A 57,671-nucleotide genomic window follows, 5' to 3' on the forward strand; every position below is an offset into this window, starting at 1 on the left:
AGAAATGTTTTTAATTACCTTCTGTCCGTTTACTAAAAAATCAATAGCTGGTGTATGAGGAGAAGCGTGAAATATTCTCATATAGGATGGCAATGTTGCCTCTTGAGAATCACGTTTTTCATACGCATATACGAGTTTGGTAATCGCACTATGATATTTCATATATAATTCCATGTATTTTTTGGGATTGGTATATTGATAGTAACGAGCAAGTTGTTCATACAGGACTGCTTCTTGTCCATATTTTTCAATTTCAGGTTGAGCCATGTAAATTCCTCCTTTTTTATCACTATCACTATATGCATTTCGGAAACGAGCTTATGCAACAAAAATGATTCGGAAAATGAAAACGGGACCGGATGTTGTATGTGATGTCATACATTTTACGCATATAAAAATCTCTAGCTGAGCTAGGGATTTTTTGATTTATAGGCAAACGCACATACAAAGTGATAGTTGGCCTACATAATTTATTAAGGAAAATTAATTTTTAAGTGGCGGAGGGAGTGAAACAAATTATGTGGGGATATGGATATCCTGGTAGTTACTGTGGATACGGTTATGGCGGCGGAGGTTGCGGTACAGGTTCTGGATTTGCGTTGGTTGTTGTATTATTTATTTTACTAATCATTATTGGGGCATGTTGGGTTCGATAATCACCGATAAAGGGCGTCATGCTGAACTGGTTAATGATCGTTAATCGGTTCCTTCTTTTTTATTTTCATATAAACTCGTAGTTCAAATATCAGTTGGAACACGAGGTCTTGCGACATTTTAACACAAAAGAATAAATGTAGAAGTTGCAGTGGGATAAACTAACGATGGTAAAGGTTATCCAAAAGCTGTGAAATTAATTGTTAAATATGTACTTAAAAATTTGAAATTACATTGAATGGAAGTATGTGTAAGATTACATAAGGTTGTATCTATGTTGCACATTAGGGTAGAGCCTTACTGCTCGCGAATAACGAGATAAAGAAGGGATAGCTAAAAAAGTTAATGGAAATGAAACATAAGAGGAGCGTTAGGTGTTTGCAATAAAAAATGAAAAGGATTAAATATAATACTTGTAAAAAAATAAAATATCAAAAAGAATCTTCCTGCCCTTTCTTAGGTAAATCGTACAGAAAGGACAGGAAGAAAAATGGTTTATACTATAATCAAATATATCTATTGATTTTGTATACGTTGTTCTGTATCAACATCGAAAAAGTGTGCTTTCGTTAAACTAAAAGCTAACGGAAGCTTATCGGTAGCTTTAATTTCTGAACGAGCGTTGATTCGTGCAACAAAGTTTTGACTTGCAAGTTTTCCATGAATCATCGTCTCAGCACCTAATAATTCAGCGACTTCAACTGTAATTTCGACAGTTGATTCAGGAGAAGATTGAAGAACAATTGGTTCATCATGAATGTCTTCGGGACGAATACCGAGTATGATTTCTTTTCCATTATATCCTTTTTTCTTTAATGATTTTAGTTGGCCATCTGGTATTCTAAAACGAATGTTTTCGATATGAAAATAGTTATCTTTTAATGTTCCAGTAAAGAAATTCATAGCTGGAGAACCAATGAATCCACCAACAAAAATGTTTTCAGGAGCATCATATACTTCTTTTGGCGTACCAACTTGCTGGATGACACCATCTTTCATAACAACAAGGCGTGATGCCATTGTCATTGCTTCTGTTTGATCATGTGTTACATAGATAGTAGTCGTGTTTAACCGGCGATGAAGTTTAGAGATTTCAGAACGCATACTTACGCGCAATTTTGCGTCTAAATTGGATAGAGGTTCATCCATTAAAAACACTTTTGCGTCACGAACGATAGCTCTTCCCAATGCAACACGTTGGCGTTGTCCACCTGATAATGCCTTTGGTTTTCGTTTTAAGTAATCTTCAAGTCCTAAGACTTTCGCAGCCTCTGTTACGCGGCGATTAATTTCATCTTTTGGAAGTTTGCGTAGTTTCAAGCCAAACGCCATATTATCATAAACAGACATATGTGGGTATAGTGCGTAATTTTGAAATACCATCGCAATGTCGCGATCTTTTGGCGCAACATCATTCATACGTTCTCCATCAATATAAAATGAACCATCAGAAATGTCTTCTAGACCCGCAATCATACGTAGAGTTGTTGATTTTCCGCATCCAGAAGGACCGACAAATACGATAAACTCTTTATCTTCAATATGTAAATTAAAGTCAGAAACAGCAGTTGTTTTATTATCATAAACTTTAAAAATATGATCCAATACAAGTTCTGCCAAGATTACTCACTCCTTTTTTTGAATTAATTGAATTATAAGTTTTTTAAGAGTGTAGGTAAATTGGCAGGTTGCACAAAAAAATGATAGGTTTTTATGCAAGTTTATGAGATGCCTAAAGAAAGAAATGCCATATAAACTGCTACAGCGCCTTCAAATGTTTTGATATTAATTCCCGTTTTCTCAATGAATTTATCAATTCGATACTGCAAGGTATTGCGATGCAAATATAATTGTTTCGCTGCAAGTGATACATTTAAATTACATTGGAAGAATACTTTAACACTATCGATTAGCTCTTTGTCATTTAAAATGTGTGCTAATAATTGATACGTGTACTTTTCTCTTTCTTCTTTTGGTAATGAGATTAGTAATTGATAGGGGAGTAGTTGTTCAATGTGTGTAATTTTATTGGATAAATAGGGAGAAAGAAAAGAAAATAAATTTCGCTCCCATTGATACAGACGAGCAATTTCATTTGTTTGCGTATAGTGTCTTCCAATAAAGAAGGATAGAGATATAAAAAAATCTGCTTCTAATGTATCAAGGGCTATTTGTAATATAGATTCCGATATATCTTCTTCTAAGACGAGAACGCCTGCTTGAGAAGTTTCCCATATCGTTGTAGTGGAGAAAGAAAACATGGATTCTAAAGCATCTTGAAACTCTTCTCTTTCTACTATAGATTGATTTGTGAAAAAATGTAAGAAACGAACAGACACGATAGGAATATCCTTATTTTGATATAACGCTTCATACCAAGACTTTTCTTTTTCTGTTTTATACATTGTATCAGTATGAATGGGTGTTAAGATTGATGAAAGTAATTGACATTCCTTTTGGTGTAAGCGGGATTTACGAATCCCTACTTTGTTTCCTTCAAATAAAAACCACCTATACTCTTCAGACAATACGGCTTCATTAATCTTTATATCTTTACCGTAATATGTTTTTAATTGTTGAATCATAGGAACACTCCTTTTCTTTTTATGAGATAAATAGAATTATATTATTCAGCTATGAATAAAAACGCCTGTAAATTTTGAGAATAATCAGAAAATTGATCGCGGAAGAAAAAACTGTAATGGAATACTCCATAACAAATGGTAATGACAACATGATATCATGATTTAATGTGTTATTTATATAACAATATATCATGGAGAAGAATGTAGTTGCGGTGAGAAAGGGTGTTAAGTGGTGTGTAGTTCACTCCCAAATTCATTATTATTGAGGTCGTGATCACTGAACAAGGTGAATTATTTTTGAAACAACTTGAAGAAAGGTTGTAACACGCGGTGATGAACATCTATCAAAAAAGATAAATATTGTTCTAGCAGCGTTACACAATCATGTTGGGAGAGTGCTATAGATGGAGGTGCTCTGTAAGAGGAGAAACCTCATACAGAGGATTAGCAAATTTGTTTTTTCTCAGTAAAAAATATTTTGTAAAATGCAATAAAAGCATGTTTTTTAATAGAAATAAATAGATGACGAAAATTTTAAAAATAAATATATGAAAGGAACCTCCTATGATTGAGTAATCATAGGAGGTTTCTTTTTGAAAAATTTGTCTAATTTTGTTGAAAAATATGACGGCTAAACTAAATAAATAGGAAGGAAATTGACGGGAGTTTCGTCGAAGTTTACACAATGTCAGCAATTGAGCGAAGCTGATGGTATGGTGAAAAAATAATTAGGTAGTATATTTTTTAGGCATGTTTTTTATAGGGGGGGAGGATTTTTTAAGAAGGATAAAAGGTTAGTCTTTTGTTGTGTTTCTGAATTTTCATTTTTTTATTTTAATTTTTAGCAATCATTTGTATATTTTATAATAGTTTTTTGATAAATTCACTGCGCTTGCAGAGGATTCTTTTTTATGAAAGAAACGTCAATTTTCTTCATATATATATACAAATTGGAGAAATGGGGGAGCGCTATGCGCGATTACTTAATTAAGCCACTTGTTGGTCAGCCGTATCCAATGATTTCACATGGAAAAGGTGTGTACTTGTATGATCAAAATGGTAACAAATATTTTGATGGTTCGTCAGGAGCGATTACGGCAGGTATCGGACATGGCGTAACAGAGATTGCGGAAGTGATTAGAAAGCAGGCAGAGGAGATTGCTTTTGTGTATCGCTCACAGTTTACGAGCGAACCAGCTGAGAAGTTAGCAAAGAAGTTAAGCGATTTAAGTGTAGGAGATTTAAACTGGAGTTTCTTTGTGAATAGTGGTACGGAAGCAAATGAAACGGCTATGAAAATTGCGATTCAACATTTTCAAGAGCGCGGTATTCAAGGAAAACATAAAATTTTGTCACGCTGGATGAGTTATCATGGTATTACAATGGGAGCTTTATCAATGTCGGGGCATCCACTTCGTCGTCAGCGATTTGTATCTATTTTAGAAGATTACCCAACTGTACCAGCACCATATTGTTTCCGTTGTCCGGTGCAGAAAGTATATCCGACGTGTCAGCTTTCTTGCGCGACTGAGCTAGAACGAGCAATTGAGCGAATTGGTGCAGAACATATTGCGGCTTTTATAGCGGAACCGATTATTGGCGCGGCAGGCGGTGCAATTGTACCACCGAAAGAATATTATAAGGTCATTAAAGATATTTGCAGTCATTATGATATTTTATTGATTGCTGATGAAGTTATGACAGGTCTTGGACGTACTGGATCTTGGTTTGCGATGGAGCACTGGGGTGTGGAGCCGGACATCATGACGCTAGGAAAGGGACTAGGTGCTGGTTATACACCGATGGCCGCGACGGTTGTGAGTGACCGTGTGATGGAACCGATTTTAAGAGGGTCACGCTCTGTGATGAGCGGGCATACGCTTAGTGCCAATCCATTGTCAGCCGCGACAGCTTTAGCGGTTATTGAATACATGGAGAAACATAACCTGCCTGAGAAAACAGCAGAAAAAGGAGAATATTTAATAAAAGGTTTGCAAAAAGTTCAGCAGCAATCGACAATTATTGCAGATGTGCGCGGAAAAGGATTCTTGATTGGAGTAGAATTGCAACCGTTTACAAAAGCGTCTGAACTCATTTCAGTCGCGGCGAAAAATGGACTTCTTTTATATCAAGCTGTATCAGGGCAAGCAGGAAAAGAGGATAGTGCGTTGCTTATTGCACCGCCGATGACAACTACATATTCCGAGTTAGATGAATTACTTGAGATTTTTGCGAAAAGTGTGGAAGAGATGATGCAAAAAGGAGGTCACAGTGTCGTATGACAACCATTACAAATACATTTGGAAAATTAAAAGAAATTGAAGACGTTATCTCGCTATTTCATGATGATATGACGTTAATGTTTGGGGGATTTGGCGGAATTGGCTCTCCTCCATCATTAATACAGGCTATTGTAGATAAAGAAATTTCAAATTTACATTTAATTGGAAATGATACAGGGTTTCCAGATGTAGGGATTGGCCGCCTTGTAACAAAAGAGCGAGTAAAATCATTAATTACTTCACATATTGGTTCAAATCCAAATGCAGGAAGACAGTTAAATGAGGGGCGATTACATATTGAGTTTTCACCTCAGGGAACGCTAGCAGAAAGGATTCGCGCTGGTGGTGTTGGACTTGGCGGGATTCTTGTCGATGTCGGCGTAGATACGATTGTGGAGGAAGGAAAGCGAACAATTGAGATGAACGGAAAAACATATTTAGCGGAAACAGCTTTAACTGCAGAGGTATCGATTGTATATGCGAAGAAGGCGGATCCGTTTGGGAATCTTGTGTTTGATAAAAGTGCTCGTAACATGAATCCGCATGTTGCGATGGCTGGAGATATTACAATTGTTGAGGCAGAAGAAATCGTACCACTTGGGAGTTTAGATCCTGAGGAAATTGTTGTTCCAGGTGTTTTTGTAGATTATATTGTACCGTCGGAAGGAGTGAATTGGAAATGGGTATGGGAGTAGAAGTAAGAGATAAGATTGCAAGGCGTGCTGCGAAAGAGATTCAAAATGGAATGATTGTTAATTTAGGGATTGGTATTCCTTCTCTTGTACCTAACCATTTACCAGAAGATATACATGTTATGTTCCATGCGGAAAACGGCATCGTTGGAATGGGGCCAACGCCAAGTAAAGGAAATGAAGATGAAAATTTGTGTAATGCGGCTGGATTGCCGACGTCACTCATTACAGGAGCAAGTTATTTTGATAGCTGCACAGCATTTGGAATGATTAGAAAAGGCTTGCTTGATGTGACAATACTTGGTTCACTGCAAGTAAGTGAAAAAGGAGATTTAGCAAATTGGATTGTTCCGGGGAAACGGGTTCCTGGTATTGGCGGAGCGATGGATTTAGCGCAAAAAGCAAAACGGGTTGTTGTTGTGATGAATCACGTTGATAAGTATGGAAATGCAAAAGTTGTTTCAGAATGTACGCTTCCATTAACGTCGAAAAAGTGCGTGGATTTAATTATTACAGATATGGCTGTAATAGAAGTTACATCTGAAGGATTAATACTACAAGAGCTAATGAGTCCTTATACAGTTGAGGATGTAAAACAAAATACGGAGGCATCTTTTCATGTGAGTTCTAATTTACTTGTGATTGAATGAGGGGGAGCTAACAAATATGGAGCAATTAAAAAAACAAGTGTGTGATTATATTGAAAGTCATGAAGGAGAAAGTGTAAAGTTCTTAAAACGATTAATTCAAGAAAAAAGTGTATCTGGAGATGAGAGCGGCGCGCAAGCAATTGTCATTGAAAAGCTACGTGAATTAGGTTTAGATCTTGATATTTGGGAGCCTTCTTTTACAAAAATGAAAGATCATCCGTATTTTGTATCTCCAAGAACGAATTTTTCAGATAGCCCAAATATCGTTGCGACACTAAAAGGAAGCGGCGATGGAAAATCAATGATTTTAAATGGACACATTGATGTTGTACCAGAAGGTGATGTGAATCAGTGGGAACACCATCCATATAGTGGTGAGAAAGTAGGGAATCGCATATACGGTCGTGGAACAACGGATATGAAGGGCGGAAATGTGGCTCTTATGTTGGCAATGGAGGCAATTATAGAACTGGGTATTGAATTAAAAGGAGATATTTATTTTCAAAGTGTAATAGAAGAAGAGAGCGGTGGAGCAGGTACTTTAGCAACAATTTTGCGAGGGTATAAGGCGGATGGGGTTATCATTCCAGAACCAACAAATATGAAGTTTTTCCCGAAGCAACAAGGGTCAATGTGGTTTCGCCTGCATGTGAAAGGGAAAGCAGCGCATGGTGGGACTCGTTATGAAGGAGTTAGTGCGATTGAAAAAAGCATGTTTGTTGTTGAGCATTTGAGACAATTAGAACAGAAAAGAAATGAACGAATTACAGACCCGTTATATAAAGAAATTCCAATCCCTGTTCCAATCAATGTTGGGAAAATTGAAGGTGGTAGCTGGCCAAGCTCCGTACCAGATTCGTTGATTTTAGAAGGAAGATGTGGAGTTGCACCGAATGAGACGATAGAGGCTGTAAAAGAAGAATTTGAAAATTGGATAGGGCAATTAAAGAATGTAGATCCATGGTTCGAAGAATATCCAGTAGAGGTAGAATGGTTTGGGGCAAGATGGGTTCCAGGTGAATTAGATGAGGAGCATGTACTCATTACAACACTTCAAGATAATTTTGCTCAAATTGAAGGAAGAAATCCAATTGTAGAAGCTGCACCATGGGGGACAGATGGTGGTTTGTTTACACAAATCGCAGAAATCCCAACTATTATATTTGGACCAGGAGAGACAAAGGTAGCCCACTATCCAAATGAGTACATTGAAGTGGATAAAATGATTGCCGCAGCAAAAATTATTGCATGCACATTACTAGACTGGTGCGAGGTGAAAAAATGAAATATTATGAATCATTTAGAGAACAGACAAACTACTATACTGTAGAAGGAGCGCTAGATTATTTTAATAAACGTATTCGGGTAGAGCATTATACAGGAAATGTAGAAAGTCTTATGCAAAAAATAGAAGAATTAGCAGAGAAGCATTCTTTCACTAAATGCATTATAAAAGGAAAGGGAGAGCATGTTTCGACTTGGCTCTCTTTTGGCTTTTTATTAGAAGCGACAATTCCACATTATTTTCAAGGACATGATGCATACTTTTTCGTGAAATATCGTGATGATGAAAGACGAAATAGTATTCAGTGGGCTGAAGAGGATCATATTATAAATGGTGTGAGAGAAAAGGAAGTAAAGGAGAAGCAAGTTCCAGAGAAATTTATCCTAAGAAAAGCGACAGAGGCAGACGCAGAAGAATTGGCAAGTGTGTTTGGAAAAGTATTTGAAATTTATCCGACACCGTTAAATGAAGCAGACTATATTGTTCAGACGATGAAAGAAGATACAATTTATTATGTGTATGAATCAGAAGGGCGTATTATTAGCACTGCTTCAGCAGAAATGAATGTGAAAGAAGGTAATGCAGAATTAACGAATTGTGCAACTTTACCGGAATATCGAAAACATGGACTTATGAAAAGTTTACTCATTAAGTTAGAAGAAGAATTACAAGAGAGAGCAATCTTTTGTTCTTACACAATTGCACGTTCACTTTCATTTGGCATGAATGCAGCTTTTCATCAGCTAGGATATACATACACAGGAAGGCTAGCAAATAATTGTTATATTTTTGATAAATTAGAAGATATGAATGTATGGGTAAAAGATTTATCTCGCATGAATGGGTAGTAAGTTCTTTACTTGAAAGTTCAGAGTGTCTAATTGGAGCGGGTTAATCATTAGTGGGGGATGATTAACCCACTGATTCAAGTTGTACTTTATCCCTTGTTGGCGGGAAAGTAGTAATATGAAATAAATAGAAAAATAGAACGGAATCGTCATGCTTATAATCGCGCACAGGGGTGCCAGAAATTCGGCATATAATTTGCTGAATTTTTAGCAGGAGGAGGGATGACATTGCTGGCAGTTTCGACACAAGAAGTCATTGAAGCGATTTTGGGCAGTATTGATGAAGCGATTCATGCGGTGGATGAAAATGGTATTACAATTTTTTATAATACTGTTGCTGCAAAACACGATGGGTCCAAGATTGAGAATGTATTAGGGAAGCATTTATTAGAAGCATTCCCGTCTTTATCAAGGGAAACGAGTACACTTATGAAAGTTCTAGATACACAAAAGCCGATTTTACATCAAGTACAGCGTTATCAAAATTTAAATGGTGAAGATGTCTGTACTGTAAATACCACATTACCTATTTTTATAGAAGATAAAATTGCGGGTGCTGTTGAAATTGCAAAAGATTACTCAACGATTCAAAAATTAACGGATACAATTGTTGATTTGCAATCGAAAATGAAACGATCTTCTAGGAAGAAGGTAACAAAAAAACATGTTGCTTTTAATACAATTGTGACGAATGATTTTCGCTTTAAACAAACAAAAGATTTAGCGCAAAAGGTAGCTCCAACAAATGCAAATGTTTTAATATACGGAGAAACAGGAACAGGAAAAGAACTATTTGTACAAGCGATTCATGAGGCTTCAAACCGTAAAAACAAACCGTTTATTGCCCAAAACTGTGCAGCTCTTCCAGAGTCATTACTAGAAAGTCTATTATTTGGGACAACTAAAGGGAGTTATACTGGAGCTATTGAACGTGCGGGGTTATTTGAACTTGCAGATGGAGGGACATTATTTTTAGATGAATTAAATTCAATGCCTCTTGATCTGCAGGCGAAAATGCTACGCGCATTAGAGGATGGAGTAATTCGTCGCATCGGTGATAGTAAAACGAGAAAAGTGGATGTACGTGTCATTACTGCGATGAATCAGCCGCCAGAGATATGTTTGCGTGAAAATAAAATTCGTACCGATTTATATTATCGTTTAAATGTATTTTCGTTATATATTCCACCGCTTCGTGAGCGAAAAGAAGATGTATTATTGTTAGCGTCTTACTTTTTAAGAGACTATAACAAAGAATATAAAAAAGAGGTACTGCATATTGACAATGAGACGAAGGAAAGATTATTAGCCTATCATTGGCCTGGAAATGTAAGGGAGTTAAAGCACACGATTGAACATGCTGTAATTATTGCAGAAGGAGGTTCATTAACAGTTAGTTGTTTACCCCGAACATTTCGAAAAGAAGTAGAGTTAAGGAAAAAGAAGAAGTCTATTCTGCCATTACGTGAGGCACTGCATCAAACAGAAAAAGAATTAATCGATCGAGCGTTAGTGGAAACGGATGGGAATATTTTGCAAGCTGCTAAGCTATTAGGTATTCCAAGGCAAACATTGCAGTATAAATTAAACAAGTATGACAAAACCGCCGAATAATCGGCGGTTTTTGAGTGTTTGCACCAAAAAAAGAGCGCTTACATATACAGAAAGTAACGAATATTGTATTGAATCGAGCGCCATTTAAAATAAAAAAATATTTTTTTCTTATATAATAGGGTATCTTTCGTCACCACTTCTTGAAAATGTATAGTTGGCATAATTATTGCTTATATAAATGGCGAGCGTAAAAAAAGGGGGAATAGCAATGTTACATGATGTATACAAACCAAATCGTCACTGGAAAGAGATCGAATTATGGAAAGATGTTACAGAAGAGCAATGGAATGATTGGGTTTGGCAATTAACGAATACGATCAAAACGTTAGATGATTTAAAGAAAGTGATTAATTTGACACCAGAAGAAGAAGAAGGTGTTAAAATTTCAACGAAAACAATTCCGTTAAATATTACACCGTACTATGCTTCTCTTATGAATCCTGATGATCCACGCTGTCCGATTCGGATGCAATCTGTACCGATTTCGGAAGAATTATATAAAACAAAGTATGATTTAGAAGATCCGCTTCATGAAGATGAAGATTCACCAGTTCCAGGCTTAACACATCGTTATCCAGACCGCGTGTTATTTCTAGTTACAAATCAATGTTCTATGTATTGTCGTTATTGTACACGTCGTCGTTTTAGTGGACAAATTGGAATGGGTGTTCCGAAAAAACAATTAGATGATGCTATTGCTTATATTCGTGAAACACCACAAGTGCGTGATGTTTTAATCTCTGGTGGTGACGGTCTTCTTATTAATGATAAAATTTTAGAATACGTATTAAAGAACTTACGAGCAATTCCGCATGTGGAAATTATCCGTATTGGAACGAGAGCACCAGTTGTATTCCCACAACGTATTACAGAAAATCTATGTAACATTATTAAAAAATATCACCCAGTATGGTTAAATACACATTTTAATACTTCTATTGAAATTACGGAAGAATCAAAACTAGCATGTGAAATGCTTGCAAATGCTGGTGTGCCAATTGGAAACCAAGCGGTAATTTTAGCAGGAATTAACGACAGTGTACCAATTATGAAAAAGCTGATGCATGATTTAGTTAAAATTCGTGTTCGTCCGTATTATATTTATCAATGTGATTTATCAGAAGGTATTGGTCACTTCCGTGCACCGGTTTCCAAAGGATTAGAAATTATTGAGGGACTACGTGGACATACATCTGGTTATGCAGTGCCAACATTCGTTGTCGATGCCCCAGGTGGAGGCGGAAAAATTGCGCTTCAGCCAAATTATTTAATTTCACAAAGTGCGGATAAGGTTGTTCTTCGTAACTTTGAAGGTGTTATTACAACGTATCCAGAACCAGAAAATTATGTGCCAGGAAGAGCTGAAGGTTATTTTAAAGAGATTTATCCAACTTATGAAGAAAAACGCTCTGATATCGGTGTAGCAGGGTTGATGAGTGATAAGAAATTCAATCTTGTTCCGGATGATTTGCAACGTATGAATCGCCGCAAAGACTATGAAACAAATGAAACACATTCTTCCTTAAAGGATAAACGTGATAAGCGTGATCAGTTAAAAGATAAAAAATACCAAGCTCAAATGGCGAAATTAGAAGAAAATACAGAAGCTGAGGGTGACGCAGTATGAATTGTATGTGGTGTGACAGTACAGAGGCGAAAGAAAGTCTGAATACTGTATATTGGGAATTGCCAGATGGTACAAAAGCCATTGAAATTCAAAAGACACCATGTATTTCTTGCTCATCATGTGGAATGGACTATCAGCCTGATCATGTTGTAAAAGAAATAGAAGATCAGTTGTTTTTAATTTATACAAAAGATTTACCAAAACAATTAACATATGAAGAGTTAATGGAGCGCCCACGTCTACTAAAAAGAAATTATTTTGACTTTTAACCAGCGATTATGCTGGTTTTTTTCTTTTTCCCCTTGTATAATGTATCCAAGTTAGAAAGGTAGGGAATATTTTTGAAAAAGTCATTTTATCACTATATGATGAAGCATCGTGCGTCTTTAATCAAAAATGAAATATCGGATTTTGCTGAAGCTATGTATGACGATATAAGTTTTCCGAAGCAATCAGAAGATTACGATGAAATTAGTTCGTATTTAGAATTAAGTGGATTACTGGATAGTATGTCTATTTTTGATGAAGCATGGGAGCTATACATACAAGAAAGATAACGAGCAAACATATACTACAAATATATCTGCACTAGTACATCACTCTATAAAAAGTGATGTATTTTTTATTGGAAAAATTTTTGAATATAAGCTCATGTGATAAGCGTTTTTTAATCCTTTGCATATACTGTTATCAAAAATCACGACTTTAAAAAGGAGAGATATAAATGGCAAGAAAAAAACAACCTAAATATAATGTAGGAGATATAGTCGTGATTACACTATATGGAACTGTTGGTAAAATCACAAATATGAAAATGTTAGATGGAGTTTATGTATATGAAGTTAATAATCATGATGGATATTATGTGGAACAAACACTTCAACATGTCACGGAACAAGAAATGAAAAAAGGTGAAACAGAATGGATTGAATTACGATATCATTTTACGTTCGGTGATCTTGTTCAAGTTACGGGTTATGATAAAGATGTCTTTCGTATCGTTGGATTTCGTACAGAAGTGTGGCGATATAAAAATGATGCATGGGAAGATACAATATATGAATTGTCGAGAATCACAGATGGTGAGTGGTTAGAGGCTGATGAATCAGATTTAACATTGCTTGCGAATGCACAAACGGCTAATGCCATCTTGAAAAAAATGAAACAAGATAAAGCAGGGATGAATAAATTAGATCTTGGAAAATTGAAGTCAATCAATAATTCCAAAAAGGTAAGTATTAAAACGAGCAGACAAGAAATTATTGATGGATTATTAGATATTTATAATGACTATCAATTATTATATGAAACATTTCAAGATGAAGAATATAAAATTGTAATGGATGTCGTTCATAATTATTTAGTTAAACTAACAGAGAAAAAATAACTAGAAAGCAAGAAGGAACTGAACAAAAATATAAGTTGTGTAAGGTATACCTACAATTGTTAAAAAAATAATAAGCCCTTTGATGACAGAGTCTGCCCATTTATCTTCATGCATGAACTCTTCTTTTCTTTGTTCCATTTTATTTCCCCCTTCAAATAGCTTGTACTACATCGTATGCTGTAAGACGAGTCAATATGACTGACAAATATGATATGGAAAAGAAAATCTATTTTTCTAATCTCGTATACATAATTTTGAAATTCCTTCATAAAACAGAAATAAAGGAGTGATGCTCATGAAGGAAATTGAGGTCGTAATTGATACGGAAGAAATTGCGGAGTTTTTTTATGAGCAACTAATAGAGAGAGGGTATGTACCAAAGCGAGAAGAGATTGAAGATCTCGCTGATATTACATTTGAGTATTTACTAGAAAAATGTATGATTGATGAAGTGTTTGATGAGGATGAAGGGTGAAAGTAACGACGGGAAAAACCCGTCGTTTTTTACACTTCAAAATCATTTCTTTACAAACTTGTCACAAACATAAAAGATTATTATTGGTATAATAAAAAGAAAATTTTAAACAAGAGGTGAAGGGATGTTCAAAAAAATTATTGATTCTTTACTAGGAAAGAAGAATAGACATCGTTCCTACTCAAGTAGTGATTATCGTCATAGAGGTCGCTCGTATTCAAGTAGCGATTATAATAAGAGGAGAAATCCCCATGGCTATGGACATCAGCATTATAAAAGAAAACACAAAAGTCGTAGCTTTTTTTCAAGTAGTTGATGAAGTGGCGTGATATACTTGCTTGGTTTGATAGGCCGCTGCACAATGATACAATTGTCTCACAACGCTATAAAATTGAATCAGTAATTGGAATGGGTAGCTATGGTTTTACATATATCGTTTATGATTTAGAAACGAAAGAGAAAAAAGTTTTAAAACAATTAAGACAAAGTAAGCAAAGGTATAAGTCAGGTAGAAGGTCGTTTGCGCAAGAGCAAACAATTTTAGAGCAGTTAAATCATCCAGCAATACCGAGCTTATATGATAGTTTTATATGGAAAAAACAGCCGTTTTTTGTAATGGAGTACATGTCGGGTAAGAATTTCGAAGACTTCATTTTTAGAGATGGACATGTATATGAAGAGCAAGAAGCTTTTCATATTTTATATAAGGTACTTGAGATTGTTTCTTATTTTCATAGTAAAGGTATTATTCATCGAGACTTACGAATTCCAAACATTTTAATGAAAGAGGGACAAATCAGCATTATCGATTTTGGATTAGCTAAATTTATAGAAGAAATCGATGAACGGGCATCTACCTATGAAGGGGAACAAGCCTATATGCGAGAGGTTCATTATCGTAGTGATTTTTATGCACTAGGTCACTTTACATTATTTTTATTATACTCTGGCTATGAATCTACTGTAGAAGAAGAAAGGCCATGGTATGAAGAGTTGCAGATAATGAAAGAAAACTGTGAAATTATTATGCGAATGTTGCGGATGAAGTCTCCTTATTATGAAAATATACAAGAAGTTAGAGAAGATGTACGCCATGTATTAGAAAGGATGGGAGATACATGTTTCAAAAGTTTTTAGCGAGCATTGGAGTAGGAAGCGCGAAAGTAGATACAGTTCTTGAAAAAGAAGAATATTTAGTAGGAGAAGAAATTGTAGGTGTAGTTCACATTACAGGTGGAGCAGTTAGTCAACAAATTGAAAGCATTTACTTAACATTAACGACGTCGTATATACGAGAAGTAGATGATAAAAAAGTAAGCGCTACATTCGATTTAGAACGAGTACGTTTAACCGATCCGATTACGATATCTCCAAATGAAAAAGTGGAAATTCCATTTTCATTCCCAATGCCAATTGAAGCGCCGCTTACATTTGGAATGAAAAATGTTTGGGTTCATACAGGTCTTGATATTAAGCGGAGTATTGATCCGAGTGATCGCGATTACATTCAGGTGTTACCGAATGCATTATTTAACAGTGTGTTAGATAGCGCAAAACAATTAGGATTCAGGCTTCGTCAAGCAGAATGTGAAGAATTACCACACCGATTACGTACCAATATTCCATTTGCACAAGAATTTGAGTTCATTCCAGTTTCAGGACAGTATTATGGAAAGTTGGATGAATTGGAATTATTAATTCTACCACGTGCCTATGATCGATTAGATATTGTTATGGAAGTAGACAGAAAAGCCCGTGGGCTAGCAGGACTATTTTCAGAAGCATTAGACTTAGATGAAAGAGTCGTTCGTTTTACTGTAACGCGTGAAGATATCCCAGCTATGCAGCAAAAAATTAACAGTTATATTTCTTAATAAAAGATGCATAAAAAAGAAATGGAGAGGAAAACTAAAACAACCGCTCCATTTCTTATTTTTATATAGTGAGGTTATGTATGTGAAACGATATCGACATGTATACTTGTTAATTGTGTTTCTCATTTGTTTTGTCGGATTATCACTTTCGTATCATACCGCTTGCATTGAAAAATTTGATGATGTTATTTCCAAATTTATTCAAAGTTTTCGGAACGAGTATTTGACAGCTTATTTCACCTGGATGTCTTATATTGGTTCAAAGAAAATATATTTCCCATTATTAATCATAGTTGTAATGTACTTTCTTATTCGAAAAAAGTTGTTAGGTGCGTTATTTTTAATCGTTAATTATTACGGATCTCGTTACCTTAACAACCTTTTAAAATTATGGTACGAACGACCAAGACCAGATGTATCGCAGCTTGTTACAGCTACAGGATATAGCTTTCCAAGCGGCCACTCGATGAATGCTACAGCATTTCTAGGATTTATCGCTTATGTAACAATTACGGAACATCGTATTACATTGCATAGAAAGTTGTTGATTATTTTAATTACATGTTTCGTTATATTTTCTATTTCTGTTAGCCGCGTATATCTTGGTGTTCATTATCCATCCGATATATTAGCGGGTTGGGCAGCGGGGGGAAGTTGGCTCATTTTATGTATTATGTTTCATCAAACATTCATCAAAAAAGAACCTATGTCATCATAGGTTCTTTTTGCGTAGGTTCTACATGAATATGAGTGTATAAAATTCCAAATCTTTCTTCTAACATTTCTTCAATTTCATCGGTAATATGATGGCTTTTACTCACGTCCATATGAGCATCTACTTCAATCGTAATATCCACATACGTTTGGTTCCCATACATACGTGCACGAATATCAACAATATTTTCAACACCAGAAACGAGCTTGACAGCATGTGAATATTCTTCCATTTTATCCGGATCGATGCCATCGGTTAACATATGAGAGGCTTCTGTAAAAATCTCCCACGCGGTTTTACAAATAATAAAGCCGACAATTAAGGCTGCAATTGGATCGAGGATAGGCATGTCGAACTGTGATGCTACAATACCGACAACTGTACCTATACTAACGAGAGCATCGGATAAATTATCTTTTGCTGCGGCTTCTAGTGCTTTACTTTTTGTGCGCTGCGCAATTTTATTATTATATTTATACACACTGTACATGACGACAGCACAAAATAAGGCAACCCAAGCTGCAAGTACATTAGGCGCCGTTTTCTGTGGAGTGAAAAACGATTGAATTGCACTTACGATAACTTCAAGTCCGACCGTTGCCATAATAAAGGAGGCGACAAGTGAAGCAATTTGTTCTGCACGAGAATGACCATATGGATGATCCGGATCACGAGGTTTTCGAGAAATTTTTAAACCGATTAATACAGCTATAGAAGCACCGATATCTGTTAAATTATTTAAACCGTCTGCACGTAATGCACTGGAAAGAGCAATATAGCTAATTGCGATTTTTAGTGACGCTAAAAATATGTAGGCAATAATGCTGACAATGGCTCCTTTATCAGCTTCTTTATTAGAAAGTGAATTCATAACGATCACTCACCTTTCTGTTAGGAATTTCTTTCTAGTAATAGAGTATCAAACGGAACTCGTGTGGGTCTATACAAACATTGTTGACGCTTTATAGCTTTTTAAGTAGGGGATAACAAAGTTAGCTTAGGGCAAAAAGATTAATATATATACATCAAAAATATTTCTGATTATAATTAAGATGAGAATATTAGTAATATATGGGGGAATAGCAATTAGTGAATAAAAAGGCAACAGTTAAAATAGGGGTATTGTTTACAATTTTATTAATTGTATGTGTTTTTTATGGGTATAAGAGTTTAAATAGTTTTTTACTCTGGGACGAACTCGGTGATTTCAAGATGATTTCAAGTGATAAAGAAGTTGCAGATGGTATTTACTTTGTAAGAGGGAAGATATATTCTGAACCTGTAACAGGAGATGAAACATTACTTGCTGATGGGTATGCGGTAGTGAATCGTATTCAAAAGAAAAAAACGACATACTATACACAGACTTCTGCACCAAATCGTTCTTTATGGAGTAACGGTCAAGTGACAGCTTTTTATAATGAACCAATACATATTGGAAATAAAGAATTAAAATTAATAAATAAAGAAAATGTGTCTCTTGAAACACCCTTTATAGAATTAAATAGTCAGAATGTAATTTCAACAAGAATAAATGATATTCAGGCGAATGCTACAAAGTTAGCAGATGGAAAAAAACGTTTTTATTCATTTAGAGCAGTAGAAAATAAAGAAAATGTAGTTGTGCTTGGGTCAGTAGATGGAAAAATAATAAAAGAATTACCTAATAGATATGGGAAATCTGTTTATATTGGAAATACTAAGGAACAAATCATAGATAGATTAAAGAGTGAAAACAACAAAAATTGGATATATTTTTCTGTCCTTGTTGTATTAACCAGTATTAGTGGGTTTGTATTATATATGTATGGGAAGGGAAAATGGACAAAAGATGTTTTTGTTTTTACATTTTTCGGTAGAAAGATAAATTAAAGAGGACGCACCTTTGCGTCCTCTTTAAAAATTTATATGAGTTCTTCTTTATTTTCATATCCAGTAAATAAAACTTCTTCAATTTGTATATGATCGAAAAAAACATTATAATCTTTTGAAAGGTTACCATAAGGATAAAGACAACCGACATAATCCCGATTTTTCCGATTAGATTGTTTTTGTTTTCTGCCTATCTAAGGAAATGTTGTTTATCCCGCATTATAAGACCCTGCCTTAAAATGCAACGAAAGCAAAGTAGTAAGGTAGGGAATAAAACGGCCAGTAAAAGCATGATTCGTTCAATTAATAATCAATGGGAGGTGATGCCCCACTGATTAAAGTTTCATTTTATTACCTAAATAGTTTGTTTGAATTAGTATGCTTCTAAAAACTCAGTAACTTGCTCTTCTGTTTTTGCATTTGCACTATGTAAATGACCAAGTTTTTCACCATTTTGATACACTAATAAGCTAGGAATTCCCATTACTTGATACTCTTCTGCAATACTTGGGAATTCATCTTTATTTATAGAATACCATTCAAATTTATTGAACTCTTCCATTACATCCCCGATAAAGTTGTCCATACGTACACAATCTGGGCACCATGTAGTAAAGAACTTAACAACTACTGGCTCCTCGCTTGCGATAATGTCTTTGAATTCCTTTTCACTCTTGATTTCTTTCATGTTTTGTTGCTCCTTTTTCATTTTTTGTATTTGGAATAATTCAGGTGGTGTTTTTGCTAAAAAACGAAAACTTTTAACAAACGTTTTTCTTTCCGAATAATTCGTTTGCAAATTGATCCACCGCAGTTTCTTGAAGTCCCGGTACAACATGCGAGTAGGTGTCCAATGTGATGCCTACTATTTTGTGTCCTAATCGTTCACTTACAAATTTCGGATGAATCCCTTGTTTTAACATGATAGTTGAATGATTATGTCTCAGATCATGGAACCGAATATAAGGAACCTCACTTTTCTTTATAATCTTTTTCCAGAGCTGTGTCAAACTTCTGAAATTGCAGGGGTTACCATTTTTATGTTTTTCCGAATTATTGAACAGCAACCAAAGATGATTCAATTATGTATCGATTAGGAGCATCCCCAATATAGTTGAATGGGTAACATGTGGTTAATGTAAGTGTTGGTTTATCTTTTGCAACGATTACACTCATATCATTGGCGTCGGTAATCCAGTGTTTCCGAATTTGATAAGCGTATATCTTGTTATCGTATTCAAGTAAAATATAATCATTTTCTTGTAAATCTCCTAAATCGGTAAATACTGTATCCCGATGACCACTTAGTACAGTATGTCCATTTCCAGAAGGGGGTGATGTAATGTCACTAACGAACATTCCAACGCCTTTTTTCAATGTTTTGTCATCAGCACCCCAGTAAACTTGATATTTTCGTTTGATTTTCGGGATTACCATATATGCGATTTGTTCTCCTTGTTGGTGTTGCACTTGAGAAGAGGGAAAGTGTTTCTCGGGTTCTAGTAATGTTTGCTTATGATCAGTTAGGTTATTTATACTTTGATACTTCTTAATCTCAGTACCTGTTAAAGTTTCAACAGTTTTTGTTGAATCATACCAAGTAATAAAGTAATAAACGAAAGAAAAAGAGCCAATAGTAATCAATAATATACCGAACCATTCAAGCTTTTTCAAATGTATCACTCCATATTAAAAAAGACAGGAATATCCCTGTCTTTTTTAGGTATTATTCTATGCATCCGTCTTTTTACGACGGAATACAAAAATTGAACCTAATAATATTAGACCAGCACTTACAAGCATCATTGTCATATTATTAGAAGCTGTATTTGGTAATTTCTCAGCTTGTTTTTTTGTAACTTCGTTATTGTTTGTTTCTTTTTTTATTGGAGTTTGTTTGCTAGCCACAAATCGATCATATTCCCCGTTGTTTACTTCACAAGGTAATCCATCATTATCACGATCTAAATCATGGGGATCGTTATTCGCGTTATACCCATTACTGTGCCAAAACTCCATTACTTCTTGATTATTTTTGAATTGACCGCAATCTTTGTCATTTGGGTTCTGAGCTGCAAATACAGATGAGTTATACCCTACAGTTAAAAGTGTGAATGCTGTTGCTGAAACTAATAGCTTTTTCATGTATATCTCCCTTTACCTAAATTATGTATTTATATTAAATATTTTACATTTTAAAAATCGGAAAGACAATATAAATTAATTTAAAATGTAATATTTTCCTATTTTAACATGGAGAGAATTTCTTTTATTATGAAAGCAAATCAAAGTATTCTATGTTTTTTATTATCTTTAGAACGAATATTCCTCTATGCTGAAATAAAGAAAAAAGCAAACTTCACGTAAACCGAATTACCCTTGTAATATTTGAAAGTACACTGAGAGAGGACATGTACCTGTGATTGGGAAAATAACAATTTAGGTAGTATAACAATAGAAGTTGTTGATGTTCGCGAAAATTCATCGTTAGCTGCAGCTATTATGAGACAAGTCTTAAAGGGAAGTAACCATGTTTACCTAATTTGGCATCATGATGGCTCTTACTTTTTGGTATAAGATTGCTGAGAACAATTGGCTACGAGATGATGTATGTAAAATCGATAAAGTTTACAAAGCATCAGGTGTTGTTTGGATTTCAGGAACGAACATCAATCTTCACAAAGGTTTATGTGATTCAAAGTATATAAGAGTGTAGCAAAAAAATAACCGCCCCTTTACTTATAGGTAAAGGGGCGGGGGTTATGAGGGATAAACATCTTCAAATTTTATCCCAACAAGCATATGTTTCATCATTATAAGGCATTGTGCACTATCATTAACTGTGAAAGAACAAACTTCCTGTTTCGTTTTTTTTACAACCAAAACATCAAAACTACAGGCTAAAACGTCTGTAAGATAGTCTTTTTCCTGAGTATCTATAGCGATTAAAATATTATAAGTATATCTTGGAAAAACACTCCCATTGTTATACCAGAAGATCCATGGTTCAGCATCTTGTTTATTTAAATTAATAAACATGTTAGTAATAGCATCGTTCACCTGACTCACAATATCTTGGTTTATATTTTCTCCCCAACGATAAGTAGGAAATGCTAATATATCTTTAATAATCAGATTGCTAATTTTCTCAATCAATTCTGAAATTTGAAGTGCTTCTCCGCCGATGATTGCTTCCTGTGACGAATCCAAAAAGTTTATATTACGATTTGATTCTAGCACGTTGACTAGAGTGCGAGGATCAGCGAAATCATTAAAATCCATATCTAATTCTTCAAAGAATTTCTTTAATTTAAGAACTTGTCCCAAATGTTCTTGTTTCACAGCAAACACATTATGAAAGTGATTATTCCCCATTTTTAACAGTCCCTTCTATATAGAACATAAGACAGATATATGATGGGAATTCCAATATATAACTATTTTTTGTTTTAAAAGGATATTAAATTTTAAAAATCCCATAATTTAATTGATGATTTGCGTCATAATGGCAGTGGGAGTGATGAGTAATAGAAGAAATACAATGGAGGTTTTTAGCAGAAGAAATATAAAAAAGTGCTAACAAGTTTGCAAACAAAACTGCAAACTAAACAAATGCTTCTAAGTAAAGGTAAGAGGTAAAAAACGAATTTATAAAAATAGTAAAGACTTAACAAAATGTAACCTGAGAAGAAACCGTAAATTATAAGAATCCCTGCGGAACAGGGGGCAGGGATTCAGAGGTAAGGGAGGTTATTTTGTATTTGTCGAAACGTGTCGTTTTCAACAAATTAATCATACCATTAATTTTCAAAAGCTTATCATGTTAAATGTGTCTGAATTATATATAAACTATGTATAAATTGAAACAAAATAGTTATTTGAATGGAAGGAGCAAATGAGAGGTGAATTTACGTGAGAATCGCGAATGACTAGATGGTAATGGAGAAAAAGAATCCTAAACATCAATTTCATTTTGTAGAAAAAAACAAGGCCCTAGCTTCCTAGGGCGATGGGTATAACTACTCGTTTTTATCGAGCTATTACATGATAAACTGTAACCTGATTAGATACAACGGTAATTGTTACCAATAAAAGAGCAGCTAGCAAACGCTAACGGCTTGGTTCAGGGGGATGGAGAAAGTAACTTAATGGGTTACTGTATTAATGCAATATCTATTTTAAGGAAACAAGTATATGTTATGGGTAAATAAAATGTAAGGATTCTCTCAGTCATGGAAGATTGGTGGTAGGATTAACGAAAGTTGAGATACACTTGACGGATCTGTTGCTACTATACTTTTTTGAAAAGATAGAGGATTTGAAAAGTCTGTTAATATTAGGTGGTTCAAAATCTAGTTCCTACGTAGAGTATATTATTAATTCTATAAATCGTACACCTTTTGAGTAGGATAAGCATATATAGAAGTATGGGACAAGCGTAAATCGCTTTTTTCATACTCATTGAAAACTCCTTATCACGAAAAGAGCACTTTTGAGTGCTCTTTTTAATTTGAAATACATAAGAGAGAAGTTTAGGTAAGTCATTTCATGCACAAAATGAAATGTATTAAAATATAATGGGGAAATGTAGGGAAGACATTTTTCTTGTGAGAAAATATAGATTTGGGAGCTTCAAACGATTGAGGGAAATATTTTCGATTTACTGAAAGATATTATGATTTGTGAATCCGTGATAAATAAAATGAGTCTAATATAGGTGGATGAACAATATGAGTTCAAGAAATTTAACGGTTACAGGAGCATGGTTTCAAGTAGGAGGAAATACGATAGCTGCTATTGGAACTACGAGGGGGTTTATAGGAGAGAAAAATGTTGAGGAACCACTTGTAATTGTAGGTGGATCATTACAAGCTCTTGGATATATACTACAATTGGTAGCGTTAAAAGATGCCTCTGAACAACAAGGATTACACATAGAAGAGGATAAACTCAGTAAAGAGGACCAATTGCACGAAAAAAATAAAACTTTGGAGAAAACAGGGATTGAATTACTGATTTTAGGGAATATTTCAAATGTAATAGGAACCTTTTTTAATATACACAAGAAAACAAAAGAGAATGATTATCTCATTATTACAGGAAATAGTCTGCAGTCTATTGGTGCATTTGTAGGGGTGGAAGTGGCACTAAATGAAGAACCCAAAATTCCATGGTTGATTGTAGTGGGGAATTCATTACAGACGCTAGGGGCTGGATTACAAGCATATCAAGGTATACACAATCTATCGAAAGAAAAACAAATGGTTGAGAAAAATGATCGGGAAAAAGAAGATGAGAGATTAGTTGGACTAATTGGTATTTGGATACAAGCAATTGGTACAGCAATTTCAGCAATTGGAATCACACAAATGATAGAGGAATAATTTATAAATTTTGATTATTGAGAAAACTCATATGAGTGAAAGGGAATATTTCTTTCTCTTTTAAGATAGGACAAGGACTTTAATGGGGAATCTTCGTCAGTTTTTATCATTTGCCGACAGAAAACTCCCACCTCAAAGAATGGGTAGGACATGGTTCAATGAGTAGGTGGGAGATGAATGGCGGTTAGGTAAAATCCTAATATTTCTCCTTGTGGAAGAGTTAGGATGGGGTATCGGGATTCGTTCATTCCTATAGAAGAGAACTGATGCAGGAAGAAGTATTCTTACATAGAAGGAATTGTTCCATTATAAAAGTCTTTCCATAATATGTATACATTTTTTAAGGGTGGCAGAGGATTTTCGACAAAAAAGAAGAAATGATACGAGAGAAGTATTTTTGAATATATTCCGATATCGTTCGCATGCATATCATGAAAAAAGCATGTAGAAAAACTAAAATAGAAAGTGAGGTGGAAAGTGGTGCTCGTCCATAAAGCGTATAAGTTCCGGATCTATCCTAATGCAGAACAAAAAATACGTATCGCGAAAACAATGGGTTGTTCTCGTTTTGTATTCAATTATTTTTTAGCAAAATGGAATGATAGATATAAAGAAACAGGGAAAGGATTCACCTATGGCACTTGTTCTTCGCAACTACCTGCCCTCAAAAAAGAATTTGTATGGCTCAAAGAAGTGGACAGCACGGCTCTTCAATCTTCTCTTTACAACCTCGCTGACTCGTATTCACGATTCTTCAACAAACAAAACAAAGCACCTCGGTTTAAGTCAAAAAACAATAAGGTTCAATCATATACAACGAAGCACACAAATGGGAACATCGCGATTGTAGGGAATAAAATAAAGTTACCGAAACTTGGCCTTGTCACGTTTGCCAAAAGTCGTGAGGTAGAAGGACGTATTTTGTGCGCTACTGTCAGAAGGAATCCAAGTGGAACATATTTTATCTCGTCGTACAAAAGGTGGAGCGAACTGGCATAAACAGCGAATCAAAGTGGCTTGTATACATGAACGAATCACAAATGCAAGAACTGATTACTTACAAAAACTATCTACGATGATCATCAAAAATCACGATGTGATTGGGATAGAAGATTTGCAAGTATCCAATATGTTACAGAATCATAAGCTCGCGAAAGCAATTCAAGAAGTATCTTGGTCACAATTCAGAGTGATGCTTGTGTATAAAGCAGAGTGGTATGGAAAACAAGTTATCGTGGTATCCAAAACATTCGCCAGCTCTCAACTTTGTTCGCATTGTGGCAACAAAAACAAAGACGTGAAAGATCTAGAGTTGCGTGAATGGAAGTGTCTTTCTTGTGGTATGCATCACGATAGAGATGTCAACGCAGGACAAAATTTGAGAAAAGAGGCCTTAAGGCTTCTAACCGTAGGGACTATGGGGATTGCCTACTAATAAAGCTGAGGGATACTTTGGTGTTCGTAGGAATCCCCCACTTCAAACAGTTTGTTAGACTGTTAAGTGGGGGTAGTTCAAGAACTGTACTGTTGTAGAAATTGAAAAGAATCATGGAGGTATTATAGTGTGTTTTTCTGCTTTCCTGTTATGGTCGTTTAAGTGGTCGTGTACTTAACGGTGTATCATAGAAAAAAGAATCTGTAACAGATTCTTTTTTCTATGATACATATTAGATTAGGAGAGTATGTTAAATCCTTGAAGGGAGCAAGGATTTAACGATAATAGTAACCGTGGTATTAATGTAACATAGTTGTGTTATATAGTTAATTGATAATATTTGTATTGAATATTACCAATATTTAGTATAGATACTTACTACTATAAGTATAGTAGTAAGTTGTTTTGATTTACTAATTGATAAATTGTTAGATAGAACCAGTAAAATAAACACTTATGTTGATTGATTTCTCTTATATACAATTCATTCTAGAAGTATCGGTCTATATATTTATATATGATATGACAAAAGGAGGAGAGAAATAATGGACAAACATATTGTGGGTATTTCTATGAAGGATGGTAATATCGACTGAATACCATTTTTTGTAATATCTTAGTTTGTTGTGAGTTCACATGAAATTCATATTGTTGTGATATTTTTATTTCACTATTAATCTGCTAGTAATAGTTATTTCAATAGAGAGGTTTGACCAAATGAAAAAAAAGTATATTATTTATACAAGGTCATATATTTTGTTGTTTAGGATTTTCTAATTAACTTATGCAAATAAGTAATTTGAAAGTTAATCTCTTCTATTCTATGTGTTATATGCAAGTATTATTAGAGAGACAGAGAGAAAGTGGTTATTTCAACTCGGCTAATTAGTTGAGAGGGCGAAAATTAAGGGAATAATGAATATTGTTTTTGGAGCCTGTTTTGGAGTGACAACTTTTTAAAAATTAAGCTTATTTGTTGAGGTGAAATCAATATGTTGGTTTTATTTTCGCGTAAATCAACGGAAGAATTGAAAGGCAGGAGAAAGTAACATGTCAGAAAATTATCGTTCTCGAGAGGAGCGAAGACAAGTACAAAAGAAGCAACCAAGTGCTCATAAAGAAAAAACGAAAGGTAAAACATCGTTTTTTCGTAAATTTTTAATCGGATGCTTAATACTTGGAATCGTAGCGCTCATTGGGGGAGTAACAACTTTTTTCGTTATGATTAAAGATGCCCCTAAACTTGAAAAATCAAAGCTTGTTAATGCGCAATCAGCAAAAATCTATGATAAAGATAAAAACCTGATATATGAATATGGAAAAGAAAAACGAACAAATATTACGTATGAGCAAGTACCTAAATTAGTAGAAGATGCATTTTTAGCTACAGAAGATGCACGTTTTTATGATCATAATGGAGTTGATTTCAAGGGTACTTCGCGTGCGATTTTAGTCAGCCTAACTGGGAACTATGGCTCGCAAGGTGGTAGTACAATTACACAACAGGTTATTAAAAACTATTTCTTATCTATGGATAAAACGCCTAAGCGAAAGGTGCAAGAGATATATTTAGCTCATAAGTTAGAGCAACAATATTCGAAACATGAAATATTAGAAATGTATTTAAATAAGATTAACTTAGGAAATCGTTCTTATGGTATTGCAACAGCAGCTGAAAACTATTATGGAAAAGAGTTAAAAGACTTAACTTTACCAGAGGTTGCGATGCTTGCAGGATTGCCAAAAGGTCCAAGTATATATGACCCAACAAAACCGCAAAATGTAGCGAGAGCAACAGAGCGTCGAAATGTTGTATTACATTTAATGAATCGTCATGGCTACATTTCAAAGAAAGAAATGGAAGAAGCATCAAAGGTTCCTGTAACTGAAGGACTCCTTCCACCTAAAGAAATTACAGAAATGCCGTATCCAGCATTTATAGACGCTGTTGTGAAAGAAGTAGAGAATGAATTACCAGATGCAAATATTGGATCTGATGGATTATCTATTTACACAACATTAGATCAAGAAGCTCAGAAATATGCAGAGAAGCTTTTAAATGAAAAGGTTATTAGCTATCCGAATGATCAATTCCAAGGTGCGTTTACGTTTATGGACACGAAGACAGGTGAAGTTCGTGCTATAGGTAGTGGACGTGGTGAAAATAAAGCGACATTTAAAGGGCGTAATATGGCAATTGAACTAGATCGTTCAGTGGGTTCAACAATGAAGCCAATCTTTGACTATGGTCCAGCAATTGAATATTTAAAATGGCCAACTTACCACCAGCTTGATGATTCACCATATAAATATTCAACAGGACAAGAGGTTCGAAATGCTGATAGAACATATAAGGGTATGATGACAATGCGTGAGGCGCTTAAACAATCACGTAATATACCTGCAATTAAAACAGCAAAAGAAGTTGGTTTAAGTAAATCGCAAAGTTTTGCAGAAAATTTGGGTATTCCATTTGAAAAATCGGCAGTTGAGGCAGATGCAATTGGAACCAACGAGGCGTCACCAACTGAAATCGCAGGAGCATATGCGGCATTTGGTAATGATGGTAAATATACGAAACCGCATTTTGTTAAAAAAGTAGTTTATCCTGATGGGAAATCAAAAAGTTTTGAATCAAAATCAAAACGTGTCATGGAAGATTATACAGCGTATATGGTAACGGATATGCTACGTTCTGTTGTTCGTTCTGGCACAGGTACAGCAGCAAATGTAAGTTCTTTAGATGTTGCAGGTAAAACAGGAACAACTAACTTTTCATCCGGTGATATAGCAAAATATGGTCTACCAGATAGTGCGACACGCGATAGTTGGTTTGCTGGTTATACGCCGCAATATACAATGGCAGTGTGGACTGGATATATGAAAAATGGTCCTGAAGATTATATAAGTAGTAAAAATACGAAAATTGCACAGCAGATTTTTAAAGAGATGATGAGCAAGTTCGGAACAAACACGTCACATTTTAAGATGCCAAGTAGTGTTGTTCAAGAAGGTGATGAATTACGTGTGAAAGGTGCAAAACGAGATTCTTCTCCAAATTCGAGCACGTCAAACTCAAATTCAAATTCAGGCGGACAGAAGAAAAATGATGAGCAGCAGAAACAACAAATAGAGGAAGAGAAAAAGAAACAAGAGCAAAAACAAAATGAAGAAAATGAGAACAATGATCAGAATGGCCAAGGTAACACCATTCCGCCAAGTAGTGGGGATGGAAATAACCAAGGTGGAACGACACCACCAAGTAATGGAAGCGGAAATAACCAAGGTGGAACGACACCACCAAGTAATGGAAGCGGAAATAACCAAGGTGGAACGACACCACCAAGTAATGGAAGCGGAAATAACCAAGGTGGAACGACACCACCAAGTAATGGAAACGGAAATAACCAAGGTGGAACGACACCACCAAGTAATGGAAACGGAAATAACCAAGGTGGAACGACACCACCAAGTAATGGAAACGGAAATAACCAAGGTGGAACGACACCACCAAGTAATGGAAACGGAAATGGTGACGGACAAGTGAGTACAAATCCACCGAGCACTGGAAATAGTCAAGGCGAGACAAGTGCAAATCAAAATGATGGTCAATAAATCGAATGCTCGTTAAAATTCATTTTGAATAAAAGTGTAATAAAAACCCCTAAGATACCGTATTAATTGGTAACTTAGGGGTTTTTACATGCTTTTTAAATATTAAAAGTGCCGTGAAAGTTTTGGAAATAAATAGATGGAAAATGATAAAAAATTTGCGGTCCAGCATATGAAGAAGTGACTGGATAAGTATGACCAAGGCTACTAGGAGGAGCTCCATGATACCAAAAAGAAGGTGTTTCAGCAGGTGGATATTGCTGCCAAGCTGCAGGAAGTTCAATTCCGATATCAGAAGCTGCTGCATGAACGGGAGCTAGATGAACAGAAGGAGACACAGGAGCTGCAACAGTAATTCTTGAAGGAAATAGATACATAAAAGAATCACCCCTAAAGTGCGCTATACCGCAGTATATTCTTTTAGTTGTTGTAAAGGTGCGTATTTAGGAACGATTAAGTGTAATAAGTAAGGCCTATGTTTTAGAATTAGGCACAAAGTCGTAAGACTAAATTAATCTATCACAGGTAGTGAATTTTTCATCGATAGGAATGCTATTTGGTATTTTCAAGATTTCGATTTAGTTGTATATCATTTGGAAATGGAGGAAATTGAATTTAATGATGTAAAATAATAAATTTATTAAAAATAAAAAATTTTTATATCAAAATTATATTGTATTAATATCAGTATATAAAATATGTGTAGGCGAGTTGATGATTGATACAACTCGCTTTTTTCTGTGTTTAAAAAAGATAATAGGCATATGAAAATAAATGGTTTATTTTACTAGATTTATATAAGAGTTTATTTAAAATTAATATATTTCGGTTCAAAAGAAAAAAGAAATTTATGAAATCTTTTAGTGAAAACTTCAACGTTATTCTTAAAAAACAGTTTTGTTACAGTAGGAAAAGTATAGGAAACTTATCATTATAAAATAAATTGAAATGTTCTAAAAACTCTGATACATTGAAATAGAAATGTAGTTTCACGATATTGTAAAGGCTTACAGTTATGTGCACGAAGATCTATTAGGATTGGAGGAAATGATAATGAAAGCTGAAGAAAAATTTTCCCCGGGATTAGATGGTATAGTCGCAGCGGAGACGAAAATTTCGTTTCTTGACACAGTCAAAGGTGAAATTGTTATTCAAGGATATGACTTAATTGAATTATCAAAGACAAAAGGGTATTTAGACATTGTGCACCTTCTACTAGAAGAACATCTACCAAATGAGGATGAAAAGAAGACGATTGAAAAGAAATTGAAGGAAGAATATGAAGTGCCAGAAGGTGTATTTAATGTTTTAAAAGCATTGCCAAAAGAAACGCATCCGATGGATGGGTTACGTACAGGCGTATCTGCACTTGCTGGTTACGATAATGATATTGAAAATCGTTCGCTAGAAGTAAACAAAGCCCGTGGTTATAAACTGCTGAGCAAAGTGCCAAATATTGTTGCGAACAGTTATCATATTTTAAATAATGAAGAGCCAATTGAGCCACTTCAGGAGTTATCCTATAGTGCGAATTTCTTCTACATGTTAACTGGTAAAAAACCAACTGAGCTTGAAGAGAAAATCTTCGACCGCTCCCTTGTTTTATATAGTGAACATGAAATGCCGAACTCTACATTTACAGCACGCGTTATCGCATCTACACAATCGGATCTATACGGTGCTTTAACAGGTGCAGTTGCCTCTTTAAAAGGAAGCCTACATGGCGGAGCGAATGAAGCTGTTATGTATATGCTGTTAGAAGCAGGAAATGTTGAGAAATTTGAAGAGTTACTGCAAAAAAAGCTGCATAACAAAGAAAAAATCATGGGATTTGGACATCGCGTTTACATGAAGAAGATAGATCCAAGAGCTTTAATGATGAAAGAAGCTTTAAAACAGTTATGTGATGTAAAAGGCGATTATACACTATATGAAATGTGTGAAGCTGGAGAAAAGATTATGGAGAAAGAAAAAGGGATTTATCCGAATCTAGATTATTATGCAGCTCCAGTTTATTGGATGTTAGGTATTCCAATTCAACTATATACACCAATCTTTTTCAGTTCTAGAACAGTTGGCCTATGTGCGCATGTGATTGAGCAGCATACAAATAATCGCTTGTTCCGCCCACGTGTAAATTATATCGGCGAGCGACATGTGCTTAGCAAATAAAAACAACTGGGGAGTTGTTAAGGCCGCCCGCCAGGTGGGTGTTTGACCGACACCCATTCTTAATAATAACGAATTTTCGACAGAAAGGAAAGAATAGCGTGATTAAAACAAATGAAATTAAACAAAAAGATGCAATTTTAGAAGAGATTACGGATTATGTATTAAACAAAGAGGTGACGAGTTCAGAAGCATTCAGTACTGCACGCTATGTGTTACTTGATACGCTTGGGTGTGGAATTTTAGCATTACAATATCCAGAGTGTACGAAATTACTAGGGCCAGTTGTACCAGGAACAGTTGTGCCAAATGGTACACGTGTACCAGGAACTTCATTTGTACTCGATCCAGTAAAAGGCGCTTTTAATATTGGATGTATGATTCGTTGGCTAGACTACAACGATACATGGCTTGCAGCAGAATGGGGACATCCATCAGATAACCTAGGTGGCATTTTAGCTGTTGCAGATTATATAAGCCGCGTACGTATTTCTGAAGGAAAAGAACCATTAAAAGTAAGAGATGTACTTGAAATGATGATTAAAGCACATGAAATTCAAGGTGTACTCGCGCTAGAGAATAGTTTAAACCGCGTTGGTCTTGACCATGTACTGTACGTAAAAGTAGCAACAACAGCAGTTGTTACAAAAATGCTTGGTGGTACACGTGAAGAAATCTTCAACGCATTGTCTCATGCTTGGATTGATAACTCTAGTCTTCGTACATACCGTCATGCTCCAAATACAGGTTCTCGTAAATCTTGGGCAGCTGGAGATGCAACAAGCCGTGGTGTTCATCTTGCACTTACTGCATTAAAAGGTGAGATGGGTTACCCAACAGCATTATCTGCGCCAGGATGGGGATTCCAAGATGTATTATTTAATAAACAAGAACTAAAATTAGCAAGACCTTTAGATTCTTATGTAATGGAAAATGTATTGTTTAAAGTATCATACCCAGCAGAATTCCATGCTCAAACGGCTGCAGAGTGCGCAGTAAAATTACATCCAGAAGTGAAAGAACGATTAGAAGAAATTGATCGTATTACAATTACGACACATGAATCAGCAGTTCGTATTATAGATAAAGAAGGTCCGTTAAATAATCCAGCTGACCGCGATCATTGCTTACAATACATTACTGCAATTGGTTTATTAAAAGGTGATATCGTTGCGGATGACTATGAAGATGAAGCAGCTTTTGATCCTCGTGTAGATGAATTAAGAAATAAGATGGTTGTTGTTGAAAATAAACAATACAGTTTAGATTACCTTGATCCGAACAAGCGCTCAATCGCCAACGCTGTTCAAGTTCATTTTAAAGATGGCACAGTAACAGAAAACGTAGAGTGTGAATATCCATTAGGTCATCGTTTCCGCAGAGATGAAGCAATTCCAAAAGTTGTTCAAAAGTTCTCTGCAAATATGGCTGTACATTATTCAAGTAAACAACAAGAAAAAATTCATGAAGCGTGTCTGAATGAAGAAAAATTAGAAAATATGAATGTAAATGAATTCGTAGATCTTTTCTTAATATAAAATAGGGGGAATATGAATGGCTTGGGTTGTAAATAAACAGTCGACACAAGAAGAGCTTGCTAATCGATTCCGAGCTTTAGTAGAAGCACCTGAAATTTTACAAATCCCTGGTGCGCATGATGCGATGGCCGCTCTTGTTGCGAAAAATACTGGATTTTCAGCTCTTTATTTATCAGGAGCTGCTTATACAGCAAGTAAGGGTTTACCGGATTTAGGTATTGTAACGTCTACTGAAGTAGCTGAAAGAGCAAGAGATCTTGTTAGAGCAACTGATTTGCCGCTTCTTGTTGATATTGATACAGGATTTGGTGGCGTGTTAAATGTAGCGCGAACTGCTGTAGAAATGGTAGAAGCAAATGTAGCTGCTGTTCAAATTGAAGATCAACAATTACCAAAGAAATGTGGACATTTAAACGGGAAAAAACTTGTTTCCACTGAAGAATTAGTGCAAAAGATTAAAGCGATTAAAGAAGTAGCGCCAACACTTGTTATTGTGGCACGTACAGATGCTCGCGGCGTAGAAGGATTGGATGCAGCAATCGAAAGAGCGATTGCTTATGTAGAAGCAGGCGCAGATGCTATTTTCCCAGAAGCGCTTCAATCTGAAGAGGAATTCCGCTTATTTAACAGCAAAGTAAATGTTCCTTTACTTGCAAACATGACTGAATTTGGAAAAACGCCATATTATAGTGCAGAAGAATTTGCAAATATGGGCTTCCAAATGGTCATTTATCCAGTTACATCACTTCGTGTTGCTGCAAAAGCATATGAGCGTGTATTTACGCTTATTAAAGAAACAGGCTCACAAAAAGAAGGACTATCTAACATGCAAACGAGAAGTGAATTGTATGAGACAATTTCGTATCATGATTTTGAGGAATTAGATAACGGTATTGCTAAAACAGTTTTATCTGAGGATCAATAAAACAAAAAAGGCGATGATGATTACATCTTTGGCAAAAACAACTGCTTGATGTGGAGACTCATCGCCTTTTCCTATTTCCTAATTGCTTGCAAAAGAGGTGGAAACATATGAACTTTATAGAAGATTACTCTGTAGAAAGATGGCTGAATAAAGATTGTCAATTTGTGAAAATGAGTAATACGATTGCAGAGGCAATCAATCTACTTGTCGCATCAAAAACTGATGAACTGCCTGTACTAGAGGGGAAAAGAATGGTTGGTATAGCGAAATTAGTAGACTGTGTTCAGTGGATGAAGGAAGAAAATGATGTGAGTACTTCAGTTCATATGATTATAGATGATTCCTTCCATAAGGGAACGAGAAAAAAACAAATGGAAGGGGTTCAGCACCTGCCATTTTATGTGATAAATGAAAAAAATGGAATGTTAGAAGGGGTTATAGATCAAAGAGAGATTTTTGCTTTTCAGAAATTTATAAAAGAGAAATTAGAAGATGCAGAGCGTGTAATTGAATGGTTACGGCTCTCGTTTGATACGGCATATGAAGGTATAGCGATTGTAGACGAAAACGGCGTTATTCAAATGTTTAATGATACGTATAGCCGGTTCGTTGGCGTAACGAAAGACGAAGCAATTGGACAGTGTGCTGAAAATATTATTGAGAATACACGCCTTCCAGTTGTATTAAAAACAGGAGTACCAGAAAGAAATCAAGTACATCGTTTGCAAGGGCAAAACCTAGTTGTACACCGGATGCCAATTTGGAAGAACGGACGAGTAATCGGTGCTGTAGGCATGCTTATTCATGAAGGAATTTCAGATATTTATAAAATACTAGAGAGATTTGATCAAAAAGATCGTGCCGTCAAACCGTCATTTTCTAAACCGAAGAAGAAGCAAATTCGATTCGAAGATATTCTTGGAGAAAGTCAGACGATTTCTGAAACGAAAAAAATGGCTCGAAAAGCAGCGCAGTCTAAGGCCTCCGTATTAATTACTGGTGAAAGTGGTGTTGGTAAAGAGCAATTTGCGCGTGCTATACATGATGCAGGTATAACCCAAAACGGTCCATTTATCAGTGTAAACTGTGCTGCTATTCCTGATAATTTACTAGAGTCTGAATTGTTTGGCTATGCGGAAGGTGCATTTACAGGTGCGAAAAAGAATGGAAAGGCAGGGAAGTTTGAACTTGCGAATCATGGAACGTTATTTTTAGATGAGATTGGTGACATGTCTTTATTAACGCAGGTAAAAATATTACGTGTTTTACAGGAAAGAGAAATAGAAAAAATAGGTGGCACACATCCAATTCCTGTTGATTTTAGGCTAATTGCAGCGACAAATAAAGATTTAAAACAAATGGTGAGAGAGGGTACATTTAGAGAGGACTTATACCATCGTCTTCATGTTATTCCGATCCATATTCCGCCGCTCCGCTTTCGAAAACAAGATATCCCGCTTATTGTTGAAGAACATTTACAAAAATTATGTCACATGTATGGAACTGAAGAAAAAACAATTGATAAAGAAGTATTGCGCCTAATGTTCCATTACAATTGGCCAGGTAATGTTAGGGAACTGATCAATGTGTTAGAAAGATTATTTGCACTATCGGATGATACGCATATACGAGCTAAAGATTTGCCAGAAGAATTCTATTATCGGGATATGGAGCAGAAAAAATTAGTACCTATGATTCAGTCTTTACCAGCAAAACAAGAAGCGATGAAAGTGGTACGTGAAGAGGAAGAACGAGGGCTAATTGAACGCGTTTTAAAAGAAGCAAAAGGAAATAAGTCAAAAGCAGCAGCATTATTAGGAATTTCTAGGGCAACCTTATATAACAAATTGTCACGATTCAAAATCTAAACAACTTGTTATAAATGATGTAAAACTGTCTAGACAGTTTTACGTTTTCTTTTCATTTTGCCCATGTTCTATCAAGTTTTTAGTTTGGCATAGATTTTGCATATAAATAAAATGAAGACCGAAATGATAGGGGGATACAGATGGAGAAAACAAAGTTGCAATGGGACGAATTTTTTTCGCTGAATAAGGAGCTTAATACTTCCTTTTTTACACCTGAGGATTTTTCAGGTGATGAAGATTTGATTGCAAAAACAACAGAACAATTTGTTAAACAGGAAATTGTTCCTGAAATTGAAAATATCGAGCAACACAATTATCAAGTTTCTCGCAGATTGTTTGAAAAGGCTGGCGAACTTGGATTGTTAAGTATAGAAGTTCCAGAAGAATATGGAGGATTCGAATTAGGAAAGGCAGTTTCTGGGCTGGTAGCAGAGAAGATGGGATATGCAGGGGCTTTTAGCGTTTCCTTTAATATTCATGCTGGAGTAGGAACGTTGCCATATATATACTATGGAACAAAAGAGCAAAAGGAAAAATACTTACCAAAAATCGCATCGGGAGAATGGGTTGGAGCGTATGCGCTAACAGAGCCAAACGCTGGATCTGATGCGTTAAGTGCAAAAACAAGTGCTGTCTTAAATGAAGAGGGAACGGCATGGAAATTAAACGGTGAAAAGCAGTGGATTACTAATGCTCATATGGCTGATGTATATGTTGTTTTTGCGAAGACAAATAAAGGAATGACAGCATTTATTGTCGAAAGAACATGTGAAGGTGTTTCGATTGGCCTAGAAGAAAAGAAGATGGGGATTAAAGGATCTTCAACTGCGACACTCATTTTAGAGGATGTTGTAATTCCAGTAGAAAATGTATTAGGAGAAGTTGGAAAGGGACACCACGTAGCTCTTAATATTCTCAATTTCGCTAGATTGAAACTTGCTTTCGGAAATATTGGAACAGCGAAGCAAGCAATTGGCCTATCTGTTCAATACGGAAAAGAAAGAAAACAGTTTCAGACAGAATTAGTTGATTTTACGATGATCCAAGAAAAAATTGCGAATATGATTATTGCTACATACGGTGCAGAGAGCGCGGCTTACCGAACAGCAGGTGTAATTGATGAAGCGATTCATGAGAATGATGAAAGCATTATGCAGAAAATGTCTCAATTTGCAATGGAATGCGCAATCAACAAAGTAAATGCTTCAGAAACGCTTGGGAATATTGTGGATGAAGCAGTACAAATTCACGGTGGTTACGGTTATATGCAAGAATATGAAGTAGAACGATTATATCGTGATGCTAGAATTAGCCGTATATTTGAAGGAACGAATGAAATTAATCGTTTAACAGTTGCAAAAATGCTAATGAAACAAACAAAGCAACTAGGAGATCAAGTAGATGAAGGTACGTTTGAGAATGTAGAACGAAATCATCGTTATATTTTATTATCAAAACAATTATTGAAACAATCTTTGAAAACGCTATCTAAAACTCCTGAAATAAAAATTGAACAAGAGCAAGAATATTCACGCGTATTAGCAGACATGTTGAAAGATGTATATGTAATGGAATCAGCATTTTTACGTACGAAGAAAGCGGTAAGTAAAAATGGTGAAGAAAAAGAACGTACAAAACAGCTTGTAACAGATGTTCTTTGTGAAGAAGGGTATCGCAAAGTAGAATCAGCAGCAATAGTTCTTCTTTCTGCAGCAGTGCAAGAAGAGCAGAATAGAAACGCTATTCTAGATGAAATTGGTCAACTGTCAGTGCCTCTATATACGAACGTATTTACGAAAAAGAGAGAAATCGCAAAAGCGATTATAAACCGTGGGAAATATATTGTTTAAATAGGAGGAGAGTAGTATGAAAAAGATTGGTTTTATTGGTTTAGGTAATATGGGTCTTCCGATGTCTAAAAATTTAGTTAAATCAAATTATACGGTATATGGCGTTGATTTAAATAAAGATGCTGAAGCTTCTTTTGAGAAAGAAGGAGGAATCATTGGCTTATCAATTGCAAAATTGGCAGAAACATGTGATTTGATTTTTACAAGTTTACCATCACCGCGAGCTGTTGAAGCTGTTTATTTCGGCGAAGAAGGATTAATCGAAAATAGTCATTCGAATATTGTGCTAGTTGATACAAGTACAGTAGCACCGCAACTAAATAAAAGATTGGCAGATGCTGCGAATGATAAAAAAGTAGATTTCTTAGCAGCGCCGGTTAGTGGTGGAGTGATTGGAGCGGAAAATCGCACATTAACTTTTATGGTCGGTGGATCAAAAGAAGTATATGAAAAAGGGTTATCGGTGATGGAAGTATTAGGAGCAAATATTTTTCATGTGAGTGAACAAATTGACAGTGGCACAACTGTAAAATTGATTAATAACTTACTAATCGGTTTTTACACAGCGGGCGTTAGTGAAGCTTTGACATTAGCGAAGAAAAACAATATGGATTTAGATAAAATGTTTGATATCTTAAATGTTAGCTATGGACAAAGTAGAATTTATGAACGTAATTATAAAAGCTTTATTGCACCAGAGAACTATGAGCCAGGATTCACTGTGAATTTACTAAAGAAAGATTTAGGATTTGCGGTTGATTTAGCGAAAGAAAGTGAACTTCACTTACCTGTAAGCGAAATGCTTCTGAATTTGTATGATGAAGCTGATAAAGCGGGATATGGTGAAAAAGACATGGCTGCTTTATATCAGAAGGTAAGTGAGCAATTAATCTCTAGTGATAAATAGTAATGGATCCTAGCAAATATAAAAAATAAAAAGGAGCGAATACAATGATTACAACAGAAATTAAACGAGTGAAAAATCATATTAATGGTGAATGGGTAGAATCTACTGGTACAGAGGTTGAAGCTGTTCCGAATCCTGCAACTGGAAAAATAATTGCGTATGTTCCGCTTTCACCAAAAGAAGATGTAGATCGAGCTGTTGAAGCTGCAAAAGTTGCTTACGAAACATGGTCAAAAGTGCCGGTTCCAAATCGTTCAAGACAGCTATATAAATATTTACAGCTTTTACAAGAAAACAAAGAAGAGCTTGCAAAAATTATTACATTAGAAAATGGTAAAACATTAAAAGATGCAACTGGTGAGGTGCAGCGTGGTATTGAAGCTGTAGAACTTGCAACATCAACACCAAATTTAATGATGGGTCAAGCACTTCCGAATATTGCAGGGGGAATTGATGGTTCAATTTGGCGCTATCCAATTGGAGTTGTTGCAGGTATTACACCGTTTAACTTCCCGATGATGATTCCATTATGGATGTTCCCATTAGCCATTGCTTGTGGTAATACATTTGTATTAAAAACATCGGAAAGAACGCCACTTTTAGCTGAGAGACTTGTAGAATTATTCTACGAAGCAGGCTTTCCAAAAGGGGTTTTAAACTTAGTACAGGGTGGGAAAAATGTTGTAAATAGCATTTTAGAGAATAAAGATATTCAAGCTGTTTCATTTGTTGGATCAGAGCCAGTTGCACGTTATGTATACGAAACAGGAACAAAATATGGAAAACGAGTACAAGCACTTGCAGGAGCGAAAAATCATGCGATTGTTATGCCAGATTGCAACCTTGAAAAAACGGTACAAGGTGTGATTGGTTCAGCGTTCGCGAGCAGTGGAGAACGCTGCATGGCATGCTCGGTTGTAGCAGTTGTGGATGAAATTGCTGATGAATTCATTGATGTTCTTGTGTCAGAAACACGTAAACTAAAAGTTGGTGATGGTTTCCACGAAGAGAATTATGTAGGGCCATTAATTCGCGAATCTCATAAAGAGCGTGTACTAGGCTATATTAATAGCGGTGTAGCAGATGGAGCTACTTTACTAGTAGATGGTCGTAAAATTAATGAAGAAGCCGGCGAAGGATATTTTGTTGGAGCGACAATCTTTGATGGCGTAAATCAAGATATGAAAATTTGGCAAGATGAAATCTTTGCTCCAGTATTAAGTATTGTGAGAGTAAAAGATTTGGAAGAAGGAATTAAACTGACAAACCAATCAAAATTTGCAAATGGTGCGGTTATTTATACATCAAGTGGCAAACATGCACAAACATTCCGTGATAATATCGATGCAGGAATGATTGGCGTAAATGTTAATGTTCCAGCTCCAATGGCATTCTTCGCATTTGCGGGAAATAAAGCGTCCTTCTATGGTGATCTTGGAACAAATGGAACAGATGGTGTACAATTTTATACACGTAAAAAAGTTGTGACAGAACGCTGGTTTTAATAGTTGAATAAAATACACATGTACATTGTTACTTGTACGAAAAATACACCACTCGTTAGAAAGTGGTGTATTTTTAATTGTTAACTATTCTTTTCGAAAGCTAACTTGATACCAAATCCAATTAAGACAATGCCAGTAATTCCTTGGATATATCTTTGGGTAGCTGGTTTTTTCATAAAAACACTAATTTTATCAATTAAGAAGATATAAAAGGCAAACCATATTACGGTTAAAACAAGATAGGTAAGACCCATGATTAGAAATTGAACGAGTGTATTATAGTCAGGACTTAAAAATTGCGGTAAAAAAGTTAAAAAGAATACGGCGATTTTTGGATTTAAAAGATTGGTTAGAAACCCTTGGCGAAAACAGGAACTGTTTTCATCGGCATGTTTCATAGGTAGTTCATTCGTATCTATGCTGTTTTTGTCTTTTAAAGATAACAGTGCTTTAATACCTAAATAGACGAGATAAATAGCACCGACATATTTAAAAATAGAAAATAAGAAAGCCGATTTAACAATAATAGCGGAAAGTCCAATTACAGCAGCTAACGTATGAATTAAAAGAGCGATACATGTACCGAAAACTGTTTTTACTCCTCCCATTTTTCCTGAAGTAAGGGTGTTTTTCGTAGCCATTGCGGTGTCAGGCCCCGGTAAAATAATAAGACAAATTGACATAATAATAAAAAGAAGATAGTTCGCCACCATCACTCCACCTTTCTGTTTGTATGTTTTGAAAATTCAAACAAAATAAGTGTAACACAATTAAAGTTGTATGTTAAATAAAAATTAATTATGTTAAAGCGTATTTAATAAATTTATTCAAAGAGGTGTAAAATGTGGGAAATATAAATATCGTAAAAGGCTAGATGGAACAGCAAATGAGCTGTTTTCACCTAGCCTTTTACTTATGCATTGAGAAGATTAAAGAATCGATTTACATCTTCATCTGAGACATCACTTAATTGTTTATATTTATATTGTGGGTTTTGATCTTTGTCTACTACGACGGAGCGTACTCCTTCAAAGAAATCTTCGTGTCTCATGAAATTTTTAGCGAGCACGAGGTCTGTCGCAAAGCATTCTTCTACCGATTTTCCCTTGCCATCAATAAGTTGTTTTAATGTTACTTTTAATGAAAATGGAGATTTTGATAGTAATGTTTCTTTCGTTTTTAAAGTAAAGGTATTGCTAGCATTTTCTAATGAATGGACGATTTCTTCAATTGTTTGGAATGAAAAATGTGTATTAATTCCTTCTAATAAAGAAGCCAGTTCACTTTCTATATTAGGGGTGGTTGCAAATTTATGAATGATTTCTTTTAAAGTAGTATGTACATCTTGCTGGTTCCAGTTAACATTTTCAAGTTCTGTAAGGAGAGCAGGTAATGAATCAGATGTCATATAATAATCAGCAGCATTTATATATAATACATCAGCAGCTTTTAAAACAGATGCTGTTAACGCGACATAACGACCAGTTTGTCCAGGTGCTTTATTTAAGAAGTAAGCAGCTCCAACATCTGGGAAGAAACCAATATTCATCTCAGGCATTGCCCATTTTGTACGTTCTGTCACAATTCTATGTGTAGCACCATTCGTAAGGCCGACACCACCGCCCATTACAATTCCATCTAAACAAGCGACAATTGGTTTTGGGTAATGATATATATAAGTATCTATTTCATATTCTTCTTCAAAGAACTGTTCGGCATGTTGTAATGCAACTTCATTTGAACGTGCTTCATATAATGTTTTAATATCGCCGCCAGCACAAAACCCTTTTGTACCAGCCCCTTTTAAGACGATAATGGCAATGTGGTCATTTTTCTCCCATTCTTTGAGCTTTTGTCCAATTGGTTTTAACATGTCATAAGATATAGAGTTAAGTGCTTTTGGACGGTTTAAAGTAATCGTTGCAACACCGTTTTCACTAATAGAAAATAAAACATTTTCGGTCATTTCGAATCCTCCTCTTATATATCTTCTCATTCTTATTTCTCGATACAAGCTAAAATGTCCTTTATAATTTATCTAAAATGCAAGTAGTGTGCCAATTTTGGTATCTTTAATTAAGAAGAAGTAGTAGCGATAAAGTGTCTAACTGTCTAAACAAATGGGCATTAAGACAGTGAACTAGATACTTTTAGAATGGTGCATATTTTGACGAGTTATATTTGCAGGATTTCAACATACGAAAATGAATAGTACAACATCAGTTGTTTCCAATGTAAATGATATTGTTTGCAACTTGATAATGAAGGGAATATTATATTTACCATGTTTAATTTAAATGAACATAAGTAATTGGGGATAGCAACTTCCTTTTGTTGTATTCAGCGAATGGTCTTACTTTTAACAAAGAGGGAGTTTGTATATAATAGGGAGTAGGGAAAGGGGAGATCGGAATGCCAGGGCCTTTACTAGTATCGGTTATTATTTTGTCTTCTCTCATGTTAGGAATTACACAGTATTTTCATCGCACAGATACGACAGAAGAAATTAAAGATAAAGTACGTCTCGTATTTCCCGTTTTTATAATCTCTATTTCACTCTGTTTTGTGTTAAATAGAGATGGGTATATCGTGGCCTTATTTTCATTTTTTATAGCGATTATATTAATCACTATATTGTACTATATAATGAAAGATTATTTACAAAAATAAGAATGCCTGAAAGGGCATTTTTATTTTTGTAAAAAAATAATTTCACATACTGTATTATAGTGAGAAATACATAAAACATTAAAAAAGCAAAATAAATTCTACATCATGTATTCACTTGTCAATCGTGAATAGCCGCTATACTATTAAAGTATAGAGAACAAGAAAAGGGGCTGTACTTATATGAAATTTGAGCTGCATACAAAGATTATTTCAAATGAAAAAGAAATGAGATTACATATAGAAGAAAATATATTTCAATTAACTTTAGATGGTTATCATTTATTTGCTTTGGATGAAATGTTACCTTTATATAAATCTGATCAAGAAAAAATCGGTAGTGCAATTGTTCAAAAGATAGAGTGGGAAAATGAAAAGACAACACTGAACTATCAACTTGTTTCATTACAATCAGTAAATTAAAAGAGAGAAAGGAAGGGAAAGATGAAGTTATTTCATACAGCGGATTGGCATTTAGGAAAACTTGTTCACGGTGTATATATGACCGAAGATCAACAAATTGTTTTAGAGCAGTTCGTTCAAGCTGTGGAAGAAGAAAAACCAGATGCCGTAATTATTGCAGGTGATTTATACGACCGAGCAATTCCTCCGACAGAAGCAGTAGACTTATTAAATGATGTATTACAAAAAATAGTGATTGATTTACAAACGCCAGTAATTGCAGTAGCAGGGAATCATGATAGTCCAGATCGTATCCATTTTGGCAGTAGTTTAATGAAGAAACAAGGATTGCATATTGTGGGACAATTCCGATTCCCTTATGAACCAGTTGTTTTAAAGGATGCGTATGGAGAGGTACATTTTCATTTAGTTCCGTATGCTGATCCAAGTATTGTAAGACACGTTATGAAAAATGAAGATATTCGTTCACATGATGATGCGATGCGTATTTTTATGAATGAACTTTCGGAAACAATGGATCAAGAAGCAAGACACGTATTTGTAGGACATGCATTTGTTACTTCTTCAGGTGAAGCAGAAGACAACACGAGTGATGCAGAGCGGCCGCTTTCTATTGGTGGTGCTGAATACGTAAATAGCCACTATTTTGACAAGTTTCATTACACGGCGCTTGGTCATTTACATCAAGCGCATTTTGTCCGTAATGAAACAATTCGCTATTCAGGTTCACCCCTTGCATATTCCATTTCTGAAGAGCGTCATAAGAAAGGATATTACATTGTTGAATTAGATGAAACAGGACAAACAACAATAGAGAAACGCTTATTTACCCCTCGTCGCCAAATGCGAACAGTAGAAGCGAAAATAGATGATTTATTAAAACATCCGACCAGCGAAGATTATGTTTTCGTTAAACTATTAGATGAAAATCCTGTATTGCAACCGATGGAGAAAATTCGTTCTGTATATCCAAATGCAATGCATGTTGAACGTTCTATACAAAGGCGGGAACTTACAGAATCAAATGAAATGACCGTATCTAGACATAAAACAGATGATTTATCTCTTTTAAAAGCCTTTTATAAAGAAATGAAGGGCTCAAATTTATCAGAAGAGAAAGAGCGTCTTTTCTTAGAAGTATTACAAACAGTGCAGGAACGGGAAGGTGAACGAGGATGAGACCACTTCAGCTTATTATGACAGCGTTTGGTCCATATAAACAGCGAGAAGTTATCGATTTTAGTGATCTTGGTGATCATCGTATTTTTGCCATTTCAGGAAATACGGGTGCGGGAAAAACGACGATATTTGATGCGATTTGTTATGTGTTATATGGAGAAGCGAGCGGAGAAGAACGCAGTGATACAAGTATGCTTCGCAGCCAATTTGCTGATGACAATGTATATACGAGTGTAGAATTAACCTTTCAATTGAAAGGTAAACGATATGAAATTAAAAGGCAGCTTGGTCATAAAAAACAAGGGAATAAAACAATTACTGGGCATGCTGTTGAATTATTTGAAGTAATAGATGATGAGAAGGCTCCATGTGTAGACCGTTTTCATGTAACAGACGTGAACAAAAAGGTCGAGGAGCTAATCGGACTAAGCAAACATCAATTTAGTCAAATTGTCATGCTTCCGCAAGGGGAGTTCCGAAAACTATTAACATCTGAAACGGAAAATAAAGAAGAGATATTACGCCGTATTTTTAAGACAGATCGTTATAAATTAATGCGTGAACTATTAGATCAAAAGCGGAAACAGTGGAAGGACATTTTGCAAGAAAAACAAAAAGAAAGAGAACTATACTTCCGAAATGTTTTTAAGTTACCAGTTCGAGACGGTTCGGTATTAGAGACACTAGTGCAGCAAGAACATGTCAATACGCACCAAGTAGTTGAAGCGCTTGAACAAGAAACAAGTTGTTATGAAGCGGAAGTTGAACAATTACAAATGCAACAAGTAGCACAAACGCAACAATTAAAAGTTGTAGAAGATCGTTTTCATGCAGCGAAATCTGTTAACGAAAAATTAAAAGATTTACAGATGAAACAAGAACAACAAACAAACTTACAAGAAAATCGTGCGCAAATAGAAATAGAGGAGCAACGATTTAAACGTGCAGAACAAGCAAAACGATTATTACCATTTGAACAATGGTATGAAGAAGCGATGCAAACCGAACAAAATACGGAACGATTGCTGAAACAAATATCTGTAAAGAAAGAACAAACAGTTAAGGCGTTTGAACTGGCTCATGCAAAATATGAAGAGTTAAAAGGAAAGGAATCTGCACGTGAAGAAGGTAAGAAGAACGTACAAAGATTGGAAGAATTACAGCCAATCATTGCTTCATTAGCAGAGAAAAAATCAAAATTACAAAAGGCAGAACTTCAGAGTGAGAAATTGAAAGCTGGTCTTTATAAGTTTGAGAAGCAACTAGAAGAGCAAAATTCTCAAAAACAGCAAATAGCTGGAGAACTGCAACAGTTAGAAGTAGCACTTGAGCAGTATGTAGAAAAAGTGGAAGAACTAACAAATATGCGAGAAGATGCAAAAGTCTTAAAGCAAGCATATGACGTTTGGCAAGAAAAACAAAAATATGAACAAGAAAAAGATACTGCCTATCAAAGGCTGGAATTAGCAGTTAAAGCCTATGAAGATATGGAAAGTCGCTGGTTAAACGAACAAGCTGGGGTATTAGCACTTCATCTTTATGAAGGAGAATCTTGCCCAGTATGTGGTAGCACGGCTCACCCAAAGAAAGCTACAGAGCAAGGAGATTCCATTGATGAAAAACAGTTAAATGAGCTGCGAGAAAATAAGAATGCTGCCGAAAAATTGCACATTCAATTAGAAGAAAAATGGAATTTCTATCGCCTACAATATGAACAAGTGATAGAAGAAGTCGCGAAGCGTGGATATCGCTCAGAAGAATTAGTTGAAACCTATCGTGCATTGGTGCAACAAGGAAAACAACTAGCAGCTGATGTAAACTCATTAAAAGAAAGTGAAGAAAAGCGCAAACAACTAGCACAAAGTCTGAAAAAGTTTGAAGAAAAATTAGAAGAATTACAGAAACAAAAGCGTGAAGTTGAAGTGATGCAGCACGGTACTGAGATGGAGTGTATGCAACTTCGTACGTTCTATGAACATGATCAGCAGAAAATTCCTGAGTACTTACAAACATTAGAAGCGTGGAAGCAGCAATTTGATCAAGCTGCAAGCACACTCCGTTTTATGGAAGAGGAATGGAAAAAAGTTCAAGAAGCGTATCAACATTGGCAAAATGAAAATATACGTGTGCAAGCTGAGCATGATGGGGTTGTAAAACAAGTGAACAGTGCAAAAGAGAAGAGAGAAGAGACTTTTGTACGATTTACGAAAGAGCTTGAAAAAGGTGAATTTATCGATCAACAAGGTTATAAAGCAGCGAAATTAACAGATGTAGAAATGAAACATCTGCAAGATCGAATTCAAAAATACTATTCATCACTTGAAGTATTAGCAAAACAAATTGAAGAATTAGCAAATGAATTAGAGGGAAAAGAATGGGTGGATATTACAGTTCTAGAAGAGCAAATGAAGGAACTAGAAATTCAGCTCGATATTACAAAAGAAAAACGCCAACGTACTCAAAGTGCAGTTGCATATATTTCTGATCTATATGAAAACATTAAACGAATCGACGAACAAATTCATGAAGAGGAAAAAGCTTTTCAAGAGCTTGTTGATTTATATGAGGTTATGAAAGGGGATAATGAAAGCCGTATTTCTTTTGAACGTTACATTTTAATTGAGTATCTAGAACAAATTGTTCAAATTGCTAACGAAAGACTTCGTAAACTATCAAATGGACAATTCTATTTAAAACGGAGTGAACGAGTTGAAAAAAGAAATCGTCAAAGTGGACTAGGATTAGATGTATACGATGCATACACTGGCCAAACACGTGACGTAAAAACATTGTCTGGTGGAGAGAAATTTAACGCATCACTTTGTCTAGCACTTGGTATGGCAGATGTCATTCAATCTTATGAAGGCGGCATTTCTATTGAAACAATGTTCATCGATGAAGGGTTTGGCTCACTAGATGAAGAGTCATTAACAAAAGCAGTCGATGCATTGATTGATTTACAAAAATCAGGACGATTTATCGGTGTTATTTCGCACGTACAAGAGTTGAAGAATGCAATGCCGGCAGTACTTGAAGTAACAAAACAGAAGGATGGTTGTAGTCAGACTAGGTTTGTGGTGAAGTAATACCTTGAACCCTTCTAATTTACCCAGCATTTTTAACGTTATTTTAGTCCCAAGTCACACTAGCGGTCACACTTTTCGAATACTTCGTCGAGCTTTTCAGCTACAGAACGTTGCATATCAGGAAGTACGTGACTGTACGTATTTAATGTCGTACCTATATCAGCGTGACCTAGTCGTTCTGAAATTAATTTTACATTAACGTTTTGTTGTATCAACAACGTAGCGTGAGTATGTCGTAAATCATGAAGTCGTATTCTAGGTAGCTCAAGTTTTTCAGTTACATTGTAGAACAATCTCCGTATGCTACGAGAATCTAACGGTTTCCCATATTTCGAAGTAAGTACTAAGTCTAAGTCGGTGTATTTATCACCGGCTTTTTCTTTTTCATATTCGACGAAATTACGGTGAGTTTTTTATCCTAACTCTGTTAAACTCTTATTAAACTTTTCTATAATATTTTGATATTCTTCTTTTTCAAACTCATCATCACATGTATGTTTACTAATTTCTAATTGGGTATACGGTAAAAGTGATTCTAAACAATTTCTTTTATCATTAATTGCTTCTGGCGCTAACTCTGATAATATTTCTAGTAACTGACCATCATAAATAACGCCAGCTGATGGGTCTTCTCTTATAAAAATACAAGCTTGTTCTATAGCTAATTTTAATAAAATATTTTGTCTTAACATTGTGTAAACATCATCTAATGATAATTCTTGAATCGTTTTATTTAAAAGCTTTTTATACCAGTTATCAAATTTTGAATTGACTTCAAAAGAAGCCTCTATATTATATATTTCTTTTAACAATGACTTTTTAACATCCACTATTCGATACCTCCATATGGTTTGAATAATTCTTCAATTTTATTTTTGTTTGCTTTCTTCAATCCTTGCTTTAATCTCTCCCTTGTATCAGGTGATAAGCTAGGATTTTTTAATGAATTTTCAAGAGCTCTTTGAATCTTTTTCAGTCTTATATGAATCAGTTATTTCTTGAAAATGATTCCAATAGCCACCACTTGGTTTAGGAACAGGATTTCCTTGTAAATCTCTCAAAGTGCCACTGAAATCCATTTTAGTTAAATGGTCATTAACAATATTATCCAAAGTTTTTAGATTTTTCTTTTGTGCTCTAGTTAAACTAGAAGCTGCATCATCAACTGTATTGCCTCCCGTACCTTCTCCATTATCTGCCCTCCAAAGAAAGTCTTTTATCGAAGGTCTTCCTGAGCCCGCACATTCAAAAACAAACTCATTATGATTACGATTAAATAAAGACGCATCGTATTCAAAGCCTTTTGTATAGCGGTTTCCGTATACGATGCATACACTGGCCAAACACGTGACGTAAAAACATTGTCTGGTTTAACGCATCACTTTGTCTAGCATTTGGTATGGCAGATGTCATCCAATCTTATGAAGGTGGTATTTCTATTGAAACAATGTTCATCGATGAAGGGTCTGGCTCACTAGATGAAGAGTCATTAACAAAAGCAGGCGATGCATTGATTGATTTATAAAAATCAGGACGATTTATCGGTGTTATTTCGTACGTACAAGTATGGAGGAATCTTTATAGACTAGAAATAAAAATAGAGTATAAAAGATTCATTTCAAATTAGGGATGTTTAGTGTTTAGGTTTTTTGAGGAGAAATTTACCGATTAAAAGATAATAATAGACCAGCCTATTAAAGGACTGGTCTATTATTGTTTCATTTTACAGCTTCCTTTAATTCTTTCCCTGCTTTAAATGCCGGTACTTTTCCAGCTGCGATTTGGATTTCTTCACCCGTTTGAGGATTGCGACCTGTACGTGCAGCTCTCTCGCGTACCTCAAATGTTCCAAAACCAATAAGTTGTACTTTGTCACCAGTTTGTAAAGCATTCGTAATTGTATCAAATACAGATTGAACAGCTACTGAAGCTTCCTTTTGTGAAATATCGGCAGTTTGAGCTACATTTTTAATTAATTCAGTTTTGTTCATTTTTTCACCCCATATTATTTTTTGTCTAGGTCTATTTCGATGATGAGTAAAAGAATGTAGAAAGGTTTGTGAAAAGTAAAAGTTGCTTGGATTACACTGTTATCTTAATTTCGGTGAAAGAGGCAGAATCCCTGCAAGATATGAGTGAATTTATATTAATTGTTCCTTAAAATAGGCGAATTCATATAGATTATAATAAATCAGATATATAAAATAGAAGAGAGGGGGAATTCAATTATGATTATTCGTACAAAGTTAGACGAAATCATATTAATTCGGCAGCATGAACATGGATTTTTGGCGGGAGAATTTGCAAGAAATTTTAGAAAAGATGCATTTGAAGATAAGACATATTTAAAAGAGTGTATTAATGCGATTTATGAACATGATAGAGGGTGGATCGGCTTAGATAAAACACCATTTTGGAATGATGCTAAAAATACACCTTATACGTTTATGGATTGTCCGAGTTCGCTAAGGTTTGTTTTTTATACATTAGGGCTAAATGAGATTGAAAATACAAATCCGTACGGTGCTATACTATGTAGTAAGCATTTTATATCATTCCCTCTTAACCAAGACGATCAGGAAATGATAGAGTTTTATAAACAGGAATTGGATCGTCAAAAGAAATTTTTGAAAACGCTAACAAAAAAACAACATGCTATGTTTGATAAGCATTATAAACTTTTGAAGTTTTGTGATGAGTTATCTTTATATGCTTGTATGAATGAACCTGGTGTAACGAAAAAAGAAGAAATTGATTTATTTAAAGAAGGATTTGAAGGCACTGAAATTTTTAACACTATTACAAATAAACCGTTAACAGCTGAATGGATAGATAAAAAAAAGATTCGAATTACGCCGTTTCCTTTTGAATCAGAATTTAAGGCACATGTAAGATATAAATCTATACAAAAAAATATAATAAAGGAAATTGGTATTGTTAAAGCGGATAAAGAAGCAAAACCTAAGAAACTAGAATTATATTTTGTGAGATAAGCATGTAGTTATATAAAAATAAGGAAAAGAGGGGAAAGAAATGTACAATGAATGCAGTAGCGAGCATTTTATGGTTGAGAAATTAGAAGATGGTATTTACGCGGCAATCGCAAAAGAAGGAGGAGGTTCCTTAGCAAATGCTGGTTTTATTGATATGGGGGATCAAGCTATTATTTTTGATACATTTAATACACAACAAGCTGCAGCGGATTTAAAAAAGATAGCAGAAGAAATAACTGGCCAACCTATATCATGGGTTATTAATAGTCATTGGCACGGAGACCATATTCGTGGGAATCAGGTTTTTGAAAATTGTACTATCATATCTAGTCATACAACATACGAGCAAATGGCAAAAATTCATCCTTCCAGAATTGATAAACAGAAACAAGACATAGAAGGTTTACATATATATTTACAATCCCTACAAGATCAATTCACTCAAACAAATGATGTAGGCTTACGAAAACAGATTTCATTCTTAAATCAGTTAGCCATTTCATTACCTACACTACAACTTGTATTACCCCAATGTTCTTTCCAAAATGAATTTACTATACACGGTTCGAAAAGAACTGCAAAATTGATTACGTTAGGCGGAGGGCATTCCGTTTGTGATACGATTCTTTACTTACCTAAAGAAAAAATTTGTTTTATGGGAGATTTATTATTTGTGAAGTCACATCCTACCTTTTTTGAAGAATCTAATCTTCAAGAATGGAAGCGTATGTTAAAATTGGTTGAGGAATTTGAAATTAATAAGGTAGTACCAGGACATGGCCCTGTGGGTGTAAAACCAGACTTGAGAAAAGTAATAGAGTATATTGAAGAATTAACGTTATTAGTCAGCGAGAATACAAATATTGATGAGGTCAAATGTCCGAGTGCTTATATAAATTGGTATGCGCCTGAGGTTTTTACATCAAACTTAAAGTATTTGAAAAAATTAATGACATCACCAATTATGTGAAAAATAGTACTGTATAAGAAATTATATAAGAGTGATATAAGTAAAGGGTACTCCATTTTTATATGGGGTACCCTTTGTTTCTAAGTTTTATTAACTTACAATTTTTTCATTTGATGCTTTGAGCTTTTCGGCTTGTAAAAATCGATTTGTTTCTGCTACCACAACACCACTTAATCCAATTAGGCCAACTAAGTTTGGAATAGCCATAAGTCCATTTGCAATATCAGCGAATGTCCACACGATTCCGAGTTTTAAGTTGGCACCAATTGCAATCATTACAATGAAGATGACTTTATAGTATTGTACAGCACCTTGTCCGAATAAATAGGCTACACATTTTTCACCATAATAAGACCATCCTAAAATAGTGGAGTAGGCGAATAAAATGATTGCAATACCAAGAATCATGCTACCAGCATTGCCAAATACAGATTGGAAAGCAAGTGTTGTCGCTTCAACACCAGTTTTTCCGGATTTCCAGGCACCCGTTGTAATTAATACTAAACCAGTAATTGTGCAAACAATAAATGTATCAAGAAAAGTTCCTGTCATTGACACAAGCGCTTGTTTAGCAGGTGAATCTGTTTTTGCAGCAGCTGCAGCAATTGGCGCACTTCCTAAACCTGCTTCATTGGCAAACACTCCGCGTGCCATCCCGATTTGAATAGCGGAAGCAACCGTAGCCCCGATAAAACCACCAGCAGCTGCAGTGCCTTGAAATGCACCAGAAAAAATAAGTGAAAATGCTTCTGGAACTTGATCAAAGTGATAAAAAACGATTATAAGACCTGAAATGACATAAAAGAAAGCTTTAAGTGGAACGAAAAATCCAGTGACTTTCCCGATTTTTTTCACGCCACCTAAAATAACAATCGCAATTAAGAAAGCCATTAATATACCAGTTAAAGCAGGAGGGAATGAAAAGTTTATTCTCATAGCTTCTGCAACAGAATTCGATTGGACCATATTTCCGATTCCAAAAGAAGCGGTTGTTCCGAAAATAGCAAATAAAATAGCTAGCCATTTTTTCCCTAACCCACGTTCTAAGTAATACATCGGACCGCCGGAATATTCACCGTTTTCATTATTTACACGATATTTTACCGCGAGGATCGCTTCTGCATATTTCGTGGCCATACCGAACAATGCAGTAATCCACATCCAAAATATTGCCCCAGGTCCACCAATTGTAACAGCAGTTGCGACCCCAGCTATATTTCCCATTCCGATGGTAGCGGCCATCGCTGTCATGAGCGCTTGGAAATGACTAATATCTCCGGAAGAAGATGTATCTTCTGATTTTCGAAATGCTAGTTTGTGAGCGTATAATAGTTTGCTAAACTGTAACCCTTTTAGACGCACTGTGAGAATGATTCCAGTTCCGACTAGGAGGAATAAGGTCGGTAATCCCCATACGTAGTGATTGATTTGTTCTAATACTTTACTTACTGTCTCCATCTTTATTCTCCTTTTAGAAAAAATAAAAAACCACTTCACATAAATGAAATGGTCTCTGGAGAAACAAGGAATAGAAAAATAAACCGATGCAAATCGGCGTTTTCTTTCTCTTGTCTCTGTCCTTTTACCTGAGAGATTATCCGCTAATACAAGCGGATTTGCTCCTTCGGTGCTCTGTTTCCTCCGCACTATATGATAGGCGAGAGGGAGTCTCTCCAGAGATTCGTCCCCATGCAGTTCTACTTGTAACCAAGACCTGAGAGTTTCAAAGCTGAGTCATCAACTTTTTGCCCCGTCGGTAGATCAATTGATCTTCTCCTGAATGGTTCATCCGAATTATGTGATTAGAAGCTTAAACATATTGATATGAAATGATTTTTACATAATCAATAAACAACATTATAGGTTCCGTATAAATGAATTGCAATCATTTTTTATTGGAAAATAATTTTAAACAAAAATTTTATTTCTCAAAATGGAAGGGAATGGTGTAGTTAATTTATTTTTTTGTTATCCCTAATTTACCTTCTACTTCAGCTAATGTAGATAAAGCTATGACAATATTTTGATCAGCAAGACCTAAAGATTGCGTAGCATTTTCTAGACTATCTTTTAAAGGTTTCTCATTGTTTAAGCCTTGCGTAACAGATAATGCAGCATTTTCCATACAATTTGAAGCTGCTGTAAACGCAGTTTTAAAATGCTCTATTTTCTGCTTTATTGCAGGATCTTTTATTTTCTCTTCAGCTTTAAAGATCTCCGTTTTTTTAGAGATCTCGTTGAACTGGTTTGCTATACTATTCATTTTATCTAGTAAATCAGTTGTATTTATGTTACCTGGATTTGAATTTAGTTCAGTCCATGTCGGTAACCAATCTTGCTCCACGATATTATCATAGTTTGTAGTAAGTAAATCAATTGGGGATTTTAATTCTTGTTGATAGATTTTTTTATCGACAGGTTCTTTAACAGTTTGAATTTTTTTCTCCTTTGTGTAGTTCAAAAAAATAATGACCCCAATGCTGGCAATTATCAGTGTGCTAAAAAGACAAAGGCACCATTTTTTATAGAACGATTTTTTCATTTGGTATTTCCTCCTAATATGAAAAACATAAGCTGTATTAATCTATAATAACAAGTTACATAGGTAGAAGTTGTTGTATTTTGTCGAAAAAAGGAAGGGACTGGAGAAATAAATAATAATGGGATTATACAGTAAGAATAAAATATTAAATGATATTACTTTTAATAACATATAAGGATGAGGTTTTCGATGGAGAAAAAGAGATGGGAAATATACTCTAATATAATTATGGTATTAGTTTTAGAGGGCTATTGGCGCTAATATTCATGACGAAAGAATCAAAGATTGAAGATTTTCCAGTTCCTATGTCAGCTATTCATATTGAAGATGACAATCAAGCAGATTATCAATATATAAGTCTAATGCCTATTTCAAACGCGAAGGGGTGGGAGAACCTTGGAGAAGATGGGCATACTGTAGTATTTCAAAAAGGAGATAGGAAAGGTTGAATTAGTTACTGAGAATGTGAGTTTCATTATCAATATACTCCTTTTATTGAGTTATTTAGTAAATATATTATAAGCATACCATGGTAAGGTTCCTTTTTGTTTTTATTCCGAATCTTTTGTTTTATAATTAATTTGTATATAACACTTTATATAGAAATGAGCTGATTGATTGTCAATTATTAAGAAAATAGGTCGTTTTTGTCCCGTAGATGACAAAGGATACATTATAAATGATTCACATATCAATAATATTCAACCAGTTTTTCTGGAGGTAATACAAGAAGTAAAGAATGCGTGTTTTCAATTGTTACAGGATGATTTGCATAGCATTTACATTAGAGGGTCTGTTCCAAGAGGGATTGGAATAGAGGGGATTGCAGATATAGACACAATTATATTCGTTCGAAAAGATCCGAGAACAATAGACTTGGAATGGAGTGAAAATATAGAGCAACAATTGCTTCGAAAATTTGGTTGTATATCTGGGGTGGAATTAAGTTTTTATGAAGTAGAAGAAGTGTTACATTCCAGTCGTTTTTCATTTATAAGTTTTATGATTCAAACACATGGAGTATGTATATTCGGTGAAGATATAAGATCACAGCTACCTAAATATAAAGTAAGTCAAGAATTAGCTCATGAACACCTGAAATATTTACAGATACAAATTGAACAAGCGCGTGAAGAGCTAATTCATAATAAAGGTAGGGAGGATATAATAGATTGTTGCCGCTGGATTATGAAAATCATAGTTAGAGCAGGATTAGCATTAACAATTGATAAAGAAGGACTTTATTCTAGAGACCTTTATCCAGCGTATGAGTTGTTTAATAAGCATTTTCCAGAACAAGAACAAAATATGAGGAAAGCGCTACAATATGCAGTTAATCCTATAGACGACATAATGGAAATTACAGCATATTTAGATAACTTTGGGAGCTGGATGATAAAAGAAGCGAATTATTATTTAAATAATAGTGAATGAAACAAAACATAATTTTATTATGTAAACAAATAGTGCCATTTTTTAGTTATAGTAAGGGGGAGCAGCATGTTATTAAAAATGATATTTTGTCGGGTTGAAAAAGAGAAAAAGGGTTTATTTTCAGAGGCGCAAGAGAAATGGGAAGGTTTACAAAATCTAGAGGGATTTTATGGACAGTTCGGGGGCTGGAATGAAGATGAGGCCTGTATATTTACTGTATGGGGAAACATGGATACATATCAAAAATTTATGAATGAAATGCATGATCCAATTTTTCATAATAGCAATCAAAAGGATACGTATCTATCTTGTAAAATAGAGTTATTTCAAACGTTATTTGATATGAAAGCTACTTCATTTACGAATGCACTTGTAAAAAATCTATTTGTCAGGGTAGCAGTTTGTGATGTGAAAAGAGGCAGGGAAGAGAACTTTTTACATATACAAGAAACAATTTGGAATAAAGGAATGGAAAAATCAGAAGGAATGTTAGGTGGTGTTGTGGGAAGATCTCTTAAAAACTCCAATCGCTATGTCGTTCTTTCTTTATGGGAAAATGAAATGTCACATCAGCGTTATGTGAAAGAAATTTTCCCTAGATTATATGCGTTAGCTAATGTAACTATGGATGTTGAAAGTATAAATGGAAAGCAAGTTGCGTGTTTAGAAGAATGGTCTGTATATTAATTATGAAAAAAGTAAATAAATGATGTTATATCTAGGATAAATGCTTTTAATAGTTATTGTTGTATGAATTGTTAGTTTTAAAAGTAGAAGGTGTGCAGTGAATGAATGTATGATTGGTATCTCGTTCAATGAGATGAATTCTTTTAAACATGAAATTTATAGAAGACGTCAGATACCCTTTCATGTTAATATATTTAAGTTATATTAGGAGGCTTACCCTTTTGTGATTGTACGGTAGAAGCAGTGTGAGCTTGAATTTTTTAGAGAAAAGGATGTGCCTAACTTGCGTATTAATAAATTTATTAGTGAATCTGGAAAAGCATCTAGACGTGGAGCAGATAAGTTAATTAATGAAAGAAGAGTAATTATTAACGGAAAGGTTGCAAAAATAGGTGACCAAGTACAACCAGGTGATGACGTGCGAGTAAATGGAGAGCAGCTTCGAATTGCTCGAGACCATGTGTATATCGCTTTAAATAAACCAGTAGGTATTACATGTACAAGTGAAAAGGCAGTTAAAGGTAACATTATCGATTTAGTAAATCATCCTTTACGAATTAATCACGTTGGACGTCTTGATAAAGATTCAGACGGTTTAATTTTGTTAACGAATGATGGCGATATTATTAATGAAATCTTACGTGCTGAAAATAAACATGAAAAAGAATATATTGTTTCAGTAGATAAGCCGATTACGCCTGAATTTTTAAAACAAATGGCAGCGGGTGTTAAAATTTTAGGAACAAAAACACTTCCTTGTGAAATAACACAGTTATCAAAATATGAATTCCAAATTATTTTAACACAAGGATTGAATCGCCAAATTCGTCGTATGTGTGAGGCTTTAGGTTATCAAGTTTACACATTAAAACGTACGCGAATTATGAATATCCAGTTGAATAATTTACCTGTTGGACAATGGAGAGATTTAACGAAGAAAGAGAAAAAAAGATTATTTGCAGATTTAAACTACGAACCACAAGATTGGTAAAAAGGGTAGGGGAAATCAAAAAACATGAAATTTGTTTTGGGTTTCCTTTTTTTATTGAGCAAAAAATGTTTTTTGACACTTGCAAAAATAAAATGAATAGGATATAGTAAATAACAATAAATGGATGTATTGCAAAAGCAAAGAAGAGGACACGAGTTATTTTTAACGGTTATACAGAGAAGGAAGGAATGCTGAGAACTTCCTAACGCAGGAAAATAACTTACCACCTTAGAGCTGCACTAGGGAAAATGAAAGTATCTAGTGCCGTGTAAGCGACGTTACCGCAAAAGAAGCCATTGTATGTTTAGTATGATGGGAATCTGGGTGGAACCACGAATATAAGCATATTCGTCCCTATTATTAGGGATGAGTATGCTTTTTTATTTTTAATTTTATAATAAGCGAAGAAAAGGACACGAGTTATTTTAAACGGTTGTACAGAGAAGGAAGGAATGCTGAGAACTTCCTAACGCAGGAAAATAACTTACCACCTTAGAGCTGCACTAGGGAAAATGAAAGTATCTAGTGCCGTGTAAGCGACGTTACCGCAAAAGAAGCCATTGTATGTTTAGTATGATGGGAATCTGGGTGGAACCACGGGTAAAAAGCACGCTCGTCCCTATTATTAGGGATGAGTGTGCTTTTTTATTTATGAAATGGAGCGATGAAAATGAGAGAACAGATGATTAAGATTATTTTTCTAGATGGTAGTGCCAAAGAATTTGTAAAAGGAATTACGCTAGAAGAGATTGCAGACTCAATTAGTTCGAGTTTAAAAAAGAAAGCAGTAGCCGGAAAGGTGAATGATCAATTATTTGACTTACGTCGAAATATCGAACAGGATGCAGAAATTCAAATTATAACTATGGATTCAGATGAAGGAGTAGAAGTTGCGAGACATACTGCTGCACATATATTAGCGCAGGCTGTAAAAAGAATATATGGC

54 protein-coding genes, 6 pseudogenes, 1 riboswitch and 2 other annotated features (2 of these 63 running past the window's edge) are annotated in these 57,671 nt (G+C 35.0%); of the genes and pseudogenes, 40 read left to right on the forward strand and 20 right to left on the reverse strand.

Annotated features, from left to right (window positions below; genetic code table 11):
• Positions 1-267 carry the 5' portion of a DUF4397 domain-containing protein gene (locus BLV40_RS09125; protein WP_090689182.1) on the reverse strand. The gene continues 483 nt to the left of window position 1, outside the view, so the window shows 267 of its 750 coding nt (coding positions 1-267); its start codon is at positions 265-267; its stop codon lies off the left edge, out of view.
• A 251-nt stretch (positions 268-518) separates the two neighbouring features.
• Between BLV40_RS09125 and BLV40_RS09130 the strand changes: the two genes are divergently transcribed.
• Positions 519-656, forward strand: a complete 138-nt coding sequence (locus tag BLV40_RS09130) for a YjcZ family sporulation protein (protein ID WP_035415787.1) — start codon at positions 519-521, stop codon at positions 654-656.
• Positions 657-1,170: 514 nt separating this feature from the next.
• Here the strand turns inward: BLV40_RS09130 and ugpC are convergent.
• On the reverse strand, positions 1,171-2,274 hold the full coding sequence (gene ugpC, locus BLV40_RS09135; protein ID WP_026594332.1) for an ABC transporter ATP-binding protein: 1,104 nt from the start codon (positions 2,272-2,274) through the stop codon (positions 1,171-1,173).
• Positions 2,275-2,375: 101 nt separating this feature from the next.
• Entirely contained in the window at positions 2,376-3,239 is an 864-nt protein-coding gene (locus tag BLV40_RS09140) for a PucR family transcriptional regulator (RefSeq protein ID WP_026594333.1), read from the reverse strand.
• A gap of 971 nt (positions 3,240-4,210) precedes the next feature.
• On the opposite strand from BLV40_RS09140, the gene BLV40_RS09145 reads away from it, so the two are divergent.
• From BLV40_RS09145 to BLV40_RS09190, 10 genes are all read left to right on the forward strand, one after another.
• Complete coding sequence (locus tag BLV40_RS09145; RefSeq protein ID WP_026594334.1) at positions 4,211-5,521, forward strand: aspartate aminotransferase family protein; 1,311 nt, start codon at positions 4,211-4,213, stop codon at positions 5,519-5,521.
• Positions 5,518-6,216 carry a CoA transferase subunit A gene (locus BLV40_RS09150; RefSeq protein WP_026594335.1) on the forward strand — a complete coding sequence of 233 codons (699 nt, stop codon included), beginning with the start codon at positions 5,518-5,520 and terminating at the stop codon, positions 6,214-6,216. The genes BLV40_RS09145 and BLV40_RS09150 overlap by 4 nt, the downstream gene beginning before the upstream one ends.
• A complete protein-coding gene (locus BLV40_RS09155) occupies positions 6,201-6,863 on the forward strand; it encodes a CoA transferase subunit B (RefSeq protein ID WP_026594336.1) in 663 nt (220 codons plus the stop codon). The genes BLV40_RS09150 and BLV40_RS09155 overlap by 16 nt, the downstream gene beginning before the upstream one ends.
• A 16-nt stretch (positions 6,864-6,879) precedes the next feature.
• Positions 6,880-8,148, forward strand: a complete 1,269-nt coding sequence (locus tag BLV40_RS09160) for a peptidase (protein WP_026594337.1) — start codon at positions 6,880-6,882, stop codon at positions 8,146-8,148.
• A complete protein-coding gene (gene ablB / locus BLV40_RS09165; RefSeq protein WP_090689185.1) occupies positions 8,145-8,996 on the forward strand; it encodes a putative beta-lysine N-acetyltransferase in 852 nt (283 codons plus the stop codon). Before BLV40_RS09160 ends, ablB begins: the two co-directional genes overlap by 4 nt.
• Positions 8,997-9,218: 222 nt before the next feature.
• Entirely contained in the window at positions 9,219-10,610 is a 1,392-nt protein-coding gene (locus BLV40_RS09170) for a sigma-54 interaction domain-containing protein (protein ID WP_090689187.1), read from the forward strand.
• Between the two features lie 208 nt (positions 10,611-10,818).
• Positions 10,819-12,237: a lysine 2,3-aminomutase gene (gene ablA / locus BLV40_RS09175; protein ID WP_090689191.1), complete on the forward strand. Its 1,419-nt coding sequence runs from the start codon at positions 10,819-10,821 to the stop codon at positions 12,235-12,237.
• Positions 12,234-12,506: a YokU family protein gene (locus BLV40_RS09180; protein ID WP_017149664.1), complete on the forward strand. Its 273-nt coding sequence runs from the start codon at positions 12,234-12,236 to the stop codon at positions 12,504-12,506. The genes ablA and BLV40_RS09180 overlap by 4 nt, the downstream gene beginning before the upstream one ends.
• A 72-nt stretch (positions 12,507-12,578) precedes the next feature.
• Positions 12,579-12,794: a YozE family protein gene (locus BLV40_RS09185; RefSeq protein ID WP_090689193.1), complete on the forward strand. Its 216-nt coding sequence runs from the start codon at positions 12,579-12,581 to the stop codon at positions 12,792-12,794.
• Positions 12,795-12,961: 167 nt separating this feature from the next.
• A complete protein-coding gene (locus tag BLV40_RS09190; RefSeq protein ID WP_026594342.1) occupies positions 12,962-13,624 on the forward strand; it encodes a hypothetical protein in 663 nt (220 codons plus the stop codon).
• On the opposite strand, the gene BLV40_RS09195 is transcribed toward BLV40_RS09190, so the two are convergent.
• Positions 13,625-13,762 (reverse strand): DUF3930 family protein, encoded by a 138-nt coding sequence (locus tag BLV40_RS09195; protein ID WP_090689195.1) that lies wholly within the window; start codon positions 13,760-13,762, stop codon positions 13,625-13,627.
• Positions 13,763-13,919: 157 nt separating this feature from the next.
• On the opposite strand from BLV40_RS09195, the gene BLV40_RS09200 reads away from it, so the two are divergent.
• The 5 genes from BLV40_RS09200 to BLV40_RS09220 all read left to right on the forward strand — a co-directional run bounded on the left by BLV40_RS09200 (position 13,920) and on the right by BLV40_RS09220 (position 16,691).
• Entirely contained in the window at positions 13,920-14,099 is a 180-nt protein-coding gene (locus tag BLV40_RS09200; RefSeq protein WP_003197525.1) for a YozD family protein, read from the forward strand.
• Positions 14,100-14,223: 124 nt separating this feature from the next.
• Positions 14,224-14,415: a hypothetical protein gene (locus BLV40_RS09205; protein ID WP_081811137.1), complete on the forward strand. Its 192-nt coding sequence runs from the start codon at positions 14,224-14,226 to the stop codon at positions 14,413-14,415.
• Entirely contained in the window at positions 14,415-15,236 is an 822-nt protein-coding gene (locus tag BLV40_RS09210; protein ID WP_026594343.1) for a serine/threonine protein kinase, read from the forward strand. Before BLV40_RS09205 ends, BLV40_RS09210 begins: the two co-directional genes overlap by 1 nt.
• A complete protein-coding gene (locus BLV40_RS09215; RefSeq protein WP_026594344.1) occupies positions 15,218-15,973 on the forward strand; it encodes a sporulation protein in 756 nt (251 codons plus the stop codon). The genes BLV40_RS09210 and BLV40_RS09215 overlap by 19 nt, the downstream gene beginning before the upstream one ends.
• An 82-nt stretch (positions 15,974-16,055) precedes the next feature.
• The gene (locus tag BLV40_RS09220) at positions 16,056-16,691 is read left to right on the forward strand and encodes a phosphatase PAP2 family protein (protein WP_026594345.1); all 636 of its coding nucleotides are present in this window, start codon (positions 16,056-16,058) and stop codon (positions 16,689-16,691) included.
• On the opposite strand, the gene BLV40_RS09225 is transcribed toward BLV40_RS09220, so the two are convergent.
• Positions 16,678-17,559: a cation diffusion facilitator family transporter gene (locus BLV40_RS09225; protein WP_139265509.1), complete on the reverse strand. Its 882-nt coding sequence runs from the start codon at positions 17,557-17,559 to the stop codon at positions 16,678-16,680. The two genes, BLV40_RS09220 and BLV40_RS09225, sit on opposite strands and share 14 nt — an antisense overlap.
• A 218-nt stretch (positions 17,560-17,777) precedes the next feature.
• Between BLV40_RS09225 and BLV40_RS09230 the strand changes: the two genes are divergently transcribed.
• The gene (locus tag BLV40_RS09230) at positions 17,778-18,560 is read left to right on the forward strand and encodes a hypothetical protein (RefSeq protein WP_090689206.1); all 783 of its coding nucleotides are present in this window, start codon (positions 17,778-17,780) and stop codon (positions 18,558-18,560) included.
• Positions 18,561-18,592: 32 nt separating this feature from the next.
• Here the strand turns inward: BLV40_RS09230 and BLV40_RS09235 are convergent, their stop codons facing one another.
• From BLV40_RS09235 to BLV40_RS09260, 6 genes and pseudogenes are all read right to left on the reverse strand, one after another.
• The gene (locus BLV40_RS09235) at positions 18,593-18,754 is read right to left on the reverse strand and encodes a DUF4176 domain-containing protein (RefSeq protein ID WP_090689992.1); all 162 of its coding nucleotides are present in this window, start codon (positions 18,752-18,754) and stop codon (positions 18,593-18,595) included.
• A 179-nt stretch (positions 18,755-18,933) separates the two neighbouring features.
• A complete protein-coding gene (locus BLV40_RS09240; protein ID WP_026594348.1) occupies positions 18,934-19,248 on the reverse strand; it encodes a thioredoxin family protein in 315 nt (104 codons plus the stop codon).
• Positions 19,249-19,321: 73 nt separating this feature from the next.
• Positions 19,322-19,597 (reverse strand): annotated as a pseudogene (locus BLV40_RS09245) (tyrosine-type recombinase/integrase); the annotation flags it as partial.
• Between the two features lie 16 nt (positions 19,598-19,613).
• Entirely contained in the window at positions 19,614-20,234 is a 621-nt protein-coding gene (locus tag BLV40_RS09250; RefSeq protein ID WP_026594349.1) for a class D sortase, read from the reverse strand.
• A gap of 57 nt (positions 20,235-20,291) precedes the next feature.
• Positions 20,292-20,705 carry an excalibur calcium-binding domain-containing protein gene (locus BLV40_RS09255; RefSeq protein ID WP_090689209.1) on the reverse strand — a complete coding sequence of 138 codons (414 nt, stop codon included), beginning with the start codon at positions 20,703-20,705 and terminating at the stop codon, positions 20,292-20,294.
• Positions 20,706-21,320: 615 nt separating this feature from the next.
• Complete coding sequence (locus BLV40_RS09260; RefSeq protein WP_090689213.1) at positions 21,321-21,935, reverse strand: pesticidal protein; 615 nt, start codon at positions 21,933-21,935, stop codon at positions 21,321-21,323.
• 1,355 nt (positions 21,936-23,290) lie between these two features.
• Here BLV40_RS09260 and BLV40_RS09265 point away from each other — a divergent pair.
• The 3 genes and pseudogenes from BLV40_RS09265 (at position 23,291) to BLV40_RS09275 (ending at position 28,994) form a co-directional block, all read left to right on the forward strand.
• Entirely contained in the window at positions 23,291-23,944 is a 654-nt protein-coding gene (locus BLV40_RS09265; protein ID WP_026594352.1) for a DUF6944 family repetitive protein, read from the forward strand.
• Between the two features lie 480 nt (positions 23,945-24,424).
• Positions 24,425-25,379, forward strand: a pseudogene (locus tag BLV40_RS09270) (RNA-guided endonuclease TnpB family protein).
• Positions 25,380-26,429: 1,050 nt separating this feature from the next.
• A complete protein-coding gene (locus tag BLV40_RS09275) occupies positions 26,430-28,994 on the forward strand; it encodes a PBP1A family penicillin-binding protein (RefSeq protein WP_090689216.1) in 2,565 nt (854 codons plus the stop codon).
• Between the two features lie 95 nt (positions 28,995-29,089).
• Here BLV40_RS09275 and BLV40_RS09280 read toward each other — a convergent pair whose 3' ends face one another.
• Positions 29,090-29,368: a hypothetical protein gene (locus BLV40_RS09280; protein WP_026590772.1), complete on the reverse strand. Its 279-nt coding sequence runs from the start codon at positions 29,366-29,368 to the stop codon at positions 29,090-29,092.
• Positions 29,369-29,524: 156 nt separating this feature from the next.
• On the opposite strand from BLV40_RS09280, the pseudogene BLV40_RS29205 reads away from it, so the two are divergent.
• From BLV40_RS29205 to BLV40_RS09315, 8 genes and pseudogenes are all read left to right on the forward strand, one after another.
• A pseudogene (locus BLV40_RS29205) lies at positions 29,525-29,623 on the forward strand (cytoplasmic protein); the annotation flags it as partial.
• 421 nt (positions 29,624-30,044) lie between these two features.
• Complete coding sequence (mmgD, locus tag BLV40_RS09285; protein WP_035414621.1) at positions 30,045-31,163, forward strand: citrate synthase; 1,119 nt, start codon at positions 30,045-30,047, stop codon at positions 31,161-31,163.
• Positions 31,164-31,261: 98 nt separating this feature from the next.
• A complete protein-coding gene (prpD, locus tag BLV40_RS09290; protein WP_026590774.1) occupies positions 31,262-32,698 on the forward strand; it encodes a 2-methylcitrate dehydratase in 1,437 nt (478 codons plus the stop codon).
• Between the two features lie 16 nt (positions 32,699-32,714).
• Positions 32,715-33,623 (forward strand): methylisocitrate lyase, encoded by a 909-nt coding sequence (gene prpB, locus BLV40_RS09295; protein ID WP_026590775.1) that lies wholly within the window; start codon positions 32,715-32,717, stop codon positions 33,621-33,623.
• Positions 33,624-33,730: 107 nt separating this feature from the next.
• On the forward strand, positions 33,731-35,491 hold the full coding sequence (locus tag BLV40_RS09300; RefSeq protein ID WP_090689220.1) for a sigma 54-interacting transcriptional regulator: 1,761 nt from the start codon (positions 33,731-33,733) through the stop codon (positions 35,489-35,491).
• A 140-nt stretch (positions 35,492-35,631) separates the two neighbouring features.
• Positions 35,632-37,341, forward strand: a complete 1,710-nt coding sequence (locus BLV40_RS09305; protein WP_090689223.1) for an acyl-CoA dehydrogenase family protein — start codon at positions 35,632-35,634, stop codon at positions 37,339-37,341.
• 16 nt (positions 37,342-37,357) lie between these two features.
• Positions 37,358-38,248: an NAD(P)-dependent oxidoreductase gene (locus BLV40_RS09310; RefSeq protein WP_090689226.1), complete on the forward strand. Its 891-nt coding sequence runs from the start codon at positions 37,358-37,360 to the stop codon at positions 38,246-38,248.
• A gap of 44 nt (positions 38,249-38,292) precedes the next feature.
• Positions 38,293-39,753, forward strand: a complete 1,461-nt coding sequence (locus tag BLV40_RS09315; protein WP_090689229.1) for a CoA-acylating methylmalonate-semialdehyde dehydrogenase — start codon at positions 38,293-38,295, stop codon at positions 39,751-39,753.
• An 80-nt stretch (positions 39,754-39,833) separates the two neighbouring features.
• Here BLV40_RS09315 and BLV40_RS09320 read toward each other — a convergent pair whose 3' ends face one another.
• The gene (locus tag BLV40_RS09320; protein ID WP_026590780.1) at positions 39,834-40,466 is read right to left on the reverse strand and encodes a LysE family translocator; all 633 of its coding nucleotides are present in this window, start codon (positions 40,464-40,466) and stop codon (positions 39,834-39,836) included.
• Positions 40,467-40,666: 200 nt separating this feature from the next.
• Positions 40,667-41,719: an enoyl-CoA hydratase/isomerase family protein gene (locus BLV40_RS09325; RefSeq protein WP_090689232.1), complete on the reverse strand. Its 1,053-nt coding sequence runs from the start codon at positions 41,717-41,719 to the stop codon at positions 40,667-40,669.
• A gap of 446 nt (positions 41,720-42,165) precedes the next feature.
• On the opposite strand from BLV40_RS09325, the gene BLV40_RS09330 reads away from it, so the two are divergent.
• The 4 genes from BLV40_RS09330 (at position 42,166) to BLV40_RS09345 (ending at position 47,108) form a co-directional block, all read left to right on the forward strand.
• Positions 42,166-42,423, forward strand: a complete 258-nt coding sequence (locus BLV40_RS09330; RefSeq protein ID WP_026590782.1) for a hypothetical protein — start codon at positions 42,166-42,168, stop codon at positions 42,421-42,423.
• Between the two features lie 180 nt (positions 42,424-42,603).
• The gene (locus BLV40_RS09335) at positions 42,604-42,843 is read left to right on the forward strand and encodes a DUF2584 family protein (protein WP_090689235.1); all 240 of its coding nucleotides are present in this window, start codon (positions 42,604-42,606) and stop codon (positions 42,841-42,843) included.
• Between the two features lie 21 nt (positions 42,844-42,864).
• Entirely contained in the window at positions 42,865-44,022 is a 1,158-nt protein-coding gene (locus BLV40_RS09340) for an exonuclease SbcCD subunit D (protein ID WP_026590784.1), read from the forward strand.
• Positions 44,019-47,108, forward strand: coding sequence for an AAA family ATPase (locus tag BLV40_RS09345; RefSeq protein WP_090689238.1), 3,090 nt, complete (start codon positions 44,019-44,021; stop codon positions 47,106-47,108). Before BLV40_RS09340 ends, BLV40_RS09345 begins: the two co-directional genes overlap by 4 nt.
• Positions 47,109-47,167: 59 nt before the next feature.
• Here BLV40_RS09345 and BLV40_RS09350 read toward each other — a convergent pair.
• The 3 genes and pseudogenes from BLV40_RS09350 to BLV40_RS29740 form a co-directional block, all read right to left on the reverse strand.
• Positions 47,168-47,479, reverse strand: a pseudogene (locus BLV40_RS09350) (tyrosine-type recombinase/integrase); the annotation flags it as partial.
• Positions 47,480-47,521: 42 nt separating this feature from the next.
• Entirely contained in the window at positions 47,522-47,938 is a 417-nt protein-coding gene (locus BLV40_RS09355) for a contact-dependent growth inhibition system immunity protein (protein WP_090689241.1), read from the reverse strand.
• A 120-nt stretch (positions 47,939-48,058) separates the two neighbouring features.
• Positions 48,059-48,451, reverse strand: coding sequence for a polymorphic toxin type 28 domain-containing protein (locus BLV40_RS29740; RefSeq protein WP_211482112.1), 393 nt, complete (start codon positions 48,449-48,451; stop codon positions 48,059-48,061).
• Between BLV40_RS29740 and BLV40_RS27945 the strand changes: the two are divergent.
• Positions 48,416-48,630, forward strand: a pseudogene (locus tag BLV40_RS27945) (hypothetical protein); the annotation flags it as partial. The gene BLV40_RS29740 and the pseudogene BLV40_RS27945 sit on opposite strands and share 36 nt — an antisense overlap.
• Before the next feature lie 196 nt (positions 48,631-48,826).
• Here BLV40_RS27945 and BLV40_RS09365 read toward each other — a convergent pair.
• On the reverse strand, positions 48,827-49,099 hold the full coding sequence (locus BLV40_RS09365) for an HU family DNA-binding protein (protein ID WP_026590786.1): 273 nt from the start codon (positions 49,097-49,099) through the stop codon (positions 48,827-48,829).
• Between the two features lie 237 nt (positions 49,100-49,336).
• Between BLV40_RS09365 and BLV40_RS09370 the strand changes: the two genes are divergently transcribed.
• Both BLV40_RS09370 and BLV40_RS09375 read left to right on the forward strand, forming a co-directional pair.
• Positions 49,337-50,101 carry a DUF3891 family protein gene (locus BLV40_RS09370; protein WP_090689244.1) on the forward strand — a complete coding sequence of 255 codons (765 nt, stop codon included), beginning with the start codon at positions 49,337-49,339 and terminating at the stop codon, positions 50,099-50,101.
• 40 nt (positions 50,102-50,141) lie between these two features.
• Positions 50,142-51,071 carry an MBL fold metallo-hydrolase gene (locus BLV40_RS09375; RefSeq protein ID WP_090689247.1) on the forward strand — a complete coding sequence of 310 codons (930 nt, stop codon included), beginning with the start codon at positions 50,142-50,144 and terminating at the stop codon, positions 51,069-51,071.
• Between the two features lie 90 nt (positions 51,072-51,161).
• Here BLV40_RS09375 and BLV40_RS09380 read toward each other — a convergent pair whose 3' ends face one another.
• Positions 51,162-52,529 carry an alanine/glycine:cation symporter family protein gene (locus BLV40_RS09380; RefSeq protein ID WP_090689249.1) on the reverse strand — a complete coding sequence of 456 codons (1,368 nt, stop codon included), beginning with the start codon at positions 52,527-52,529 and terminating at the stop codon, positions 51,162-51,164.
• A gap of 106 nt (positions 52,530-52,635) precedes the next feature.
• A riboswitch (glycine riboswitch) is annotated at positions 52,636-52,758 on the reverse strand.
• 270 nt (positions 52,759-53,028) lie between these two features.
• Positions 53,029-53,613, reverse strand: a complete 585-nt coding sequence (locus BLV40_RS09385) for a hypothetical protein (protein ID WP_090689250.1) — start codon at positions 53,611-53,613, stop codon at positions 53,029-53,031.
• Between the two features lie 189 nt (positions 53,614-53,802).
• On the opposite strand from BLV40_RS09385, the pseudogene BLV40_RS09390 reads away from it, so the two are divergent.
• The 5 genes and pseudogenes from BLV40_RS09390 to thrS form a co-directional block, all read left to right on the forward strand.
• Positions 53,803-54,062, forward strand: a pseudogene (locus BLV40_RS09390) (hypothetical protein).
• A 169-nt stretch (positions 54,063-54,231) separates the two neighbouring features.
• A complete protein-coding gene (locus BLV40_RS09395; RefSeq protein ID WP_090689253.1) occupies positions 54,232-55,047 on the forward strand; it encodes a nucleotidyltransferase family protein in 816 nt (271 codons plus the stop codon).
• A 66-nt stretch (positions 55,048-55,113) separates the two neighbouring features.
• Complete coding sequence (locus BLV40_RS09400) at positions 55,114-55,734, forward strand: DUF4937 domain-containing protein (protein WP_090689257.1); 621 nt, start codon at positions 55,114-55,116, stop codon at positions 55,732-55,734.
• 283 nt (positions 55,735-56,017) lie between these two features.
• Positions 56,018-56,725: a 23S rRNA pseudouridine(2604) synthase RluF gene (gene rluF, locus BLV40_RS09405; protein WP_017149579.1), complete on the forward strand. Its 708-nt coding sequence runs from the start codon at positions 56,018-56,020 to the stop codon at positions 56,723-56,725.
• Between the two features lie 131 nt (positions 56,726-56,856).
• Positions 56,857-57,084, forward strand: a binding site (T-box leader).
• Positions 57,085-57,120: 36 nt separating this feature from the next.
• Positions 57,121-57,349, forward strand: a binding site (T-box leader).
• A gap of 46 nt (positions 57,350-57,395) precedes the next feature.
• Positions 57,396-57,671, forward strand: partial view of a threonine--tRNA ligase gene (thrS, locus tag BLV40_RS09410; RefSeq protein ID WP_090689260.1) — the 5' end (the start) only. 1,650 nt of this gene lie beyond the right edge of the window; only the first 276 of its 1,926 coding nucleotides appear in the window; the start codon lies at positions 57,396-57,398; its stop codon lies off the right edge, out of view.

Origin of the sequence: Bacillus sp. 166amftsu (assembly GCF_900107445.1) — a bacterium.
In the GTDB taxonomy this organism is placed as follows: Bacteria; Bacillota; Bacilli; order Bacillales; family Bacillaceae_G; genus Bacillus_A; species Bacillus_A arachidis.

What these genes read in the sequence shown, in the direction of transcription:
- BLV40_RS09150 (WP_026594335.1), top strand. Translation starts at nt 5,518, where the DNA reads ATGACAACCATTACAAATACATTTGGAAAATTAAAAGAAATTGAAGAC.
- BLV40_RS09335 (WP_090689235.1), top strand. Translation starts at nt 42,604, where the DNA reads ATGAAATTTGAGCTGCATACAAAGATTATTTCAAATGAAAAAGAAATG.
- BLV40_RS09325 (WP_090689232.1), bottom strand. Translation starts at nt 41,719, where the DNA reads ATGACCGAAAATGTTTTATTTTCTATTAGTGAAAACGGTGTTGCAACG.
- prpB (WP_026590775.1), top strand. Translation starts at nt 32,715, where the DNA reads ATGGCTTGGGTTGTAAATAAACAGTCGACACAAGAAGAGCTTGCTAAT.
- BLV40_RS09240 (WP_026594348.1), bottom strand. Translation starts at nt 19,248, where the DNA reads ATGAAAGAAATCAAGAGTGAAAAGGAATTCAAAGACATTATCGCAAGC.
- BLV40_RS09305 (WP_090689223.1), top strand. Translation starts at nt 35,632, where the DNA reads ATGGAGAAAACAAAGTTGCAATGGGACGAATTTTTTTCGCTGAATAAG.
- ablA (WP_090689191.1), top strand. Translation starts at nt 10,819, where the DNA reads ATGTTACATGATGTATACAAACCAAATCGTCACTGGAAAGAGATCGAA.
- BLV40_RS09375 (WP_090689247.1), top strand. Translation starts at nt 50,142, where the DNA reads ATGTACAATGAATGCAGTAGCGAGCATTTTATGGTTGAGAAATTAGAA.
- BLV40_RS09195 (WP_090689195.1), bottom strand. Translation starts at nt 13,762, where the DNA reads ATGGAACAAAGAAAAGAAGAGTTCATGCATGAAGATAAATGGGCAGAC.
- BLV40_RS09340 (WP_026590784.1), top strand. Translation starts at nt 42,865, where the DNA reads ATGAAGTTATTTCATACAGCGGATTGGCATTTAGGAAAACTTGTTCAC.
- BLV40_RS09160 (WP_026594337.1), top strand. Translation starts at nt 6,880, where the DNA reads ATGGAGCAATTAAAAAAACAAGTGTGTGATTATATTGAAAGTCATGAA.
- BLV40_RS09210 (WP_026594343.1), top strand. Translation starts at nt 14,415, where the DNA reads ATGAAGTGGCGTGATATACTTGCTTGGTTTGATAGGCCGCTGCACAAT.
- BLV40_RS09370 (WP_090689244.1), top strand. Translation starts at nt 49,337, where the DNA reads ATGATTATTCGTACAAAGTTAGACGAAATCATATTAATTCGGCAGCAT.
- BLV40_RS09200 (WP_003197525.1), top strand. Translation starts at nt 13,920, where the DNA reads ATGAAGGAAATTGAGGTCGTAATTGATACGGAAGAAATTGCGGAGTTT.
- BLV40_RS09385 (WP_090689250.1), bottom strand. Translation starts at nt 53,613, where the DNA reads ATGAAAAAATCGTTCTATAAAAAATGGTGCCTTTGTCTTTTTAGCACA.
- BLV40_RS09265 (WP_026594352.1), top strand. Translation starts at nt 23,291, where the DNA reads ATGAGTTCAAGAAATTTAACGGTTACAGGAGCATGGTTTCAAGTAGGA.
- BLV40_RS09275 (WP_090689216.1), top strand. Translation starts at nt 26,430, where the DNA reads ATGTCAGAAAATTATCGTTCTCGAGAGGAGCGAAGACAAGTACAAAAG.
- BLV40_RS09365 (WP_026590786.1), bottom strand. Translation starts at nt 49,099, where the DNA reads ATGAACAAAACTGAATTAATTAAAAATGTAGCTCAAACTGCCGATATT.
- BLV40_RS09215 (WP_026594344.1), top strand. Translation starts at nt 15,218, where the DNA reads ATGTTTCAAAAGTTTTTAGCGAGCATTGGAGTAGGAAGCGCGAAAGTA.
- BLV40_RS09400 (WP_090689257.1), top strand. Translation starts at nt 55,114, where the DNA reads ATGTTATTAAAAATGATATTTTGTCGGGTTGAAAAAGAGAAAAAGGGT.
- BLV40_RS09260 (WP_090689213.1), bottom strand. Translation starts at nt 21,935, where the DNA reads ATGGGGAATAATCACTTTCATAATGTGTTTGCTGTGAAACAAGAACAT.
- BLV40_RS09320 (WP_026590780.1), bottom strand. Translation starts at nt 40,466, where the DNA reads ATGGTGGCGAACTATCTTCTTTTTATTATTATGTCAATTTGTCTTATT.
- BLV40_RS09205 (WP_081811137.1), top strand. Translation starts at nt 14,224, where the DNA reads ATGTTCAAAAAAATTATTGATTCTTTACTAGGAAAGAAGAATAGACAT.
- BLV40_RS09170 (WP_090689187.1), top strand. Translation starts at nt 9,219, where the DNA reads ATGACATTGCTGGCAGTTTCGACACAAGAAGTCATTGAAGCGATTTTG.
- BLV40_RS09300 (WP_090689220.1), top strand. Translation starts at nt 33,731, where the DNA reads ATGAACTTTATAGAAGATTACTCTGTAGAAAGATGGCTGAATAAAGAT.
- BLV40_RS09315 (WP_090689229.1), top strand. Translation starts at nt 38,293, where the DNA reads ATGATTACAACAGAAATTAAACGAGTGAAAAATCATATTAATGGTGAA.
- BLV40_RS09190 (WP_026594342.1), top strand. Translation starts at nt 12,962, where the DNA reads ATGGCAAGAAAAAAACAACCTAAATATAATGTAGGAGATATAGTCGTG.
- BLV40_RS09280 (WP_026590772.1), bottom strand. Translation starts at nt 29,368, where the DNA reads ATGTATCTATTTCCTTCAAGAATTACTGTTGCAGCTCCTGTGTCTCCT.
- BLV40_RS09140 (WP_026594333.1), bottom strand. Translation starts at nt 3,239, where the DNA reads ATGATTCAACAATTAAAAACATATTACGGTAAAGATATAAAGATTAAT.
- BLV40_RS09155 (WP_026594336.1), top strand. Translation starts at nt 6,201, where the DNA reads ATGGGTATGGGAGTAGAAGTAAGAGATAAGATTGCAAGGCGTGCTGCG.
- BLV40_RS09130 (WP_035415787.1), top strand. Translation starts at nt 519, where the DNA reads ATGTGGGGATATGGATATCCTGGTAGTTACTGTGGATACGGTTATGGC.
- BLV40_RS09380 (WP_090689249.1), bottom strand. Translation starts at nt 52,529, where the DNA reads ATGGAGACAGTAAGTAAAGTATTAGAACAAATCAATCACTACGTATGG.
- BLV40_RS09225 (WP_139265509.1), bottom strand. Translation starts at nt 17,559, where the DNA reads ATGAATTCACTTTCTAATAAAGAAGCTGATAAAGGAGCCATTGTCAGC.
- mmgD (WP_035414621.1), top strand. Translation starts at nt 30,045, where the DNA reads ATGAAAGCTGAAGAAAAATTTTCCCCGGGATTAGATGGTATAGTCGCA.
- BLV40_RS09310 (WP_090689226.1), top strand. Translation starts at nt 37,358, where the DNA reads ATGAAAAAGATTGGTTTTATTGGTTTAGGTAATATGGGTCTTCCGATG.
- BLV40_RS09330 (WP_026590782.1), top strand. Translation starts at nt 42,166, where the DNA reads ATGCCAGGGCCTTTACTAGTATCGGTTATTATTTTGTCTTCTCTCATG.
- BLV40_RS09180 (WP_017149664.1), top strand. Translation starts at nt 12,234, where the DNA reads ATGAATTGTATGTGGTGTGACAGTACAGAGGCGAAAGAAAGTCTGAAT.
- BLV40_RS09145 (WP_026594334.1), top strand. Translation starts at nt 4,211, where the DNA reads ATGCGCGATTACTTAATTAAGCCACTTGTTGGTCAGCCGTATCCAATG.
- ablB (WP_090689185.1), top strand. Translation starts at nt 8,145, where the DNA reads ATGAAATATTATGAATCATTTAGAGAACAGACAAACTACTATACTGTA.
- BLV40_RS09255 (WP_090689209.1), bottom strand. Translation starts at nt 20,705, where the DNA reads ATGAAAAAGCTATTAGTTTCAGCAACAGCATTCACACTTTTAACTGTA.
- BLV40_RS09345 (WP_090689238.1), top strand. Translation starts at nt 44,019, where the DNA reads ATGAGACCACTTCAGCTTATTATGACAGCGTTTGGTCCATATAAACAG.